Annotated in this window: 37 protein-coding genes and 4 pseudogenes (2 of these 41 running past the window's edge); 24 read left to right on the top strand and 17 right to left on the bottom strand. The window is 57.9% G+C overall.

Features of this window, described 5'->3' with window-relative positions:
* Window positions 1-120, bottom strand: a pseudogene (istA, locus tag HCN50_RS28985) (IS21 family transposase); its annotated part reaches 607 nt to the left of the window's first position; the annotation flags it as partial.
* A gap of 3084 nt (window positions 121-3204) precedes the next feature.
* Between istA and HCN50_RS28975 the strand changes: the two are divergent.
* A complete protein-coding gene (locus HCN50_RS28975) occupies window positions 3205-3483 on the top strand; it encodes a DNA -binding domain-containing protein (protein WP_171713268.1) in 279 nt (92 codons plus the stop codon).
* 2060 nt (window positions 3484-5543) lie between these two features.
* Here the strand turns inward: HCN50_RS28975 and HCN50_RS28970 are convergent.
* From HCN50_RS28970 to nodD1, 8 genes are all read right to left on the bottom strand, one after another.
* Window positions 5544-5969 (bottom strand): hypothetical protein, encoded by a 426-nt coding sequence (locus tag HCN50_RS28970; protein ID WP_171713267.1) that lies wholly within the window; start codon window positions 5967-5969, stop codon window positions 5544-5546.
* A 198-nt stretch (window positions 5970-6167) separates the two neighbouring features.
* Window positions 6168-7199 (bottom strand): LLM class flavin-dependent oxidoreductase, encoded by a 1032-nt coding sequence (locus HCN50_RS28965; protein WP_171713266.1) that lies wholly within the window; start codon window positions 7197-7199, stop codon window positions 6168-6170.
* A 279-nt stretch (window positions 7200-7478) separates the two neighbouring features.
* Complete coding sequence (gene hisC, locus HCN50_RS28960) at window positions 7479-8597, bottom strand: histidinol-phosphate transaminase (RefSeq protein ID WP_171713265.1); 1119 nt, start codon at window positions 8595-8597, stop codon at window positions 7479-7481.
* Between the two features lie 621 nt (window positions 8598-9218).
* Window positions 9219-10325, bottom strand: coding sequence for a branched-chain amino acid ABC transporter substrate-binding protein (locus HCN50_RS28955; RefSeq protein WP_171713264.1), 1107 nt, complete (start codon window positions 10323-10325; stop codon window positions 9219-9221).
* Between the two features lie 1075 nt (window positions 10326-11400).
* Entirely contained in the window at window positions 11401-12108 is a 708-nt protein-coding gene (locus tag HCN50_RS28950; protein ID WP_171713263.1) for a MerR family transcriptional regulator, read from the bottom strand.
* 145 nt (window positions 12109-12253) lie between these two features.
* The gene (locus HCN50_RS28945) at window positions 12254-12466 is read right to left on the bottom strand and encodes a hypothetical protein (RefSeq protein ID WP_235977276.1); all 213 of its coding nucleotides are present in this window, start codon (window positions 12464-12466) and stop codon (window positions 12254-12256) included.
* Between the two features lie 1095 nt (window positions 12467-13561).
* On the bottom strand, window positions 13562-14515 hold the full coding sequence (locus tag HCN50_RS28940) for a LysR family transcriptional regulator (protein ID WP_171713262.1): 954 nt from the start codon (window positions 14513-14515) through the stop codon (window positions 13562-13564).
* Between the two features lie 786 nt (window positions 14516-15301).
* Window positions 15302-16246, bottom strand: coding sequence for a transcriptional regulator NodD1 (gene nodD1 / locus HCN50_RS28935; protein WP_171713261.1), 945 nt, complete (start codon window positions 16244-16246; stop codon window positions 15302-15304).
* 825 nt (window positions 16247-17071) lie between these two features.
* Here nodD1 and HCN50_RS28930 point away from each other — a divergent pair.
* The 9 genes from HCN50_RS28930 to HCN50_RS28890 all read left to right on the top strand — a co-directional run bounded on the left by HCN50_RS28930 (window position 17072) and on the right by HCN50_RS28890 (window position 27344).
* Window positions 17072-17704, top strand: coding sequence for a NodA family N-acyltransferase (locus HCN50_RS28930; RefSeq protein ID WP_283812132.1), 633 nt, complete (start codon window positions 17072-17074; stop codon window positions 17702-17704).
* Window positions 17701-18360 (top strand): chitooligosaccharide deacetylase NodB, encoded by a 660-nt coding sequence (gene nodB / locus HCN50_RS28925; RefSeq protein ID WP_171713260.1) that lies wholly within the window; start codon window positions 17701-17703, stop codon window positions 18358-18360. Before HCN50_RS28930 ends, nodB begins: the two co-directional genes overlap by 4 nt.
* 16 nt (window positions 18361-18376) lie before the next feature.
* Window positions 18377-19732, top strand: a complete 1356-nt coding sequence (nodC, locus tag HCN50_RS28920; RefSeq protein ID WP_171713306.1) for a chitooligosaccharide synthase NodC — start codon at window positions 18377-18379, stop codon at window positions 19730-19732.
* Between the two features lie 14 nt (window positions 19733-19746).
* Window positions 19747-20367 carry a nodulation methyltransferase NodS gene (gene nodS / locus HCN50_RS28915; protein WP_171713259.1) on the top strand — a complete coding sequence of 207 codons (621 nt, stop codon included), beginning with the start codon at window positions 19747-19749 and terminating at the stop codon, window positions 20365-20367.
* Window positions 20368-20394: 27 nt separating this feature from the next.
* Window positions 20395-22104 (top strand): nodulation protein NodU, encoded by a 1710-nt coding sequence (nodU, locus tag HCN50_RS28910; protein WP_171713258.1) that lies wholly within the window; start codon window positions 20395-20397, stop codon window positions 22102-22104.
* 9 nt (window positions 22105-22113) lie between these two features.
* A complete protein-coding gene (nodI, locus tag HCN50_RS28905) occupies window positions 22114-23028 on the top strand; it encodes a nodulation factor ABC transporter ATP-binding protein NodI (protein ID WP_171713257.1) in 915 nt (304 codons plus the stop codon).
* A 3-nt stretch (window positions 23029-23031) separates the two neighbouring features.
* Window positions 23032-23820, top strand: coding sequence for a nodulation factor ABC transporter permease subunit NodJ (locus tag HCN50_RS28900; protein WP_171713256.1), 789 nt, complete (start codon window positions 23032-23034; stop codon window positions 23818-23820).
* A gap of 94 nt (window positions 23821-23914) precedes the next feature.
* Window positions 23915-25960: a carbamoyltransferase family protein gene (locus tag HCN50_RS28895; protein WP_171713305.1), complete on the top strand. Its 2046-nt coding sequence runs from the start codon at window positions 23915-23917 to the stop codon at window positions 25958-25960.
* Between the two features lie 397 nt (window positions 25961-26357).
* On the top strand, window positions 26358-27344 hold the full coding sequence (locus HCN50_RS28890; protein WP_283812131.1) for a nodulation protein NodZ: 987 nt from the start codon (window positions 26358-26360) through the stop codon (window positions 27342-27344).
* 741 nt (window positions 27345-28085) lie between these two features.
* Here the strand turns inward: HCN50_RS28890 and noeE are convergent.
* Window positions 28086-29048 carry a nodulation protein NoeE gene (gene noeE, locus HCN50_RS28885; RefSeq protein ID WP_283812130.1) on the bottom strand — a complete coding sequence of 321 codons (963 nt, stop codon included), beginning with the start codon at window positions 29046-29048 and terminating at the stop codon, window positions 28086-28088.
* A 761-nt stretch (window positions 29049-29809) separates the two neighbouring features.
* On the opposite strand from noeE, the pseudogene HCN50_RS33905 reads away from it, so the two are divergent.
* The 10 genes and pseudogenes from HCN50_RS33905 to HCN50_RS28840 all read left to right on the top strand — a co-directional run.
* A pseudogene (locus HCN50_RS33905) lies at window positions 29810-30065 on the top strand (IS66 family transposase); the annotation flags it as partial.
* Window positions 30066-30499: 434 nt separating this feature from the next.
* Window positions 30500-32329, top strand: a complete 1830-nt coding sequence (locus HCN50_RS28880) for an NEL-type E3 ubiquitin ligase domain-containing protein (RefSeq protein ID WP_171713255.1) — start codon at window positions 30500-30502, stop codon at window positions 32327-32329.
* Between the two features lie 739 nt (window positions 32330-33068).
* Window positions 33069-33848 (top strand): SDR family NAD(P)-dependent oxidoreductase, encoded by a 780-nt coding sequence (locus tag HCN50_RS28875; protein ID WP_311966917.1) that lies wholly within the window; start codon window positions 33069-33071, stop codon window positions 33846-33848.
* Window positions 33849-34137: 289 nt separating this feature from the next.
* A complete protein-coding gene (gene nifA, locus HCN50_RS28870) occupies window positions 34138-35892 on the top strand; it encodes a nif-specific transcriptional activator NifA (protein ID WP_235977274.1) in 1755 nt (584 codons plus the stop codon).
* Window positions 35893-36640: 748 nt separating this feature from the next.
* Window positions 36641-37483, top strand: a complete 843-nt coding sequence (locus HCN50_RS28865) for an electron transfer flavoprotein subunit beta/FixA family protein (protein ID WP_171713253.1) — start codon at window positions 36641-36643, stop codon at window positions 37481-37483.
* Between the two features lie 17 nt (window positions 37484-37500).
* A pseudogene (locus HCN50_RS28860) lies at window positions 37501-37901 on the top strand (adenine nucleotide alpha hydrolase family protein); the annotation flags it as partial.
* Window positions 37902-37985: 84 nt separating this feature from the next.
* Complete coding sequence (locus HCN50_RS28855) at window positions 37986-39284, top strand: FAD-dependent oxidoreductase (RefSeq protein WP_171713251.1); 1299 nt, start codon at window positions 37986-37988, stop codon at window positions 39282-39284.
* Between the two features lie 330 nt (window positions 39285-39614).
* Window positions 39615-39761 (top strand): annotated as a pseudogene (locus HCN50_RS28850) (NUDIX domain-containing protein); the annotation flags it as partial.
* Between the two features lie 300 nt (window positions 39762-40061).
* Window positions 40062-41537, top strand: coding sequence for a M16 family metallopeptidase (locus tag HCN50_RS28845; RefSeq protein WP_235977273.1), 1476 nt, complete (start codon window positions 40062-40064; stop codon window positions 41535-41537).
* Window positions 41534-42913, top strand: coding sequence for a M16 family metallopeptidase (locus HCN50_RS28840; protein WP_311968239.1), 1380 nt, complete (start codon window positions 41534-41536; stop codon window positions 42911-42913). Before HCN50_RS28845 ends, HCN50_RS28840 begins: the two co-directional genes overlap by 4 nt.
* A gap of 1034 nt (window positions 42914-43947) precedes the next feature.
* Here the strand turns inward: HCN50_RS28840 and HCN50_RS28835 are convergent.
* Window positions 43948-45549, bottom strand: coding sequence for an MFS transporter (locus tag HCN50_RS28835; protein ID WP_235977272.1), 1602 nt, complete (start codon window positions 45547-45549; stop codon window positions 43948-43950).
* A gap of 162 nt (window positions 45550-45711) precedes the next feature.
* On the opposite strand from HCN50_RS28835, the gene HCN50_RS28830 reads away from it, so the two are divergent.
* The 4 genes from HCN50_RS28830 to HCN50_RS28815 all read left to right on the top strand — a co-directional run bounded on the left by HCN50_RS28830 (window position 45712) and on the right by HCN50_RS28815 (window position 50249).
* On the top strand, window positions 45712-45972 hold the full coding sequence (locus HCN50_RS28830; protein WP_171713248.1) for a hypothetical protein: 261 nt from the start codon (window positions 45712-45714) through the stop codon (window positions 45970-45972).
* 232 nt (window positions 45973-46204) lie between these two features.
* A complete protein-coding gene (locus HCN50_RS28825; protein ID WP_171713247.1) occupies window positions 46205-46432 on the top strand; it encodes a hypothetical protein in 228 nt (75 codons plus the stop codon).
* A 1938-nt stretch (window positions 46433-48370) separates the two neighbouring features.
* Window positions 48371-49546, top strand: coding sequence for a GFA family protein (locus HCN50_RS28820; RefSeq protein ID WP_171713246.1), 1176 nt, complete (start codon window positions 48371-48373; stop codon window positions 49544-49546).
* Between the two features lie 37 nt (window positions 49547-49583).
* Window positions 49584-50249, top strand: coding sequence for a 2OG-Fe(II) oxygenase (locus tag HCN50_RS28815; protein WP_171713245.1), 666 nt, complete (start codon window positions 49584-49586; stop codon window positions 50247-50249).
* Between the two features lie 640 nt (window positions 50250-50889).
* Here HCN50_RS28815 and HCN50_RS28810 read toward each other — a convergent pair.
* From HCN50_RS28810 to trpC, 6 genes are all read right to left on the bottom strand, one after another.
* Window positions 50890-52188: a preATP grasp domain-containing protein gene (locus HCN50_RS28810; protein ID WP_235977271.1), complete on the bottom strand. Its 1299-nt coding sequence runs from the start codon at window positions 52186-52188 to the stop codon at window positions 50890-50892.
* 191 nt (window positions 52189-52379) lie between these two features.
* Window positions 52380-53918: a class I adenylate-forming enzyme family protein gene (locus HCN50_RS28805; RefSeq protein ID WP_171713243.1), complete on the bottom strand. Its 1539-nt coding sequence runs from the start codon at window positions 53916-53918 to the stop codon at window positions 52380-52382.
* A gap of 1012 nt (window positions 53919-54930) precedes the next feature.
* Window positions 54931-55203, bottom strand: a complete 273-nt coding sequence (locus HCN50_RS28800) for a hypothetical protein (protein ID WP_311968238.1) — start codon at window positions 55201-55203, stop codon at window positions 54931-54933.
* A 116-nt stretch (window positions 55204-55319) separates the two neighbouring features.
* Window positions 55320-55820: a flavin reductase family protein gene (locus HCN50_RS28795; RefSeq protein WP_171713241.1), complete on the bottom strand. Its 501-nt coding sequence runs from the start codon at window positions 55818-55820 to the stop codon at window positions 55320-55322.
* A gap of 331 nt (window positions 55821-56151) precedes the next feature.
* Window positions 56152-56391 (bottom strand): hypothetical protein, encoded by a 240-nt coding sequence (locus HCN50_RS28790; RefSeq protein ID WP_171713137.1) that lies wholly within the window; start codon window positions 56389-56391, stop codon window positions 56152-56154.
* 500 nt (window positions 56392-56891) lie between these two features.
* A protein-coding gene (gene trpC, locus HCN50_RS28785) for an indole-3-glycerol phosphate synthase TrpC (RefSeq protein WP_171713240.1) crosses the window boundary here: on the bottom strand, window positions 56892-57671 show its 3' portion. It continues 39 nt past the right edge of the window; the window shows 780 of its 819 coding nt (coding positions 40-819); its start codon lies beyond the right edge, outside the window; the stop codon is at window positions 56892-56894.

Raw genomic sequence — 57671 nt, 5'->3', positions numbered from 1 at the left:
CTCAATACCTGGCGGACCGTGTTCCGCGACACCTTCAGGTCACGTGGCGATCTCCTTGATCGTCTTGCCCTTGATGAAGTGCTCGCGCCGTATCCGCGCAATCGTCTCCACGACCAGCATCCCGACCACGTGCTTTCATTCATAAGCAGGCAGCAAGAGATCAGTCTAAAGGGAGGCAATTTTGGACACTGATCCCCCGGCTTAGGGGGCAATATTGCAGGCCGAATGACACCGACGAATCAAAGAATTGGCTGAACGGGGGCTTTGACGCAAGCCGGACTCGCGAAGATCGGGAAAAACCCAACCCTCCTTAGACAAGCCGCCGAAAGGATCGCGTATCGCGAGTTCGCGCGTTCAGAGGCGCAGCGGGAAATGCTGGAGCCCGGAGGTGACACGGTCACGGAGCCGTGGATCAAAGGGTGGGGCGGCTTCGAAATCTTCGCGCGATCCCGCGAGGCCCGTGGATGCTCTCCTCACGATAATTCATAAAATGCATAAGCCGAGGGAAAGAGTACGCGAGGCCGGCGGCCTTTGGAGCCATAATAGTAACATGACAAGTCAAAATTCAGCGCGACCATCGCAAGCCGCAGAGCGGCAGCTAAGGCTGAAGCAGTGACTTTGTCACGTTCTAGTCCATGAGACTGGAACCGGGCAGATGGTTTCTGTATTCCAGCTCAATCTTTTGCCAGGTCTGCGTCCCAACACGGGCGCGAAACTGCGGTAGCCGAAATCGAGAAGGCAAAACGTATTGGCATTCGACCACCCATCCGAACGGAAGCTCCTTAACCTTCTTCAGTCGATGCATCTCGGGGCCATTCATGGCCGAATCGAAGTGACTGCCCAAGGCGCATGAAAACATCAAACATCGTCATTCCATCGGCTCCGCTGATACCGAGCCGGATAGGGCCAAGTGATTGCCGCAAGCGCACCGCGTCGGCGCGTCCTCGTCGAGTGCTGTGCTCCCTATGATGAAGTCCTCAGATCATGGCGCCGCTCAACATCGAACCCGCACAGACATTATAATGGGCCCGCCGCGTAGGAGAGCCCGCTCGTCATAGACTCGGCCGTGATCTGTTCGAAATTCGCATGGAGCGGGTAGGCCTTGACTAGCGCTTTCGCGCGCCGCGTCTCACCAAGTGCGGTGACGAACGTCTCCCCGTAACGGTCGGTTAGGCGCTGCCCAAAGGACCGCGAATCTGCGTCACCGCATATTCGCCCCAACACGCCTTGATGATCTCCCACCGGTATTGCGCATGTGCATTCGGGTGCTTGCTCTGCAGGAGGCAGGCTCGGAAGGCCGCATTGAAGCGTTCTGTCACTTCGACATGGCGCATTCATTAGCCAGGGTGTGGAATGCTTGCTCGTAGAACTCGTTCTCGTCTTCGAGCAGAAGCAGGACGCCGCATTCAAGAGCATGTGGCTCTTAACTGTGCCGTCGCGCATGACGGCCGGGTCATGGCGACGCCCATACGATGCCTTCCGACGGGGTGAGCTTGTGTTTGGTCTCGTAGCCGCGGTTGAGCTGAAGGAGCGCTTGCGCGTAGTCGAGGCGATGGTGATGCCGTCAAGCGCGGCCGAAGTCGATATAGCGGCTGAAAGTGTGTACATACGTCGTGGCTAGGTTGGCAAATGCGCGCGCATGTTCCTCGGGGTCGAACCCGCGAAGGCTCATCGAAATATTCGGGCGCGGTCGGCCGCGGCATTTCACCCGCCGCGCTAGGCTGGGTCTCCGTGGGCGTGGAATCTGTCATCGGCAGCCATCGTAGGCGAATGACCCCGATTTGTGCTTTAACTGACCGCACCAAGCTATTGTTTTTACACAAAATTGGCCATTTGGTCATAGAATCAAGTTGTGATCTTATCTTTCTTGATGAAGAGTCATTGTATCCTGATTTCATAAATCAAAATCAGGTCATAGGCTGATGAAAGGTCGAAGAAATCGGTTTGGAAGATGAGAAATGACGTCAAGACGCTCGCCCGCAGCGGTTGGATGAACGACTAGACTGGCTCAAACCAGCCGAGCGGTTCGCATGCCGCCAAAAGGTTGGATCCGGGCCATAGGCGAGGCCTTGGGAATGACCGCGTGCAATTCGCCGGCCGGCTCCAATCCGCCCACTAAGCGTCGAGGCGCTCGAGCGCTTGGAGGCAACCGGCGCAATTCAGCTCAAAACGCTGCGCCGCGCCGGCCAAGGCGCTCGACTACAGGCTCGTCTGTGCCCTCGTAGCGAACAGCTTTCTGCAGCATGCCGTGCGCGCGCGCAAAATCGCCATGCGGGACCTTGGCCGTGTCGCTCACATCATGAAGCTGGAAGCCCAGGCGACCAGCGATGCCAATCTTGAAGCGCGCATCGAGGCATATATCCCGACCAGATCAAGGAGCGCGACCTATGGAACGAGCCGTGAGCGATCTCTAAGAGCCCGACGATGCCACGCCGCTCGCGCCGGGAGAACGCGATGCGCTGTTGCAGACCTGGATCACTGATCGCGACGATCTCAATGAGGCGGAGCAGGAAAACATCGTCGAGGGCGCGACCGGGGCCGGCAGGCGGCAGGGTAACCCGCCGATCTGCTGAATGAGGATTTCGCAAAGACGCTCGGCCATCCGTCGCGCATGGAGGTCATCGAGGCCGTAGCGAACTTTTTCCGGCGCTGAGCCCTTGCGCCCGCATCCGCGGTATCATCTCGAACCAAACCAAACGGGACCATGGATTGCCGTCTTCAACATCATTGCCGAGATGCTCAAGGGCGCATCGTCGACATCGCGCAGTGGACGCCGTTTTCCGAACTGCATGTCATCTTCGAGGTCTGCGGCCGCGCGGACGAACTGATTGAGCAAGTGTTCGGCGATTTCCAGATCGAGGAAGACGGACGGCCGATCCCCGTCGGTTGCAGCCTCGCTCCATGCTCCTGATGAAGGCGCGATCGACGCCCATACGTTCTGCAACGGCTTCCTGACTTAGCCTAGGGCCAAGCGAAGGGTCTGCTCCAACGACCTTGCGAATGTCCATCCGCAGGATAGGAAGCAATCGCGTATATTGGCGCTACGTGGTATATTAAGCGGGAAAGTCGACAAGCGACGTACGCAGCTCGTCCGATAGCTACTCGTTCTAAGTAATATTATGCTCGACCTGATAACAATGTGGCGGTTATGTGCATATACCTACGAACAAGCACTAAAATCGATCAATGGAGTTGATAGCACTCATGCAGACCCCGCTACTCGATCCTGATGTCGCCGACTCAGCTCCGGTTGATCCGGTGCTCACGAGCTACGATGAACGGCATCTGGTCACGTATTTGCGGCTTCTCGATGCCGAGGCCCACGGCGCCGACTGGAAGAAGGTTGCTCGGATCGTTTTGCATATCGATCCGGATCGCGAACCGTCGCGCGCTCGCAGTGCATTTGATAGTCACTTGGCGCGAGCAAAATGGATGGCAGACCACCGTTACCGCGATTTGCTACGTGGCCGTGTGACCAAATAGCAAAAATCTGTCGATTATAACTCGCAATTGGGAATGGATTTGCCCACTGAGACGTGATCGCCTTCACGCATCACGGAATGCAGAATTACTGACTTCCCGCGCAACCCAAGGCTTCATAGACATTCGCCGGAAACGCCCTGCGGCAGGGGATCAAAGCAATGTCCGAGTTCGACTGGCCGCTTCGCCGGGTGCTTATCAGCACGCCATCAAGTCAGGAGGAGGTGGCGGATTTCGCCCCGGGGCGGTCCGGCGAAGTCCCAACTATCGAAATGCTTACCCGGAGCTCTCCCACGATGCCGCGTCATGACGCGCCCGCTTGCGGGATGATCCGCATCCTGAACTCCAGCGTCAGGTCGCAAATATTAGGGATCAGCGTCAATTACCACGCGAGCGCACGCGAAGCGCTCCTCGGCGAGGGCAAGAGACTCAGTACCTTAAACGGCCGCAGGGATACTCATCGATGGTGCGCCTCATGCTTCGCGATATAGTCGAGAATTCGCGCCCTCGCCAAAAGAAGATCCTCATCGAGCATTGCGTGCATCGCGCCTCGAACGGATGGGGAAATCGAGTTCTCAGTATATGTGCCAAAGCTCTGACATACACGATCGATTCTCTCGATCGAGGCGCCTGCCGTGATCAGTCGCTGCTCAGACAAGTTGATCCTCCTTCTCGTCGTCAGTAGGGGTTGGGATTGGCATTCCTGCGTTCTTTGGCGAGCCGAACGGGATCGTGTGAACGTTTGTTCAGCACTCGAACATCATCGCGGCGCGCTTCGACGTAACGCCGGATCCTGTTGCAATTATCGATGGGAGATGTCTACTTGAGAAGCCGCAGATCTCCTTGATGATTGCGCAGTATTGCTTAATCTGATGGCTTGCCGACCGACCGGTAAGCGCTCTTCGGCACCGGCGATGAGCAGATGCTATGAGGCGGGGCTCGTCTTCTTCGCGCTTTTGCGCCTTGACGCGCTTTACCACGTCGGGAACAGATTTCGCCGAGCAGGTGGCGTCCATTCCGTTCTCGCTTGAAGTAGCGGTCGATGACGAGCTTGATTAAGCCCGGATTTGCTGTCTCTTGCGATGCCCGCAGAGTCTCCCGACGAAACGTCGCCATTTGTATCGTGCATTAGGTTCAAATCCGTGGTTGGGATGCAAATGCGGAAGAGTGCCGCGTCTAAAACATTCAAACGATGAGTTTCGCGAGGCGCGACGCGCGATTTGATCTTGTGCCAAAACGCTGCAATGTATGTAAGAGCTGCCGATGCTGAGCGCTGTGGCAATAGAGGCGCCATCGTCAGTGGTACAGCCGCGTCCACATGAGCTTGCAAATTTCCCGCTCTGCTCGCGTGAAGTTGCCAACGTTGAAGTGAGTGCGCCGATACACAGCAGCGCGTTCCGCTCGCGACCCCATGATGTGGGGTCTCTCGCGCTTGTACATTTCGTCGCGTGCTTGGCTGAGTGCGCCGCGCACGGCATGTCGGAGTTCCCCTTTGTTTCGAGGGAATGTGGTTTCGGTGGGCCGAAAGCTAGTTAGCAGTTGCAGCGCGCGAGCCTTGATCTCGTCGAAATACGGACTAACGCGCACTTACGGTTCTCCTTTTGCGAATGATGCTGCTGCAAATGTTCCTGATAGCCCGGTTGATGGCATCGATATGGCAATCAGACTTCTGTGGATGAAAAGGGCAGCCGTGGTGGCAGCTTGCCCAGCACGCATGCTGCGCGGCGCAGCTTAGGGTTGATCATAGGTCACAAGCAGTTCGTAAAAGTGATTACGGGACCGATGTGTCGAGTTGACCCAAGCCCAGTGGGACAGCATTGATGGATGTCTGGCCGTCCCGCGCCAGCAGTCGCACGCTTGCAGTGTTCGATGCCGATCGTCTAGCCGGCTCGTAGAGTCAGGGACGCAGTTTTCTTCACTGATGTGGAGTCGGAACACCTGAGTGGGTCATGCTTGCGGGTAGCTGGCAAGCGGTGCCGCCCAGGCTCACTGCAAGGTAGTGGAGCGAATTCCGCAACTTGTTGCGCGATATGCCGGATATCGTCAGCGGAGGCTCTAACGACTCAACGCTGTTTCACCAGACTCCACTTCTTGATCACCGCCTCGCTCATCTGCTCGGCGTCGGCACAGGCGATTTCATCGACCTTCACCGAGATCCTCTTGCCGACTAGTGGCTTCAGCTGACTGGCGTGTGCTTCGCTAGTTGTGAGCAGCTGAAACATTACCGGTCCGGTCTCTAGCTTGCACAGCGCGTGCGGCTCGGGCAGCCGGCGCGGCGCGGTGATGATCTGGTAGGTGACCTTTTTGCCGTGCTTGGCATCGCGTATGCGCAAAGCGTAGAGCTCCCCTGACAACACGTCGCCGGTGTTGATCGGCGCGCCGCCATTCAGCCCCGCGTACGCAGGTTCCTCCGCGCCGGCGGCTCCAGGAAAGCTCGCCATCAGAATGAATGCAAGGGCAAAGCCCATGGCGAATCGGTCTTTCGTCATTAGTCAGTCCTCGTAGGTATGGTTAGAAAAACGTGCGGCTGCTGGATCGCGGCAACAGCGCACCTCGTTGACCCATGGACGTCGTGGTGAGCAAACAGGAGCCGCTGATCGTGAGCGCATGCTGCCCGCCGACGGTACGGGAGGGCGCGGAGCGCTGCCACAACGCTTGATCTCTAAAGCCGGACGGGCAAATCATTGTCAGCCAAGTCCAGCCATGACTTCGGATTGAATTGCGGTTGCCGTGCACAGGGAAGCATCTAATGGCAGATTGCCAAATGCGAGTTGACAAAGAAGGTAATTGGCACCCGCCTCTTCCAGGTGATTTAGAAGAATTTGTCGCACAGAAGCTGGCGTTCCGACGACGCACAATTCGCTCTCGATTGCCGCATCGAAGGTCAGCGGAAGGTGTGGTGGTGTAGGGACGGCATTGAGCTCGTAGAGGAACTTAAAGCTCTCGAGCCATTGTGTGTAAGCAGATGCCGCGAGCGAATAGGCGTCTGTCTCCGAACGCGCAATCACGACCATGCGAAGCAATCCAAGAAATGGCATTTGATCGTTAGCCCTGCCGTAGGGCTCTCGATTACCGCGGAAGGCGTCGGTAACTTTGCGCACAGCAGAGGAGGGGCCTACGCACGCGAGATTTGCGCCATTGGCAGCGGCCCAAGCTGCGGACTCGGGTCGATTTGTGGCAATCCATGTCGGCGGCCTTGGACGCTGATAAGTTTTTACCGTCAAAGGAACGTTGTTGAGCTCAAAATGCTGACCTCGATAGGACAGCGTGCCGCCTTTCATAGCGCTGATGAGGATTTCGCTTGCTTCTTCATAACGGCTTGGCGCCGCGTCGGCGCTGATGCCGTAGTAGCCCAATTCAAGCGGAAGAGAGCCGCGTCCGATACCCACCTCAAGCCGCCCACCGCTCAAATGATCGAGCATACAAATCTCTTCAAACGCACGTAGGGGATGATAGAGGTTAAGCAGCATCACCAATGGCCCGATACGAAGTTGCCGTGTGCGCTGTGCGACGCTTGACAGGAACAAATTTGGCGATGGACCTCTCCCATGCGGCGTACAGTGGTGCTCTGCCACGTGATATGCAAAGAAGCCGAGACGGTCGTACGCCTCTGCCAAGACGAGGCGATCTGCGTATTGTCGGGCGATGTCGCGGCCGTCCTCGTCTAAGTGATCGAAGATGCCAAACGTTAGTTTTGAAGAAGAAAAGGAGTCTTTCACTGGATTGTCTCCAATTGTAGGTCAGGACAGGAAGTTCGCTTGTTTTTGGCATCTGAGCGGGTCAAAGACGCCGACATCTCCTATTGTGGCCGCACATTTGTTCTCCTCTGCTTTTGTATTCACCGCTGATCACGAGACGATTGTCCGTCCCTCTTCGACGCCTAAGCATCCGTTGCCAAGGGGACTAGATCCGTTGTTACTGTTCGCCGCTCACTCACAACAGATCTTCGCCATTGGCGGCGTCGTGGTACGTTCGCCTGGGTAACGCAAAACCAGACTTTAGCGCGGCTCAACTGGCGATCTTCCTCGCTTTAAGCTGTCAGAAATGTCACTGACGGCTCCCAGAAACGCATCCATTTGCGCTTTTGTCCCGATGCTCACGCGAATGCAATTTTCAAGACCGTTATCGGGAAGGAAGGCAACAAGTACTCTTTGCCTTTCCAAAGAGGCCTGCCACCATCTTCCGTCGTGTCCCGCAGGCACACGCGCTAGCAAAAAGTTTGCGTGGGAGGGCGTTAGAGAAAATCCAAGTTGCGACAGTGCGGTCGCAACCCGCTGTCTTTCATGCCTGATGTGCATATGGTTCTCTTCATAGACGGCGCGATGCGCAAGAATGCTGATGCCGACCGCATGCCCGATTACATTCATGTTGAAGACGTTCTGGATGTTACGAAGCCGTCCAATAAGCTGCGGGTGGCCGAACCCGAAGCCGACGCGAATGCCAGCGGCGGCATAGCTTTTCGAAAGTGTTCTTAAGAGCAGAAGATTCGGATAGCGGCCGAGGAGCCGCAGGCCATTATCAGGCGCAAAATCGACATAGGCTTCGTCCAACACGACGAGGCGGTCCGATTGTGCCAGGAGGCGTTCGATATCGGCGATAGGGATGAACGTTCCGGTCGGATTGTTCGGATTGGCCAACAGAATGAACTTGGCATCTTTTGCTGGCCCAACGAGCAATTGCTCTATCGGCAACGACTGAGCTTCGTTACATCCGATCTCCAGCAGTTGAGCTCCCTGCAACATAGCAAGTTTGCGATTGAATGAGAAACCCGGCGACAGAATTGCGACGCTGTCGCCCGGGGCAAGAAATGCTCTGTAGATGAGCCCGAGGAGCTCAGATGATCCATTGCCGGCAATCACATGATCGATCGCGACGCCGTAAGTGTTAGCCGCTGCTTCCCTCAGGCTAATGTTGTCATCTTCTGGGTACAGATACTGCCGCTCAAGCGCCGCAATTGCACTTTGCCATACGATTGTTGGCAACGGAAATGGGTTCTCATTCGTGTTTAGTTTGACGTAATTAGCGGCCGGCGCAGGCCGGCCGGACGGCAGAGCATCTAACTGTCTCGCTGCCTGCGAAAGAGAAGAGAGCACATTTTGTAATTTGGCATCGGACATAGGTTTCTCCCGTTGAACCGCCGAGGGCGCTGGCAGTTGTCAGCATGCCGGTCGTAGATGGCCGGACACAGAGTTCGAGTGTTTGTTGGGACAGCGAGGGCAGCCCCCATCCAAAATTCCCTACGGGCAGCTCGAAATGCCCAATTGTTTGGAGCTGGGATGAACCTGTCGCTCCACGCCACCCTGAATAAGCCGAGAGAATAATTGTCGAGCGGATCAGGTGTCGTGCAGCAATCAGGCGCCTCGATCACGGAGTGGCATTGCTGTCATTTCTGCGTTGGCCGCAATATCACTCTGCGTTGGTCCGGGTACCAAATACTAGTCCGCAACGAGTCGTCCTCAAATCGCACAGTGGAAGTGCGGCAAAGAGCTAAACAGAGATTACGCAGCGACATCGGCCGAGCTGTTCCGTTGGGCATAAGCTCATCCGTTGGTGCGTCGATGTCATTGGATAGCTCGACGACCAGTACCGCGAGCGCGAGAAAGGACGCGAGTGCCGCGAGCGCGAGAACCGATCCGAGTAGCACGTCATATCCGGAATTACGTTTCATCATTTCCATTACTTCGCTAGAATATCTAGGGCTGAAGATCTAGGCTTGGGTGCGCTCGCAGCGATGAGTGTTACTCGATCGCTTCGACAATGTTGTTGTTCCACCGGTAGACGACGAAGCCGGGAGCGGCATTGTCTCCCTTGGTATCGAACCGGACCGGCCCGATTACTGTTTGGATTGGCTGCGAACGAAGCGCAGCTGCTACTTGCGGACCATCGAAGGTCCCGGCCCGCTTGACCGCGTCCGCCCACGCTTGAACGGCGGCATAGGCGTAGAGCGTGTAGCCTCCCGCTGACATTTTGGAAGACTTGAGCCTAGCTACGGCGTCCGCCGCTTGAGCATTCTTGGTGGGGTCGGGCATAAAGGTGAACAGTGTGCCGTTTGCTGCTTCGCCAGCGATCGCCGAAAAGTCGCTGGTCATCAACGGATCGTTCCCCATCACAGTGAGACCTGCGCCTGCTTCTGCGGCCTGACGCACAATCAAGCCGATCTCGTTGTAATAGCCGCCGATATAGGCGATCTGGATTCCGTCTCTTTTCATTCTTGAGACCAGGGCGGTGTAGTCCTTCTCGCCGGCCACATAGCTTTGCCGAATGGCCTTTTCGCCTGCTTCCTGAAGGCGCGACGCAACGACATCGGCAATGCCCTTGCCGGCAGTGCTCTTGTCATCAAGGACGGCAATCCTTTTGTGCCGATAGTGTCGCAGGATATATTCGGCTGCCACGACTCCCTGTTGATCATCGCGGCCGCAGATCCGAAACACCGTCTTGAGACCACGCTCTGTTAGCTGAGGATTCGTTGAGCCAGGTGAAATCTGAATGAGTTTCGCTTCAGCGTAAACGTCGGAAGCGGGGATAGAGGAAGACGAACAAAAGTGGCCAACGACCAACTTAGGCTGATCCATCGTCAGCCGGTTGGCAACTGCGACGGCCTGCTTGGGATCGCACGCGTCATCGGCGACGCTCAATATGACCTTGATACCGGGAAGTAGGCCCGAAGCATTTAACGCATCGACAGCCGCAGTAGCACCATCGCGCATTTGTACGCCAAGCGCAGCAGTACTTCCGGTCATCGGGCCGACCACGGCGATATTGACGTCGGCAGCGGGCGCGGTCGAAGCCAAAGCACAAGAGAGGATTGCTGCACCTGCGGCTGAAGTGATTCGAGAAATTGACACTTGGAGCTCCGGATTTTCGCTTGAGTTTGCTATCAGCCTCGCCGTTCCTGCGCATGTGAGGGCGCCGCTTGGTTATGAGATTAACGCCAGCTTTGGATGCCTGAAGGCACCGCATATGCCGCGGCCGGCCGACCCTCCGCAGCTGCCGCGACAGAGCGAACCAACCATTGGTTCGCCGAAGGACGCGGCGATCAGCGGAATTCCATCACGTCCGACGCGCTGCTGACGCTGCAATCGATCTGCAAACGTTTCGCATTTCCATCCCCGCGGCGTCACGTATTTGGTGTCTGCGGGTCCGTCGCCTGCATTCCATACTTTGTAAGGACCGGCGCCTGAGACGTCACATGCGGAACTCGGCCCGAGCTTCCGTTCCTGTCCGGCAAAGGCGACGTGAATACATCCCGCCCTGATCACTAGTCGGTCGTCCTGTTTTCGCTGCAAGTGTGCCGACGGCAGCACCGCATCCGGCGCATAGACCGCCTTGACAATCCGCTCCTTGCGGAAGTGCTCGAGCCTTCTGACCGTCTCGTGACGCGTGAGCCTAGCAGCTAGAGACATACGTAATCCTTAACTTAACTGTTGGAGCAGCAACCGATGAGCCAACGACATGATGTCGAGTCGAAGCCCGACTAGTCGTAACGAACGCTGCGTCAGTATCCAGTACACCCCGCGATCACCCGAACCGGAACGGCTCGCGCCGATCAAGCACTTGCAAGGCCACGATGATCATCCAGTGCGTCGAGAATGCGGGAGCTATCGCCCAGAAACTCTGAACGTACTGCAGGTCCATCCGTCCTCCCGCCTAGGTGGAGTTGTCCCTACGTCGTATTGAGATCCTACAATTTGACGCCACGTAAGATTCAAGCCCCTTCGGGGGCTCGTCTCGATGAATTTGTCAAAGTCACGTCTCGACAAAGGAGCGTCGCTGCAAAACTTAGAGAAGAGCGACAGGGGTCCTCAACCATCTGAGGCAAACCACAACCGGCGCGTCCCTGGCGCCAAAAAGCTCAATTTATTCTCATAGATGGAGAACACAGCAGGGGCGCACGCATTATGCGCGGCAGGTTAGCGCAGTTCATCCGTCCAAGGCGGCAAGTGCGCGGTCGAGATATTGCATTAGGCAGGGATCCCAGCCAGCCATACTGCGTGGCGCGCTCAATCGCGCAAGAACTTTCAGTATGGTTGAAACGGTCGAATCAGCTCCTGCAATTTCTGTGATCAGCAGGCGCGCTCTAAGCGCCACAGCATTTGCCCGTTCGCTGCAGGGATGCTCGCCCCGATCCACACAATCGCGCAGCTCGTCGCGGATCTTCAGCCAACGCTCCTCTCGATCTGAGTCTATGACGCATGTGCATGGGAGCGGCTGAGGGCGTTCTTCCTCGACCCGCGACATTGCATCTAGAGTGGCAGGTAGCTCATCTACACTGACTTGTAATTCACTGTCCGTCGTCATGTTGCGCAAACGATCTCGCAACAGGGTTGCACGCGCGACTTGAAGTTCAATTCTCTCCAAATGCTTGCGCAATAGATCAGTAAGCGACGTTCTGCCCTCAATCGCTCTACGGATCTCGTAAAGCGAGAAGCCAAGCTCACGTAGCGCTCGGATTTGATGTACCCGTTTGAGGCCTTCGCGGTCGTACATGCGGTGACCGCCGTCGGTGCGTTCCGACGCACTTAGTAAGCCCGTGTGCTCATAGTGATGCAGCGTGCGTACCGTTACTCCGGTAGCCTCTGCAAGCTCGCCAATGCGCCATCGACGCCTTCGTGGTGTAGCTTTTGTCATGGTTCTCTAATTTCAAGCCTACAACCTGACGTCGCGTGAGATTCAAGCTATTTCAATGGTCTACCTGAAACCTGCTTCGAGTCAGGCGCAAGCGAAGCGGCTCTTCTGTCGCCAGCAACGTTGCTGCGCTCAGAGAGTCGCCTGATCAAGCAGCAGAAGCAATGGCGCCCATCAAGTTCATCAGGGACGCTAAGTTGGCCTCACCGGCTGCTGCACGTTGCAGAACAAGCGTGGCGATTGCCGTTCGATTTTCAGGAGTTCGCATAGAGGCCGGTAAAGCCGCGACTGCTTCATCAAAAATCCTTCCCAAGACCGAGAGGTCTTCCGGATCGTAGACACCACCGTATTGCTGCAACATTCGGCTCCTTGATTAACGCTAAGGCGGCCGCACGTGGCTAAGACGTTTGGCCAAAAGAAGACAGGCCGCCGGCGTACAGCGACGAAGATGCGGTATACGTTGAAGTGATGCTGTTGCGCAACACAGTCGCGCTTTGCTCCGCCTCAAGGCCGCGCGGGCGACTCGACTAGCTTTTCTCGGAACGTTTGCGAGCACCGAGTGCCCTGTGCAGCCGGATTGGCACGGCGAAGAAGACAATTCCCACAATCGGTAGGCCGCTATTCTAAGTCATGGCTGCAAGAAAGCGCGCAGCCGATGCGAGCATCGGTCGGCAGCCAATGCGGATCCAACAACGATAATCCCAATATGTTGCTCAGCTTGGCACCCGCTTTCTTAATGTATACCAAATGCTGGACACCCAGACGGGCAATGCCTCCGAATAATCGATGCCAGTGCGCTGCGCGCATCTGGGTCGATTAGCTAGTCTTACTGTTCTTCGCAACCCTGCAGGCGAATGTCGAGTTCTGCTGATATCAGCGCGCTTGCGAGTTAGTTGCGCAATTGGATTGCCAGGAGCGCGTACTTGCCGTCGCAGATCAGTCCTGCAACCGCTTCGATTTGCAGATGATGCGCTGCTGGAGGTGGGGAGGGAGTGCGGCCCGAGGACCAGGCGCCCCGCAAAGTCATCAGCTCCGAGGAGAACGAATGTCCAGCGAATGTAGATATCGGAGCTGACTTCGGGCCTGAACTGCCGCCGACAATGTGTAGAAAATGTCGTTGATCGCGTAGGTCGTTTGCATGTCGCGCTCCGTCTCTGCTGGACTGGGTCGCTATCCTCTCGAGCGAGCCAAACCGCTTGCTTGAGAACATTGCCGGTGTGGCAGGTTCAATAGGCATTTGCAATGGGTCACTAATCTTCAACGCCGCAAATTATCGCCATCGAGCTCGACAGAGAATGGCGTCGAGCCGAGAGGAGCCTATGTTAGGCGCGCGCGAGACGGCCGAGATATGCGTCTAGATATTGGAGACATAGCACGCTTTGCGAATTCGCGCTTAGGATGAATAAGGCTCAGTTGGGGTAACCCGGATTGATGGAAGAGGAGGTGAGAAGACGATTTAAGTGAATGTAGGGGCGCCTGCATCTTTCGTGGTCTCAGACGGAGGACTCATGCGGGACGCCTCTTCCAACAATATCTGCCGCATCCAGATGCTTGCCGGATCACTATTGTGAAAAGCGGGCCATTGGAGAGCCTCGGTAAACGCGGGAAGTGACCGCGTGAGTTCGACGATCTGCAGGGGCATCGTGTTTTCGAAATGCTTAACCAGCCTTGAGGGCATCGTACCTATGCGGTCAGTATCCAATAGTACCGGGGGGATCATGCTAAAGCTCTGCACGACAACCTCGATGCGTCTGTTGAGACCGTACTTGAGTAAGAACCATTCCTCAATGGAGGGCTTTCGCGTAAGCCCGAACTTGACCGCAACATGTCCCATGGACATGTATCTCTCGAATGTAAGCGGCGTTCGAAGCTGCTTGTTCGTGCGGCATCCGACGCACACGAGTCTCTCCTCGAACAATGTGGCTTTAGGGTGTGCGCTCGACATGAACAATTCCGGCAAGATAAGAAAATCGACTTCACCGCGCCGGAGAAGCTCGTCGGTCGCATCGGCGAGTGGCAGCAATTCGAAACTGACGGCGGGAGCTTCCCGTGCGACACGGTCCACGACCTTTCGAAAGAATACGATTGTCATGAAATCGGACAGGAGGATCCGGAAGCGGCGATCCGATTTGGCAGGGTTGAACACATCCTGGGAAATAATCGAGAGCTGGATGTGCAGCAGAGCCTCGCGAATAGGGGCGGCGAGCCCTTCGGCACGCCGTGTTGGAACCAGTTCCCGGCCTCTCATCGTGAATAGGTCATCGCGGAAATAGGCGCGTAGTCGGGCGACGGCGGCGCTCATGGCCGGTTGGCTCAGCTTGATCCTGCGTGCCGCCGCGGTGAGGTTACGCTCGGTCATCAAAGCATCGAGCGCAACAAGAAGATTTAGATCAAGGCCCTTAAAACGCATATCGTCTCCCGCTGAAAGCCTTTGCGTTGTAAACATTGAGCAACAATGGTTACTTCGATGAAGGTCCCAGTCGCCCCCCCGAGCTAGGCTCTTTCTGGGCTTCCCGCGCGATCGCACAGAAGGCTCTCGTACTCGTCGCAAGCATGTTGGTTGCGCAACGGAAGATGCGAGCGGGCGAGGAAGTCGCCCGCGGCTTGAAGTAGGGCCTTTGGTGCGCTCAGCTCGCTCCCAGCGCTACATCGATCACTATGAACCGCTGAGAGTAGGGCGCGTTGCCCACCATTACGCCAACAGCGCCGCAGATGCGCTATCGACGCTCCGCGTGGCATAGCTTTGCTCGTCGTTTGTGAGCCTACAACCTGACGCAGTGTGCGATTCAAGCAATTTCATTGGTGTAGCTGAACATAATTTCATTCGACAAATGCGTCTGTCGCAATATCTGAACCACTTCGCGGGCACAGGTGCCAAATGCAGCCCGCCACAATCGCGTAAAAGCCCTCCGCTGCGCTCTTTGCCTAGTTCCTAGAACATCTTGCGGCAGACCTGCCAGGCGGCTGGCGCGAAGCAAGATTATAGCGCTACTTGATCAGCGGCTGCTCGCGCCAATTCGGGCGCGCTGCGGCTGACATCGAACTGCAGGGGTTCTTCTGCATGCAGAAGTGGCGTACGTGCCTCTTGCAGTGCGGGCTTCCGAGACATGCGGCATACGAGAGCGGCCGGAGCGAGCAGGTGATCTTGAAGCATCTGGATGGCCGAGACCAGGTGTTAAGAGGCCTCGAGCAAAACCTAGCAGCGCCTGCGATTTCGGGGGGTCTCACGCGGAGAAGCCATGCGGGCCGCCTCCTGCAACATTATCCGCCGCATCCAAATGCTTGCCGGATCGGTATTGTGGAGGGCAGGCCATTGGATGGCCTCGGTGAATGCGGGAAGTGGGAGAGGAGTTTCGACGATCCGCAGGGGCATCGTCTTTGCGAAATGCTGGGCCAACCTTGAGGGCATCGTCGCTATACGCTCAGTCCCCGATAGCATCGGCGGGATCATCGTAAAGCCCTGCACAGCGACCTCGATGCGTCTCTTAAGACCGTGCTCAAGCAAGAACCACTCCTCAATATTGGGCCTAAGCGCCTGCCCGAACTTCGCTGCAACGTGTCCCATTGATATGTATTTGTCGAATGTAAGCTGCCGTGACAGCTGCTTGTTAGTGCGGCAGCCCACGCACACGAGTGTCTCCTCGAACAGTGTCGCTTTAGGATGCGCGCTCGACATGAACAATTCCGGTAAGACAAGAAAGTCGACGTCGCCGCGCCGCAGAAGCTCATCGGGCTCATCGATAAAGGGCAGAAATTCGAATCGGACGGCGGGGGCTTCCTGCGCGACACGGTCGAGGATCCTTCGAAAAAAAACAACTGTCATGAAATCGGAAAGCAGGATCCTGAAGCGGCGGTCCGATTCGGCTGGGTTGAACGTGTCGCGGGAAATAATGGAGAGCTGAATGTGCATCAGAGTCTCGCGAATCGGTGCTGCGAGCCGCTTCGCTCGTGGTGTTGGGACAAGCTCCCGGCCCCTCATCGTAAATAGTTCATCGCGGAAATAAGCGCGTAGCCGGGCGACGGCCGCACTCATGGCCGGCTGGCTCAGATTGATGCTGCGTGCCGCCGCGGTGAGATTGCGCTCGGTCATCAGAGCATCGAGCGCGACGAGAAGATTTAGATCCAGTCCTTTGAAGCGCATAGCGTGGAGTTATCCATCCTTTGGATGAGTTCAATAAAAACAATCGATTTTACCAACTGTGCCGAATGGCGGATAGCAAAGCCGTCGGTCGGGACAAACAAAAAGTTCAGGCATATCAGGAATGCTTATCGGTCTTTGCCCCGGCTCCGCGAAAAAGTCTCAGCTGCACCCCGAGTGCCGATCGAAGCGCATGTCCATTGGATCCAGAGTGTTCAACGGGTTGCGCAAACTGCATCGCAGTGGCTTGACGCGACAGGCGTGCCGCAGGTCGCATCGCCGCTCAGTACCGGTAAACGTTCGTATAGCTTCTCCAACTGTTTCTATATTGGCCGTTTACCTGCGTAGAATTGATGCAGCCGGCCAGTTCGCTCTAACGTCGCAACCAGTCAGGAGCTGCCGATTGCAGGCGGCAAATGCCTTTGCGACCCGGCCAAATCTATCGCGTGTCCATAGCAGCCAAATCGTGCGCAAAATGCAGGAGAAGTCCCCAGTGGATCTGGTGCGAATGGCACATGCGCTCGATGTAATCTCCGTCGCGGATAGCGACGCATCGGTCCGTAGAGCGCTGACAGGCGCACTCTGTTTGACAGGCGAAAATTGCGAATCTGTCCAGTGCGCAGAGGAGTTCTTGCGATTCAGCCGTTCTCGCAGCACGTCCTGCTTGATAGCGAATGTTCAGTGGCCCGGAGTGGTTGGGCTCGAGCTATGCCAGCATCTGGCCGCAGCCAGCGTTTCCCATTCCCGGCTGAAGCCATTCATCGAAAGCGAACGGCTCGCGTGCATCAAGTCCATCGTCAAGCGCCAGACAGTGCATGCGAGGCAATTATGAATATTGCCGTATCCAGCTCTACGGCAGGTGTGTCCATGCGCTCGCCGGTGCGGTGGAGGGTGGTCTGGGAAAATGAACTGCGCCTCGCCGACCATATCGAACTCTCCGACTTCTTCCGAAAGACCTATGGTCCCACCGGGGAATTCAATGCGAAACCATTCGGAGACTATCGAAGTTGGGCCGGCGCGAGACCTGAGCTCCGTGTAATCGGCTACGACGCACGCGGCGTAGCCGCTCATATCGGCGCGCTACGCCGCTTCATCAAGATCGGAGACGTCGATCTACTAGTGGCCGAGCTAGGATTGTACGGGGTACGTCCGGATCTTGAGGGACTCGGAATCACGCACTCAATGCGCGTGATGTATCCAGTACTGCAGAAGCTTGCCGTTCCGTTCGGTTTCGGTACGGTTCGGCATGCGCTGAAGGAACATCTTACAAGGTTGCTGGCCCGCCGCGGTCTGGCAACCATTATCTCCGGGGTCCGCGTGCGGTCCACCCTTCCGGATGTGTATCTGAAGTTATCGCCCACGCGCGTCGAGGACGTGCTTGTCCTGGTTCTGCCGATTGGACGGCCGATCAGCGAGTGGCCGGCTGGTACGGTGATTGATCGGAACGGGCCTGAGCTGTGACATACCTCGACCGCTTATGCGAAGTGCGCAGCGAATACGCTGACCGCACTGAAAGTCGCGGCGTTTATCTGACGTTTGACGACGGTCCCGATCCACTCTGCACTCCGGATGTCCTGGATGTGCTCGCGGAACACCGAGTGCCCGCAACGTTCTTCGTCATCGGCGCGTACGCGGCGGACCAGCCGAAACTAATCCGACGAATGATCGCAGATGGGCACGAGGTCGCAAACCACACGATGACGCATCCGGACCTGTCCAGATGCGAGCTCACCGAAGTGCAATATGAAATACTAGCGGCGAGCAGGGCCATAAAAATGGCGTGCCCCCAGGCCCAGCTGCGGCACATGCGTGCGCCTTATGGGATGTGGAGCAATGAGGTGCTCACTACGTCGGCGAGGGCTGGACTGACCGCCCTGCACTGGTCGGTCGATCCGCGAGACTGGTCTCGTCCGGGCGTTAACGCGATTGTTGACGCTGTGCTGGCCTCTGTCCGGGCGGGTGCAATCGTGCTCTTGCACGATGGATGTCCTCCCGAGGAGTTGGGACGGGCTACTCATGCTCGTGTTCGCGACCAGACCGTCTTGGCGCTTTCCCACCTGATTCCAGCATTGCATGGCCGCGGATTTTCAATCCGCTCGCTTCCTCAACCTCACTGAACGAATCGACACACCTATGAATCTTCTTGCTACGACCAGCACTGTCACTATTTCATTGTATGCGCTGCTCTCGACTTTCTATAAAAGCGCGCAGGTGCTTTATGCTCTGCCGACAAACGTATCATCGTCTTCGGACGACGTGGCCGTCTCCGGCGCTTTGCCGAGCGTGGACGTCATCGTCCCCTGCTTCAACGAGGACCCGCGCACGCTCTCAGCGTGTCTGAGATCCATTGCAAGCCAAGACTACGCCGGGAAACTGCAAGTCTATGTGGTTGACGACGGTTCCGGAAATCTCGACGCTGTAGCACCCGTTCACGACGCCTACGCTGACGACCCGAGGTTCAGCTTTATTCTGCTGGGCAAGAATGTCGGAAAACGGAAGGCGCAGATCGCCGCGATACGTGGGTCGTCTGGAGAGTTGGTGCTCAACGTCGATTCGGACACGGTACTCGCCGCCGATGTAGTCACGAAACTTGCACGAAAGATGCAGGATCCAGCGATCGGGGCGGCCATGGGTCAGTTGACGGCGAGCAACCGAAACGACACCTGGTTAACTCGGCTGATCGACATGGAGTACTGGTTGGCTTGCAACGAGGAGCGCGCGGCACAGGCTCGCTTCGGCGCCGTTATGTGCTGCTGCGGCCCATGTGCCATGTATCGCCGTTCCGCGCTCCTTTTGCTGCTGGATCAGTACGAGACGCAGTTCTTTCGGGGAAAGCCAAGCGACTTCGGCGAGGATCGCCACCTCACGATCCTCATGTTGAAAGCAGGGTTTCAAACCGAGTACGTTCCCGATGCCGTCGCGGCAACAGTGGTTCCGGATAGAATAGGGCCGTATCTGCGCCAACAACTCCGTTGGGCACGGAGCACTTTCCGTGACACCTTCCTTGCGCTGCGCCTGTTGCCCGAACTTGATCGCTATCTCACGCTAGATGTAGTCGGACAGAATCTCGGCCCGCTGCTTCTCGCCGTGTCATCGCTAGCGGCGCTCGCGCAGCTCGCACTCACAGCCACAATACCGTGGTGGACAGGACTGATTGTCGCATCAATGACCGTGGTTCGCTGCAGCGTTGCAGCGTTTCGGGCTCGCGAACTTCGATTTCTCGGCTTTTCTCTGCACACACTCATCAACATCTTACTCTTACTTCCCGTGAAAGCCTATGCATTGTGTACATTGAGCAATAGCGATTGGCTGTCACGCAAGTCTGCAAAGTTACCAAACGAGAGCGAAAGACAGGTCGTCATCCCAAAGCCGGTCGCAGGACCAAGCGCTAAAGGAGGTCCGGTCATTGCTGGGTCAGTTCCCAGGACGGATCTTTCGCGCCGGTCTTCGAGGTTCGTGACGTCGAACAGTATTTGCAGCGGCAAGTGAACTTGAACGTTACGATGGGTGCAAAAGTCGTGAGCCAGAACAAGAAATATCAATTGTTAGACCTCGAATTGGCGAGCGACGATCCGTGGCGGCTCGACGGTAATCCGTTCGAGCGGGAGCGTCACACGCAAATGCTGCGGCTGTCGCTTTCCCAAGGAGTTATTACACATGCTCTCGAAGTCGGGTGCGCAGCCGGCGCATTCACTGAAAAGCTGGCACCCCACTGTGAACGGCTCACGGTGGTCGATGTTATGCCGCGAGCGATCGGTCGAGCGTGCCAACGGACGAAGAGGTGGTCGCACATCACGTGGATAGCTTCCGATATCCAAGAGTTCTCGACCCCGGAGTTGTTTGATCTGATCGTCGTGGCGGAAGTTCTCTATTACCTCGAAGACATGACTGAGATCCGCGCGGCCATCCGCAATCTGGTGCGGATGCTTGCGCCAGGTGGGCATCTGGTCTTTGGATCGGCGCGTGATGCCGCCTGCAGGCGTTGGGGGCACGCTGCTGGTGCCGAGTCGGTCATCACCATGCTCAATGAAACGTTGATCGAGGTCGAGCGCGTACAGTGCAAGGGTCAGTCGGTTAACGAAGACGGCTTGCTCGTCTACTTTCGGAATCCGGTTCGAGTTTAGATTAAATCCATTTACTGAGGAGACACTATGCGCATCTGCGGCATCAAGCTGACGCATGACGGGGCGATTGCTCTGGTGGAGGACGGACGGCTTGTCTTTTGCATCGAGCAGGAGAAACGGGGCAATAATCCGCGGTATCAAACCATCGACAATCTTGACGCAGTTGTTGTCGCTTTGGCGGAGCATGGTCTGGATCCGCAGGACGTCGATCAGTTCGTCATCGACGGCTGGGACGGGCAGGTCGAGTCGCAATTCCAGGTCCTCAGCGGGGGCGCACCTATCACTCTCAAAGGGGCGCCGTATTTTGAACGGAATCCCCACGGCCTTCTCACTTCGCGCGACGGCTTTAACCTGATGCTCGACGGCCAGGTCTTTCCCTATAAAAGCTATCCGCACGTGACAGGCCATGTGGCCTCCGCATACTGCACAAGCCCTTTTGCTAAAGCCGGACAACCCGCCTTCTGCCTGGTATGGGACGGCTGCATCTTTCCACGTCTCTACTACGTAGAACCCCGCGGCGCGCGCTTCATCGAATGCCTGTTTCCGATCATAGGCCATGCTTATGCTGTCGCGGGCCATCACTTCGGACCTTATAGGCAGGCGAGCCGTACTAGCTGGGACCTTGGTGTTGCGGGCAAGCTGATGGCCTATATCGCACTCGGTTCTGTTGATGAAGGCATCGTGGCGGTATTTCAGGAGCTCTACGAGGAGCGCTTTGCGGGCGACACGGAGCATGCTCGTCATCATCGTGCGGAGGTCAATAGCGAGGAGGCCTCACTTGAGGCTATGCACGACTTCTTCGACGCGAGCGAGCTCCGATTGAAAGATAAGCTGCCCGAAGATGTACTTGCATCGTTTCATTGTTTCCTCGAGCGTCTCCTTATCCGCCAAATGGCGATTGCTTTGAAGCGGCATTCGTGTTTTCCGGGGCCGCGCAATTTGTGCATAGCCGGAGGCTGCGGTCTCAATATCAAATGGAACAGTGCACTACGTGCGACCGGCCTGTTCGATGATGTCTGGGTGCCGCCCTTTCCGAATGATAGCGGCTCGGCAATCGGTGCCGCTTGCTCCGCAATGGCGGCGGATAACGGATTCGTGCCGCTGCAATGGTCGGTCTACAGTGGCCCGGCACTGAGACCCAGCGATGTGTCGTCCGAATGGAACGCTGCGCCATGCAGTATGCGTGAACTTGCGACCATCCTTGCGAGCAACAAGCCAGTGGTTTTCCTCGCCGGTCGCGCGGAGCTAGGACCACGAGCATTGGGTGGCAGAAGCATTCTGGCAGCCGCGACTTCGCCGGCAATGAAGGATCATCTCAACGACATCAAGCTCCGCGAACTCTTTCGGCCAGTCGCGCCGATATGCCTGGAGGATCGTGCGCCGGAGATTTTCAGCCCCGGAACGCCGGATCCTTACATGCTTTTCGATCACCAGACACGGGCAGAATGGTGGAACAAAGTCCCCGCTATTATGCATCTCGACGGATCTGCGCGACTGCAGACCGTTCCCAGAACCTCTCCGCACAAAATCGCGGAGCTCCTCGTCGAATATGAAGAGCTCACGGGCATTCCGCTGCTTTGCAATACAAGTGCCAACCACCATGGACGTGGATTTTTTCCGGATGCCGCAGCAGCCTGCCAGTGGGGACGCGTTGAACACGTATGGTGCGACGGCCTGCTATGGACCAAAACGGTCGTAAGTGAACGATCGCCGGCCGAACGCCTCCTTTCAGTCTAAGATCAACATATGTCCACCGTAGCAATCGACCTTAGCTGCGTAAGGAAGTCATATGGCGACAAAATCGTCGTCGACGGGCTGTCCTTTGCTGTCGCATCGGGAGAGTGCTTTGGCCTCCTCGGACCAAACGGGGCGGGCAAAAGCACGATTGCACGTATGGTTCTCGGCATGGTAGCGCCAGACACCGGCAAGATGACCGTGCTCGGCGAGCCCGTACCGGCGCGTGCTCGCCTGGCACGTGCGCGCATCGGCGTGGTGCCGCAGTTCGACAACCTCGAACTGGAATTCACCGTCCGCGAGAACCTGCTGGTATTTGGGCGCTACTTCAACATGAGCGCCCGCGAGGTCGAAGCAGTTGTGCCAGCACTGCTCGAGTTCGCTCGCCTGGAGAGCAAGGCGGATGCTCGCGTCGCCGAACTATCCGGCGGCATGAAGCGGCGGCTGACGCTGGCGCGTGCGCTGATCAACGACCCCCATTTGCTGGTGATGGACGAGCCTACCACCGGTCTAGATCCGCACGCGCGCCACCTAATCTGGGAACGCCTGCGATTGCTGCTGGCGCGAGGCAAGACCATTCTTTTGACCACCCACTTCATGGAAGAGGCCGAGCGGTTGTGCGATCGGCTGTGTGTGCTTGAGGCAGGACGCAAGATCGCAGAAGGCGAGCCTCGCGCGTTGATCGATGAGCAGATCGGCTGTCAAGTGATCGAGATCTATGGCGGCAATCCGCACGAGCTATCTTCTCTGATCCGGCCGTATGCGCGGCATATTGAAGTGAGCGGCGAGACGCTTTTTTGCTATGCGCCAGATCCCGAGCAGGTACTCGTGCAGCTGCGCGGGCGCGTAGGTCTACGCCTTCTGCAGCGTCCTGCGAATCTCGAGGATGTCTTTTTACGGCTGACCGGGCGGGAAATGGAGAGATGAACGATGCGTGAAGGTTACGCTGCCGTCATGCCCGCCAACGCGTACAACTGGGTCGCTGTATGGCGTCGGAATTTTCTGGCGTGGAGGAAAGTCGCGCTTGCATCGGTTCTCGGGAATCTCGCCGATCCCATGACTAATCTGTTTGGCCTCGGCTTTGGCCTTGGAATAATTGTGGGGCTCATTGACGGCACCTCATACATCGCGTTTCTGGCTGGTGGGATGGTCGCGACTAGCGCCATGACCGCCGCCACCTTCGAAACAATGTATGCGGCGTTCGCCCGCATGCGTGCTCAGCGCACTTGGGAAGCAATCTTGTGCACACAGCTCACGCTCGGCGACATCGTTCTCGGTGAATTGGCCTGGGCAGCCACCAAAGCCGTTCTGGCAGGAACGGCAATAGCAGTGGTTGCCGTGACCCTGGGCTACGCAGCGTGGGCATCCATCATCTATTCGATACCAGCAATCGCAATCACTGGCTTCGTCTTCGCGAGTCTAGCGATGGTCGTCGTATCCCTTGCGCCCAGCTACGATTATTTCGTGTTTTACCAGACGCTGGTCGTCACACCCATGGTGTTCCTGTGCGGCGCAGTCTTTCCGGTGAGCCAGATGCCCAGCGCATTTCAGCGCGTGGCGGGCTTATTGCCGCTGGCACATTCGGTCGACCTCATCCGCCCAGTGATGCTTGGGCTCCCGACCGGCGGCATCGGCCTGCATATCGGTGCACTGTGCATGTACGCGGTGCTGCCGTTCTTCCTCTCGATCGCGCTGTTTCGCCGGCGGCTGATGCGTTAACCCGACATTCCGCAGAAGCGATGGCGAGACACGATGCAGTACCGCGAATTCGGCAGGTCAATTGGGCTTCGTGTTACGATAAATGGAGAATGAGATGTTGTGTCTAGGAGTGAGCGGCGGGCTAGACAAAGTCTATGAAAATACACGTGAGCTTTCAAACACATTTCTGCACGATGGCGCTGCGGTGCTCGTCCGGGACGGACGTGTGATAGCGGCCGTCGAAGAGGAGCGCCTCAATCGGATCAAGCACTCCAACAAGTTTCCAAGCCGTTCGATTCAGTACTGCCTTGCAGCCGCAGGGGTTCAGCTCAGCGACATCGATCATATCGCGTTCTACGCGACCGAGGCCTATTGCAACGCTATGCTCGAAGGCCTGTTCGGGTCCCGGCCGGACGTCTCCATTCCTTTGGATGCCAAACTGTTGATGCGTAGCTTACTAGCGCAGGAATTTGGTACCGAGGTCGATCCGTCGCGTGTCTCTTTCGTAAGTCACCATCAGGCGCACGGCGTAAGCGCCTTTGCGATGTCTGGCTTCGAGCAGAGTCTAATTCTCGCGATCGATGGCGGTGGTGATTTTCTCTCCGGCCTCTTAGCTGTGGGGTCTGGAACCGAGGTGACCCAACTCGTGAGCTTCCCGGAGAATAATTCCCTAGGGCTATTTTATCTCGAGACGATCCGGTGTCTGGGCTACGGCTTATTCGATGAATACAAGGTCATGGGGCTTGCCCCTTACGGGGATCCGGCTCCCCATCGTGAGCTCTTCGAGCAGTTCTACGAACTTTTAGATAGCGGTGGCTACCGCGTCTATCTCGACCGAATCGGTCCGACGCTGCGCCGGAGCATCCAGGTCCGGCGAAAGGGAATGCCATTCACGCAGCAGCATCGAGATGTGAGTGCTTCATTGCAGGAAGCCTTGGAACGGATCGTGTTTCACATTCTCCGGCATCATCGCGAGGCTACCGGTATGAAGCGGTTGTGCCTGGCTGGAGGGGTAGCCCACAATTGCACCATGAACGGTAAGCTGCTGTATTCAGGGCTTTTCGAAGACATCTTCGTGCAACCCGCGGCGCATGACGCTGGCTGCGCATTGGGCGCTGCACTAATGATGTCTAACGAGCTGGGCCGGCCGGCGCCACGTGAGCGGCTGCAGGAGGTCTACTGGGGTCCTGATCTCGGGAGCGAGCGCGCCGTGCAGCAGGAACTGGATGCATGGGGTGGACACCTTGACGTCGAACGCAGTGACGACGTGGCAAGTTGCGCAGCCGACTGGATGGCTAATGGCGCCGTGATCGGGTGGGTGCAGGGTCGTTCGGAGTTCGGGCCACGAGCGCTTGGCAATCGCAGCATTCTTGCCGATCCTCGGCCTGCCGCAAACAAGGACCGGATCAACGCGATGGTAAAGAAGCGCGAAGGCTATCGACCGTTCGCGCCATCAGTGCTGGAGGAAGATGCGAGCGAATTTTTCGACCTCGCCGACGGTACGCGCGAATTTCCCTTTATGAACTTTGTAGTTCGCGTGCGCGACTCCAAGCAAAGCGTGCTCGGTGCTATAACGCACGTCGACGGCACTGCGCGACTGCAAACAGTATCGCGCAAGACAAATCCCGCCTACTGGGAGGTTATTAATTCGTTCAAGAAGCGGACGGGCATCCCAGTTCTGCTCAATACGTCCTTTAACAACAATGCCGAGCCGATCGTGGATTCGGTTGCAGATGCGATTACCACATTTCTGACGACAGAGTTGGATGGACTTGTGGTCGGGCCGTTCCTCGTCAAAAAGCGCGCGGCGACGTTGGAGGATTGGACTGCGCTCGCGGTTTCATTGCCACCTTATGCACGCCTCTATCGAGTCCGCGCTTACACAGGGCCAGATCGCCAGGAGACTGTGTGCGAAATCCGCACCGGCCACTCCAGCGGCGACAGTGTGCGTATTTCACAGGATGCGTTCGATCTACTGATGCAGATCGAGGGCGAAGCCGTGCTTGGGGATCTCCTGGATACAATTACTTTCGATCGGGCTAGGCGTGAAGCTCTCGTGAAGGAACTGCGGGGATTATGGGAGCAGCGCCGCATTCGGCTGCATCCTTCACATGCTGCTCGCGCGCATCAAGACTGTGATCAAATGCTGGAGAAAGCATAACGGGACATGAATATGGCCGTGTGCATGTCTCCAAATGCGGGGCGCAGCTGGGCCCCTGAGTGCGGCATATCCGGTAGCTGGGCTCATGCTTGTAGTCTGGGCGCTGCGCCACAGCAGCAGCTCAGGACGGCAAGCGCCACCAGCAGCAGAGATTCTGTTCGACATGGTACATGCCGGAAAGTGCTTCGAAGAGCTGTTGCAATAAGGGGAATAGGGCTGAAATCAAGCATGTCGGCGGCAACATTTTCGCGCGGCTCCTCCATGGCAGTGGCATATGAAGTTCTACCAGCCAAATTGGCTAACATCACGATCGCTGACGACAGCATCGTGCGAGGCCATACGTAGAGTTTCCGTAGCGTCCTTATCTCGGGCGGTATTCCCTTAACGAGGAACACAAATGCTTGTTGGCTCGATGAACGACCGGTTCGTTGTTTCGCGACGACGTACTGGTTTCGGTGATTGCCTGTGGTCACTGGCGTCAGCCTGGCGCTATGCGCAGCGGACGGGGCGTACTCTAGCCATTGATTGGCGTGGTTCCTGTTATCTTGATCAACCCTTCACGAACGCCTTTCCGGTGTTCTTCGAGCCAATTCAAGACATCGCTGGCGTACGGGTTATCTGCGATGACAAGATCAACCAGCTCTCATTCCCGGGGCCTTTCTTCCCGTCATGGTGGAATCAGCCATCGATCGACTGCGTTTACCGCCCAGATGAACAGATTTTCCGAGAACGTGACGAGCTGAGTGAGCTTTTCCAAGCCGAATATGATAGTGAAGCCAACACCGTGGTGTGCGATGCTTGTTTGATGTGGCGTTGCGATCAGGATGCCGAACGACAGATATTTCGGAGCATCAAACCGAGGCCTGAAATTCAAGCTCGGATTGACGCCCTATATCAAGAGCACTTTGAAGGGCGCAGCATAATCGGGGTTCATGTTCGGCACGGCAACGGCGAAGATATAATGGGGCACACGCCCTACTGGGCGGATCCGGAGCTCGCCTTGCGGCAAGTATGCACTGCCATTGATACAGCCAAAGCGCTATCTCATCGAGGACCTGTGAGGGTATTACTGTGTACGGACAGCGCGCAGGTGCTTCACAAGTTGTCTGGTGTGTTTCCCGATCTTTTCACGATCCCAAAACGCTTCCAGGCGGATCAGGCTGGGCCATTACATAGTGCGGCACTGGGAGCCGACGGCGGGATCTCCGCTCTCATCGAGATGTATCTTCTCGGGCGATGCGATACCGTGATTCGCTTTCCACCGACTAGCGCCTTCACGCGCTATGCCCGCCTCTTGGCGCCACGCATTATTGAGTTCGATTTGAACGATCCTAGTCGGTTGATCTTGATTGATGAATCCTCCGAACATCTCCTGGCTTTATGAAACTTGCAACCCGCACCGTCGTCGATCATATCGGCGCGCCCTTCGCATTTGCGCAGCATCGCCGTTCGTGATGTCGGATGTTGTCTTTCGTTAAGGTTCAGAACTGCGACAAAGAACGTCGTCGCACTATCGCCATCGAGCAGCCGATCACGGTTCGTGTGGAACACGGTGGCATCCCACAGGGGATCATCGATCGACAGTCCGACAAATTAGCGGAAAAAGATAGTGGTCGAGCTGCTCGACCAACTGCCGCTCAGATCGCACGTGTAGAACGTTTCCAGCAGCAGAGCCCGCAAAGAGCCGCTCGGGCGGGATCGACCAGCGGCTTCCCGGCGTAAAGCCTCCGGAAGTCTCGCGACAGCTCCTTCAGCGCTGCCTCAATTAGCTCGCGGATCGCCCGCAAGGGGAACGCGCTGCTCTAAACCGGTCGTAGCTGAATATCCCTTGCGCCCGCTGATCTTCCCGGCGGATAAACCCATACGATTGTCGCCCGCAACGACTCGATGGCCGCATCGCGATCACGAATAGCATTCAATCCAGCAGCTCGATCGGTCTCCGACAGCGTGAGCGCCTGTTCCAACTGAGCCGCTATCGAATTCGCCAGGCGTAAGTTCTCCTCCATGTTGGGCTCGGCTAGACGTTGCCGTTCCGAACTATGGAGGGTCGAAAGCCGAGGAGGAGTTCTCTTCAGCTTGCCTGTTTGGCGCATCGGTTTCCGCCAGATGCCGCACGGGCTCCTCGCTAGGCGCGGCGTAAATCCCACCAGGTTTGAAATATCTGACGATATTGTTCGGTTACGGCCCGGCCTTGATCCACGATCCCGGCTTGCTGAACGTGCCGAAGTTCCTGCTCATAACCGAGCTCTATCAAAAGCTCATCGCCGATTGCATCCGTTATTGCTTGCATCTGTTGAATGCTCAGTTCAGTTTGCCAAGTGTACACTGAGCGGTCATCGACTGCCTTTCTCTCGAAGATTTTTCGATCCCCGAAGCGACTGGAGCGAAGATATTCCGGCTGCTGCATCGTCGCCGATGCAATGCCCGTTGGATCGTAACCGAGCCCAGCGATGACGCGCCGGATTTCCTCATCGGGGCACGCCACCAAATGTTCGTACCGCACCACCTGCGTCTGCCGCCGACCTCGGTGCGCGGCGAGCGCAGGTAGGCCCAGAACGAGATCGGCGAGAGAAGATGTGATGTCGGGAGGCAGGCTAAGCACAAGATCGGAGAGATCAGATAGGCTGGCGGGCGGCCAGCTTTCTGGCACCAGCGGGATGCCCCACGTCGATTTCAGTGAAGCGGCAACAGCGTAGGGATTACGTAATAGAAGGATGTGTGGCGCTTCTGGATAGAGAGAATCCAAGAAATCGAGGACCATCCAATAACGCGGCGTCTTGTCTACGAAGATACGCTTGCCCGCTGCTGCCAAATATTGGCCGTAAGCCGCATCAGCAAAAGCGCGACTGACGATAGTACGATCGATTCGGCCCAAAAACTCGGAGGTGGCGTCCTGAATCAGTGATGCCCCCGCTGGGTGACGGTGGTCCACCCGGCCAAATGCCTCAAGTGCCAGCATCAACCAGGGCTCAGGCGGCGCCACAATATCTGGGTGCTGCTGGAGCAAATGCGACAGCAGCGTCGTCCCCGACCGGGGAAGGCCGAGGAGAAAGCAGACCGCAGGCAAATCGTTGGCATCTCGGCTCATGATTCCACCCCCTTATGCTTGGACGACGCGAGCGGCCGCCCGAGCCTCCCTTTGTCCCTTTGAAAGAAATAACGGCAGCCGTGCTGTTCCACATGTGCCCGCGTGCGCAGCATCGTGACATGAGGAGGACTTCGCCTGCATCTTCCGCATGATCTGCGAGCTATGGAATTCGATCCATTTGGCCGGATCGCAGAAGCATTTGGCACCTGCAATCGGCAGCTCCTGATTGCTCGCAAAGCAAAGGCGACGTCGACAGTTAGTTCAATTGTACGTAGATAGGCGTGTGATACGAAAAAGGTTTGGAAAAGCTATACGGAGATTTATCGGAGGCAAGTGCTTGCGACGCGGGGGGCGCTTGTCGCGTTGAGCCGGCGCGGTGCAGCTTGCGTGGCCGCCGGCGAAGGTGGCCGCAATGGGCATGCGCCTCGGTTGATGCTCGCCCCTGCACCTGAGAAATCTTCTCAGAGCCACGGTGAAGATCGATAGCCATTCTGGATGCCTGAATTCAATTTCTCCAACTGACTTTTTGCTATCCGTTTCTTCCAATTGTTAAAACCGATTGTTTTGATGGAATGCATCCACGCGCTGGATAAGTCCGGATCATGCGTTCAGGGCCTCGATCATCTAAATCTGCTCATCGCGCTCGAGGTATCGCTTCGGTGGCGGCCGCCTTGTGAAGTTCGGCCGTCTTTGTGAGGATCTGACCTTAAGTCCTTAAGTCTAGCTTTGAGGTCATATGCGAATGCTGGTGAAGGTATTGGGCGCCGCTCGCGTTTGCCCGTGCAAAAGCCTCGGAAGACGAAGCACTGATCGCCCATCAGAAGTTTAGGATCGCCAAGCTCGAGCGCCACATCTACGGCCATCTGGAGCGATCATCGCGGCTGATCGACCCATTTGGCGCTGATCTTCGAGAGCTGGAAATTGGCGCCACTAAAGACGAGCTGTTTGCGGAGCAGGCTGTAGCCAAGACGACGAGTGTGCGCGGATTTACGCGAAAGGCGTCCCGAACGCCAGACCGTCACCAGTTTTTCTTCAGTAGACCCCATTGACGCTGCAGCTTCGAGCGTCGATGGGCTTTCACCGGCGCATTATGAGTCTTCCGAAACTCGTCAGTTTTTGGACAGGTAAGTCTTATAGCATTGAGATGCTGTCTATCTGGACTGCGATGTCCGGCTTGATCTGCTGCAGAGGAGAGGGGGATGTATTGCCCTAACGAAACAACCCTGAACCCTTTCGTTAACCGTCGATTCCGTCCGGACGTACTGGTCTTGCTGCAACTGCCCTGTGGGCGAATGGCGCAGCGTGTTCGGCGGTTCTGTGGTTGCAACCGCGCTCCGTGATCGCCTGCTTCCTCGTTAGTCGGTGATCACCATCCCTGGTGAGAGCTACCGGCTTCGAGAAGCGCGGCTCCGGCGCATTCCCTTCATTTGGCTACCGAGCAGACGGCATCGATGAATGCAGAACAGGCCCAGCTTGGCGCTGGCACTCCTTCCGAGACTTTCGAATCAGAAACCTCCGAACCAGGGTTCCCGGCCGCGGCGCAGTGGGGCGAGGCCTTGACCGAGGCGGAGGCGTCCGCCGCCGACCCCGCCTCGTCGCAGGTCCTGACGGGCCGGGCTGCCGAAGAGGGGCAGGGCGAAGACGAGAATCGGCAAGAGGCGCTAAGTCGAACGAGGGCTTGGCGGGAGGCGGGCGATGTCGATGAGCCGCTGGATCTGTCGTCCCTGTCCCTGACCGCCCTGTCCGCTCCCCTACCGCCCGAGCTCCGGCGCCTGAACGTCGACAACAATCAGCTGACCAGCCTGCCCGACCTTCCAGCCGATCTCCAGCGGCTCCGCGCCAGCAACAATCGGCTGACCAGCTTGCCCGACCTTCCGGCCGGGCTTCGGCGGCTCTACGCCATCAGCAACGGGCTGACCAGCCTGCCCGCAGACCTGCCGCTCGGGCTCCGGCGGTTGAGCGTCGACAACAATCAGCTGACCAGTCTGCCCGATACTCTTCCGGCAACGCTTCAGGAGCTCGACGCCAGCGGCAACCGGCTGACCAGTCTGCCCGCCCTTCCAGCCGGGCTCCAGCGCCTGAACGTCGACTACAATCAGCTGACCAATCTGCCCGAGCCCCTCCCGGCTGAGCTCGAATGGCTCAGCGCTAGCCACAACCAGCTGACTAGCCTGCCCGAGACGATCCCCGCCGAGCTCCTATGGCTCGGCGCCAGCAACAACCAGCTGACCAGCGTGCCAGAGACCCTGCTGACGCAGCTGGGCCGTGAGTCCAGCGTTGATCTGGAGAATAATCCGCTGCCCGAGGGGGTACTGACCAACCTGGTGACAGCCATGCATGCCGGGGACTATGCCGGCCCGCAGATCTTTTTGTCTATGGCCGAGGGAGCGGTGCAAGTCGAGCCGCAGGCCCTGCACGAGGTTGTCGCGCACTGGCTCGAGGGCGACACTGAGACAGTGGCCGCCTGGCAGCGCTTCGCCGAAGAGCCAGGTGCTCAGGACTACGCACGCTTCCTCGACAGGCTCCGTGGCACGGTGAACTATGGCAATGACGCATTCCGGCAGGCGGTGGCCGAGGATCTGCGGCAGGCGGCGGTCAGGCCGCGATTGCGCGAGCAGTACTTCGCCGCGGCGTTGGGAGCGAGCGAGAGGTGCGAGGATCGCATCACTTTGGCCTGGAACGGCATGCAGACCGCACGCCTGAACGCTGATGTCGAGGACGGAGCCTATGACAGGCGGCTCGACGAACTGCTTCAGCGCGGCCGTGTGATGTTCCGTTTGAGGGCGCTGGACGGGATCGCGCGCGAGACGGTCAACTCGCTCCGCCGTGCCGACCCGGACGCCGACATCGACGAGATTGAGGTCTATCTTGCCTACCAGACCCAGCTGCGCGACCCCCTGGAGCTGCGGCACGTCGCCCCAGACATGCGCTTCTTGAACATCTCTCACGTGACAGAAGACGCCGTTGCCAGGGCCACGACGACGGTGCGGGACCAAGAGGCGACGGGATTCGCGGACTATCTGGCAAGGGGCTGGCAACCTTGGGATAGCGTGTTGAGACGCATCGCCCCCGAAGATCATGCAGCGATGCAGGAGCGGCTCATCGATGCGATGGGCGAGGAGTTTCAAACTCGCTTGAACCAGCGTCTTGCCGAGCATGGCCTGACAGGCGACCCCGATGCCGAGCGGGAGCTCGGAGCCCAGACCCGCAACGAAATCGCCAGCGAGATCAAGGGTGCGCTAACGCGCCAGGTGCTCGCAAGGCACGGCCTCGAGCTGTGAAGCGGCCGTTGATGGGAGGGTTGTCAATTGCTGTTTCGCAATTGCTGTTTCGGCCGTCGCCGCGGTCGATTGCGCGATCGAGATGATAGATTATGCCTGCCTGGCAGCTCCGCCGCCGCAGCAGCAAGCCGAGCTAGCCGACCGTGTGCCATCGTCACGCTCAAGAAGGACTGCGATGGCGAAAGGCCGTCGAGAAACGCCTGCAAGGGAGAGCTTGGTGCCGCCTATCGTGAGACCCAGTTCGATCACGAAATGATGAATTGGAATGACGTGGCCGGTAGAGGAGGGGCGGATTGCTCAACAGCAATACCTCATTCCAGCGCATCGACCGGTGTGAGAGCGAACTAAACGAATTCGCAGGCGGTTGATCTGCGCAGCAATTTAGCTGACGGACCTGGCCCGACCGCATTGACAATACTTGCGATAAACCAGCGCGAATTAGGGCCATGGAGCAAGACGGAGCCAAACTGGTAGCGCCGCGCACGGTACGCGAGACTCGAAAATCGGCTTGTGCACCTGCGTTTGCTATTGTCCGAAAGCAAACGCGCCCGATGTGGGGAACCCGCCAAGCTGTTGCGAGCGCGACATTGGGCCGCAAAACGCGTGAGCGTTCCTTTGCATCACAGTGGCCCAAATCCTGCACCGCGTTCACGGGCGAGGGCAAGAGAATTGGGAGGCGGGTTTGAGTCTCGATCTGAGAAACGACGAAGCGGTCGCTAGTCCACCGTCGGCGACCGACGTGGGCTGTCCGTTTCACACCGATAGAGTGCGCATCCAGCAGGGAGAACAGAAGACGCTGGTGCTAACCGGCGCGTCGCGCGGCATTGGTCACGCCACCGGAAAGCTGTTTTCGGAAGCGGGCTGGCGCATCATTTCTTGCGCGCGCCAACCGTTCGATGGCGGGCGCTGCCCGTGGAAGTCAGGGGCCGACAACCATGTCCAGGTCGACCTCAGCAACCATCGGATGCTGCCGCGCGCCATCGCCGAGGTCAAGGAGCGCCTCGCGGGCGCGCCATTGCACGCATTGATCAACAATGCCGGCATGTCACCGAAGACGCCGAATGGCGCGCGACTGACGTCGTTGACGACGTCAGTCGAAACCTGGATGAGGGTGTTCCACCTCAATCTGGTGGCACCGATCCTGCTAGCGCAAGGCCTGTTTGACGAGCTGAAAGCAGCGTCAGGATCGATTGTCAACGTGACCTCAATCGCTGGCTCGCGGGTGCACCCGTTTGCCGGCTCCGCCTACGCGACATCGAAAGCTGCGCTCGCGTGTCTCACGCGCGAAATGGCGCACGACTATGCACCATATGGCATTCGCGTGAATGCGATCGCGCCCGGCGAGATCAAGACCGACATTTTGTCGCCGAACACGGAAGCGCGTCTTGTACCAAATATTCCGCTGCGCCGAGTGGGCACACCCGAAGAAGTCGCGAAAGTCATCTTCTTCCTATGCTCGGATGCGGCAAGCTATGTCACGGGCACCGAGGTGCCGATCAATGGCGGCCAACACCTGTGATCGACTATACCTGCAAGAAACAAGTCGCAGCTGATTTGATCTACATCAATAAAATTCGTGTTCCCGCGGAATGTGCGCGACGAGTTCGGAAGAGCAGAGAATAAGCAAGTCAAAGCACACTGTAAGTTTACCGTCGTGTCGCGATGCAGTTTTACCATCGTGCCATAATAAGAAGTTATCTCTTGCGTCATCCTAAAATGGGGGCGAGATCGAGGATGGCATGCAACACAATATTCGCAAATCCGAACAGGATGACAGGGAGGATGGTCATAACAACGGAGACGTCGTCATGCTGGATATCCCTTCCGTACGCGAAAGGCCTAACTCAAGCTCCGAGACGGACGATACGCTCCCTAATGTGCCGTTGTACGAGAGCGCGATTATCGGGATCTTCGAAATATCGAAAGTACTCACCGCCCCGTGCCGGCTGGAAGTCACGCTGGCCAACGTCGTCGATCTTCTGCAATCGTTTGTGCAGATGCGGCACGGCATCGTCTCACTGTTCCACGATGATGACGTGCCGGACATTACTGTGGGCGCCGGCTGGAGCGAAGGCAGCGACGAGCGCTTCCGGATGCGCCTGCCGCAGAAGGTAATCGACGAGATCGTGGCGTCGGACAAGCCGCTCGTCGCCGAAAACGTAGCAGTGCATCCGGCCTTTAGTGCTGCGGACAAGGAGGTGCTCGGGGCCTCCGACGACACGCGAGTATCGTTCATCGGCGTTCCCATTCGCATCGACGCGAATGTCGTGGGCACGCTGACGATCGACCGCATCCTCGACAATGCGTCGAGCGCCCGGCTCGATTACGACGTCCGGCTGCTCACAATGATCGCCAACCTAGCGGGGCAGACAGTGAAGCTGCATCGCCTGTTCGCGTGTGACCGCGAGCGACTGATGGCGGAGAAGGACCGGCTGCAAAAGGAATTGACCGAGCTCAAACAGCCTGCGCGGGAGCGCAAGAAGGTTCATGTCGACGGAATTATTGGCGACAGCCCGGCGCTGCGCAGGCTGCTCGAGAAGATCGCGGTCGTAGCCAAATCCAACAGTACGGTGCTGTTGCGCGGCGAGTCCGGTACCGGAAAGGAGCTGGTCGCTAAGGCCATTCACGAGCGGTCGGCGCGCGCCAAGCGGCCCTTTATAAAACTCAATTGCGCGGCGCTGCCTGAGACGGTGCTGGAATCCGAATTGTTCGGTCATGAGAAGGGTGCCTTTACCAGCGCGTTCACTGCGCGCAAGGGCCGCTTTGAGCTCGCCGACAAGGGAACACTATTTTTGGACGAGATCGGCGAGATTTCGGCCTCATTCCAGGCAAAGCTGTTGCGCGTACTGCAGGAGCAGGAATTCGAGCGCGTCGGTGGCAACCAGACCATTAAGGTCGATGTTCGCGTGATCGCCGCCACGAATAAGAACCTGGAAGAGGCGGTGGCAAGGAACGAGTTCCGCGCCGACCTCTATTATCGCATCAGCGTGGTTCCGTTGCTGCTGCCGCCGTTGCGTGAAAGGCGCGGTGATATTCCGCTCCTCGCCACCGAGTTTCTCAGGAATTTCAACAGCGAGAACGGCCGTACGCTTACCTTCGATGCGAGTGCGATTGAAGTACTGATGAACTGCGGTTTTCCGGGAAACGTCCGCGAGCTTGAGAATTGCGTGCAGCGGACCGCGACTCTGGCACCGGGACCATCGATCGTGAGAGACGACTTTGCCTGCTGCCACGGCCAGTGCCTTTCCGCGATGCTGTGGAAGAGCGGATCGGAGGAGATGGCGCCGCAGCCGGGGCCGGTCGTACCAGTGCACGCTAAGCCGGCCACGTCGCCGGCCGAGGCTGCTACATCGCTCCCGCCTTTCGGCAGCGAGCTCGCTCCGTTAGCGCCAGTCGGCGCAGCCCTCGTAGGTGGTGCGAAAATGACAGATCGCGAGCGTGTCATCGCGGCAATGGAAAAATCCGGCTGGGTGCAGGCGAAGGCGGCGCGCCTGCTTGGACTTACGCCGCGCCAAATTGGCTACGCCCTGAGAAAATATGGCGTCGAGATCAAGCGCTTCTGACGGCAGTGTTGGACTTTGGTTTGTCGGGGCCGTGACTATCGGCGCTGGGGCGAATAGCTGGAGGAACAAATAGAGGCTTGATGGTTTGGCGCGGACTTCGACCCGATCACGATCGGATGCGCCCCCCGCGTCAGCGCCGCTGTCATGATCGAGAGCAGCCGCCCGACCACCGGCGGTCCCATGCCCGCTACGCTCGTGCGAACGCCATGCTGTCATCGCGAATCCGTTGGCGATGTCACGATCGACCATCAGCTCACGGCCGGATAGCGTCAGCGAGACTATGGGTTGCTATTCGATCACGTTCAATTCGCTCGGCGTCATATGCAGCGACCGCTGCGCGGTGCGGGGCCTGCGCTCGAAGCGACCGCCGTGTGCCTCGCGGTCGCAGGCGCCGCAAGCTTATTGCGGCGCTGATGCGAAGCATAGTCCCGTGCAAGTCGGCTCAGGGCTTACGCTCTCTCGTGAGCGCAGCGGCCGCTGCGGAGACTCGGGATCGCGTATGGATCAACTCAAGCAAAGCGCATCTCGTCTTTGGGCCGCTCTCCTTGATCCAATTAACGGCAGATCACGCCGCGCGAACCTGGCTGTCGTAGTCACGACGAATGTCGCAATTCCGTCGGCGAACGTCAGGCTACGGTGACATCAAGCATCACAAAAGCCATTGTATTGCGGCCTGATTTTGAAAGTCGCGCAATGGTACGACACTTGCTGTTCTCTTGGTCAGCCGTTGCAACGTCTGGAGAAGCACATGCACAACGTCGTCTGCATCAAGCAGGTTCCCGACTCCGCGCAGATCCGCGTGCACCCCGTGACCAACACGATCATGCGTCAGGGCGTGCCGACCATCATTAATCCATACGACCTCTTCGCGCTCGAGGCCGCGTTGGAGCTGCGCGATAAGTTCGGCGGCGAGATCACCGTCCTTACAATGGGGCCGCCATCAGCCGAGGACTCGTTACGCAAAGCGCTGACCTTTGGCGCCGATCGCGCCGTACTGCTCACCGACCGCTGCTTTGCGGGCGCCGATACGCTGGCAACGACTTACGCGCTGGCGACGGCCATCCGCAAAATCGGCAAGGAATATGGCCCGCCGGACCTCATCTTCACCGGTAAGCAGACCATCGACGGCGACACCGCGCAGGTTGGTCCTGGCGTCGCGAAGCGGCTCGGTGTTCTGCAGCTTACCTATGTCGCAAAGATCAGAGCCCTGGATCTCACCGCACGCACAATTGAAACGGAACGGCGCTCCGAAGGTGGCGTCCAGGTGCTCCGCACCAGGCTGCCGTGTCTCATTACCATGCTGGAAGCAACCAACCAGATTCGCCGCGGCGCCATGGCCGACGCGTTGCGCGCCGCCCGGGCGCCGATCGTGAAATGGAGTGCGCAGGAGGCCGGCGTCGAGGAAATCTCCAAATGCGGTCTCAAGGGCTCGCCGACCGTCGTCAAGCGTGTCTTCGCGCCATCCGCGCGCGCTGAGAAGGCGGTGCTGGTAGAGGCCGGCGAGCAGCCGGCGCAAGCATTGATCGATGCCATCTTCAAGCACCAGCCCAAGCTTGAAACCGACCTTGCGGCGCTAGCCCGCGATGCCTGATCTGAAGGGCTTGGCGAATGAGCGATGTGATGAGAGCTCCCGCGTTGCCCGCGGAACGGCGTGCCGCCAAGAAGGCGCTGCCTGCGCGTTTCAACGCTGACAAGCATGTCTGTGTCTTCATCGAACAGGAGCCCGGGCAGGTGCATCCAATTTCCTGGAAGCTGATGGGCGCGGGCCGCAAGCTCGCCGAGAAGCGGAAGCTTGATCTCGCGGCGGTCGTGATCGGTCCGGAGGGCGAGGCGACACGCAGCGCCGCGGTCGAATTCTTCCTACGCCGAGACCTTGTCGATCTCGTCGCCGACAACATGCTCGCAGATTACCGCAACCAGTCCTACAGCATGGCGTTAACCGATCTTGTCAACACCCACAAGCCGGAATTCCTGCTGTGCAAGCCAAGATCTTGGGCCGTGATGTCGCCTCGGGCGGTCACCGCATTCACGCGACCGCGTCGCAGGTGAGCGTACGTTTTGAGGACATCCGCCACCAAACAAAGGAGAGGCTCTTGATCGAAGAGAGGTTCGATGCCATCGTGGTTGGCGCCGGAATGGCCGGCAACGCGGCGGCGCTGACCATGGCCAAGCGTGGCATGAAGGTACTGCAGCTCGAGCGCGGCGAATATTCCGGATCAAAGAACGCGCAGGCTGCCATCCTCGATGCGGACATCCTGGAACAGCTGACCCCAGGTTTCCGCGAGGACGCGCCGCTCGAGCGCCGCCTTGTCGAGCAGCGCTTTTGGTTAATGGATAGCCGCTCCCATATCGGGCTGCGCTACCGCTTCAACGACCGCAACGACAAGCGACCGAACCGGCATATCGTTATCCGCGCCCTATTCGACAAATGGTTCTCGGGCAAGGTGAGGGAGGCCGGCGCCACCGTCTTGTACCAAACCACCGTTACAGAGCTGGCGCAGAACCGCCGCGGCCGCGTCATTGGTGTGCGTACCGACCGCCAGGATCGCATAATCCATGCCGATGTAGTGGTGCTCGCCGAGGGCGTCAATGGCTTGCTCGGGACGCGTGCGGGCTGGCGCGAGCGGCCGGCGCCCGACCAAGTTGCGCTGCAGGTCAAGGAAATGCTCCTTTTGCCGCGCGAGACCATCGAAGCCCGTTTCAATCTCAAGCGCGACGAAGGGGTCGTGATCGAGGCCGCCGGCTCCATCTCGCGCGGTATGACCGGCATCGGTTTCATCTATGCGAATAGGGAGTGCATCTCACTCGGCGTCGGCTGCCTCGTCTCCGATCTCCAGCGAACGGGCGAAACGCCTTACGGGCTACTCAATCGCTTCAAGCGTCATCCGTCGGTGGTGCCGCTAATCAACGGCTCAGAGCTCAAGGAATATTCCGCGCACCTCATCGCGAAACGAGGCTACAACACCATACCCCAGCTCTGCGGTAAGGGCTGGGTGGTGGTCGGGGATGCCGCCGAACTGAATAATACCGGCCATCGTGGGCCTCTGAACGTTGCGATGATCTCTGGACGAATTGCCGCGGAAGCGATCTTCCGTCTGAAGTCGCGTGGCGATCGCAGCACCTCAAATAGTGTTTCACTGTACAAGAAGATGCTGAATGAGTCGTATGAAGATCTGAAAAAAAAGAATATGCCGGCGCTGATGCACACCCAGCCGGACAACTTTCTCCTCACCCATCGGCAGCTCGTCTCGAAGGCGATCCTGAACTTCGCGCGCACCGCTGGCAGGCCAAAGGCGGGGCAGGAGAAGTCGGACTCAAAAGCCTTTTGCGATGAGTGGTCATGGACCGGACTCTTCGGCGATGGGTTCCGCTTGCCGCGCGCCTGGCGCTGAATTAGCACTAGCTCAAGCGAAAACATGGACGCCAGAAACATGAACTTCGAGCATTCGGTGGTACGCTATCCGGCGTAGGCCGCAGGCTGATTGGATTAGTCGGGCGACCAGCGCCAGCCAAGTCGGATCTTCTTTGTGCATCCGGACGAGCTCGATCAGGTTTTCGATTCCGAAGTCGGTGAAGTCCATGGGCGCCGTGTTCGCCGGCGCCATAGACCCAGACGACGCCGTCCTCGGGATTTGGTCACTCCGGCCCCTGAAACCGTGAGGCCTATTTAGGAAATAGTCTCGGTTGCAAACGCTTTCTCCGCATATTGATCGACCGAAACGATGATCGCTTGGACGTGCTGGTGGCAGGCGTCGAAGCGCGGCCGGGTACTCCTGGTACGGCGGCGCCGCGACAAGCTTTGGTTGTTTCCTGGCGGGCGCCGACGCGGCCGCGAAACAGCGGAGCAGTGCCTCTGGCGCGAGATCAAGGCTCTATGCGGTATGTCGCGTCGCAGGATTTAGGCCAGCGCGAGGCGGCGAGTTGTCGTGGGTTTTCGTGTGCAACATCGTGTTCGCAACATGTTGGCGGATATTGAACAAGTGCGGCTTTGGCTTTCGTTAGAGAAAGAAACGCGCGGCGCTTCGTTTTGCATCCAGCTGTCCGTGCGCGGAAGCATCAGGCGATTGGCCCGGCTTTTGCTCCCTTGTTTGCCAACGGCGTGCGGCTCTCTGCTTTGTCAGAATCGTGCGCTGCAGAATGTGGATCTCTATGCGACCAAAGGCGATGCCATGAAGAATTGGAGTTCGGTGACAACCAAGGTGCTAGGCACGGCAACTATTGCAATGGCCTTGATGACGCCCACCGCGCTGGCGGTCGAACACAAAGTCGAATACAGAAAGGATAATAGCAGCAATCCCAGCCTCCGAGACGTTCCTGAAAACAGGAGCGTCCTTGCCCAGATCTCAGTCGCTTCGGAGCGACCTGCAAGCTTCACGCTTGCGAACGGCCTGCAGGTGGTAGTGATCCCCGATCACCGCACGCCCGTCGTGACGCAGATGATCTGGTATAAGGTCGGTTCCGCCGACGAAACGCCGGGCAAGTCGGGGCTTGCGCATTTCCTCGAACACCTAATGTTCAAGGGCACGGCCAATCATCCGGCGGGTGCCTTCTCCCAGACCTTGCTGCGCGTTGGCGGCGACGAGAACGCCTTCACCTCGACCGACTACACTAGCTATTTCCAGCGCGTGCCGCGCGAGCAACTCTGTAAGATAATGGAATTCGAGGCCGACCGGATGACCGGTCTCGTTCTCCAAGATGAGAACGTGCTGTCCGAGCGCGATGTTGTGCTCGAAGAATTCAACATGCGCGTCGCCAACAATCCCGATGCGCGGCTCACCGAGCAGATGATGGCGGCGCTCTACCTCAACCACCCCTACGGCCGCCCCATTATCGGCTGGCGCCAGGAGCTCGAGAAGCTCGACCGCGAGGACGCGCTCGCCTTCTATAAGCGCTTCTACGCTCCGAATAACGCGATCCTGATCATCGCCGGCGACGTCGATCCCAATGAAATCCGCCCGATGGTGGAGAAGAATTTTGGCGACATTCCCGCACAGCCTTCGATCCCTGCAAAACGCCTGCGGCCACAGGAGCCGACGGCGGCGGCCCCGCGCACGGTGACATTGTCCGATCCGCGCGTCGAGCAGCCGACTCTGCACCGCTATTATCTCGTGCCGTCCGCTTCAACTGCGGCCGCCGGCAAGAGTCCTGCGCTGGACGTGCTCGCGCAATTGATGGGCGGCGGTGCCAACTCCTATCTCTATCGTTCGCTGGCGATCGACAAGCAGCTAGCCATCAGAACCGGCGCGAGCTACCAGGGCACCTCGCTCGATTCTTCGCAATTCATGATTTGGGCCACGCCGAAGCCCGGCGTCGAGTTCTCCCAGCTCGAGGACGCCATCGGCAAGGTGATCGCCGATCTCGCGCAAAACCCCGCGCGCGCCGAGGACCTTGAACGCGTCAAGACCCAGCTGATCGCAAGGGCGATCTACTCCCAGGACAATCAGGTAATGCTTGCGGTCCGGTATGGCGGCGCGCTCACCACAGGGCTCAGCATCGACGACGTCCGGAGCTGGCCGGATCGCATCCGCGCCGTCACCGCCGAGCAGGTGCGCGAGGCCGCGCAGAAATGGCTCGACAAGAAACGTTCAGTGACCGGTTACTTGATCAAGGATGTTGCGCCCAAAAGCGAGGAGAAGCGCTCGTGACCTATTTTCTGAAACGGCGTTCGGTTCTGATCGGCGGCAGTGCGCTCGCGCTGACGACGATGCTCGCTTCGCGGCCGTCGCAGGCCACAATCAAGATCCAGCGCCTAGTCTCGCCCGGCGGCATCGAAGCTTGGTTCGTGCAGGACGCCACGGTCCCGCTGATCGCGATGGAGTATGCCTTCGGCGGCGGCGCCACCCAGGACCCCGCCGACAAGCCCGGCGTCGGTCACCTGGTCGCCGGGCTGCTCGACGAGGGCTCTGGCGACCTCGATTCCAAGACCTTTCACGAGCGGCTTGACCGCCGCGCCATTGAGCTCAGCTTTCATTCGACCCGCGACCAGTTCGGCGGCTCCTTGCGCATGCTCAAGGACAACAAGGACGAGGCCTTCGACCTGCTGCGGATGGCGCTGACCTCGCCGCGTTTCAATGCGCCCGACGTCGAACGGATCCGCGCGCAGGCGCTCTCGAGCTTGCGGCGTGAGTCCACCAACCCGAGTTCGCTTGCCAATCGTAAGTTCCTCGAGGTCGCCTTCGAAGGCCATCCTTACGGGCGGCAATCCCAAGGCACGCTGGACAGCGTGCCGAAAATCGACATAGCCGATCTCAAGGACTATGTCCGCCGAGTGATCGCGAAGGACACGCTCAAGATCGCCGTCGTCGGCGATGTCGATCCGGAGGTCCTCGGCAAATTGCTCGACAAGACCTTTGGCAGCCTGCCGGCCAAGGCGGAGTTGACAGAGGTAGCCGATGTGGTCGCGGCAAAGCCGCCGCAGCTCGTTGTCGTTCCGCTGGACGTGCCGCAGACGGTCGTGACCTTCGGCGGTCCCGGCGTCCGCCGCAGCGAGCCGGATTTCATGGCCGCCTATGTCGTCAACCACATCCTCGGCGGCGGTCTGTCATCGCGGCTGTTCCGCGAAGTCCGCCAGAAGCGCGGGCTTGCCTATTCCGTCCATGAGACGCTGCTCTGGATGGATCATTCCGCCGTGTTTGTCGGCAATACCGGTACTGGCGCCGATCGCGCCGGCGAGACCGTGGAGGAGGTCGAGAAGCAAGTCCGCCGCATGGCCGAAGAAGGTCCGACCCAGCAGGAGCTCGATGATGCCAAGGCGTACCTGAAGGGCTCGCAGATGCTGGCGCTCGACACGTCGTCAAACCTGGCGCGGGCGCTGCTGCAATACCAGCTCGACAAGCTGGCGATCGACTATATTGAAAAGCGCAACGCCCTCGTCGATGCGGTGACGCTGGAGAACGCCAAGAAGGTCGCGCAGCGGCTGTGGGGCCAGGGCCTGCTCACCGTCATCGTCGGCCGCTCTCCAGAGGTCGTCGCCCAGCCGGCCACCGCGCCATCGGCCGCAACGCCGGCAACACCCAATTAAGCTTTGTGTTCGTGAGGTGACTTTCGGTACGCGCTAAGGACAAGCTGTCCTACAGCCGTTATTTGCCGACGCCCGACCTGCCTACATCAAGGGGCGGCCTCACGAAAGTCCGTCACTGCGGTCGCTCCTGCTGAATGCTGTTGCCACGCCGCTACGGGTCGAACACCAAGGTCGAGACTGCCGCTGACGGTCGCATCGAATGCGGCCCTCCCGGGTCACCGGCGAACCGCGCCCGCGACATCGAATGGAGCTAGCGACACGGCCGCTATGGCGAGCTATTCAAGTTTAGGTGACGATTGGGCAGCTGCCATGGCGCCCTAAGAAGGATCTTCGTTGGTTCGATCCATCTGGCCGCGCACTCCAATCCCGCTCCCCCCGTCGCGCCGTTGCGGCTAGTGAAGCTAAAAAGATGTTTAGCCCAACTTTTCGCAGAAACCGGTCAATGTCCTTATTCGGGAGCTGTTTGGCCGCTCTGCTAAACTGCTGGAGTGGTATGATCGGGCATTTTGTCATCGTCGCCTGAACGGGAAGCGAAGAGGAGCGCCCGCTACGAATATGTTTGCCAGTTCAGCTGCCATCGCAACCACTGTGCTCGGCATTATTGGCATGGCCATGTGGCTCTTCACTAAGCAGGCGAGGTTGAGAGAGTTGGCCGAGCTGAAAAAGAAGCTCCATGATCTTAAGCCCTCTCACCTGAACACGGCGCAGTTAGGGTACACTTCGATGTCATAGAGCATGAAGTGTTTCTCATTTCGGCTCTGGATCAAGCGACCATAGCGGGAGCGCCATCACAACGGCGGTGACTACGCTGTGATCATTCTGGTGGTGCCGGAAATCACAACTGATCATGTGTAAGAACTAGATCGAATACAGCTATTTTAATCTCGTCGTCGAGCGGCACCTTTCGTTAATGAAGTAGTCCGGCCGTACTCCCGCCCTGCCAGCAACGAATGCTGGCAGGGGCACCGAAGACAAGGAGCACTCGATGTCACAGAAGCTCGACGCTTCGCCCGCTCAGCGGTTCGGACCGCCGGCTAGTGCGGTGTGGCTTGCACGCCTAAAACGCTGTTGGGCCGCTCAGGCCGCGACGGCTTCGCAACTCTCGACGGCTTGGCGGTCCCGGGATAGACGGTGAGTGCCGCGATGATGCCGAGCACGGCTGCGAACATCAGCCAAAAGCCGGGTGAAGCCTTATCATTAGTCCGGCCGATCAGCCAAGTCGAGGCCAGTGGCGTAAAGGTGCCGAACAAGGCGGCCGCGAGTGCGAAGGCCAGGGAGAAACAGGTTGTGCGCACATGCTTCGGCACGATCTCGACAAGGGCGCCCAGCATAGTGCCGCTATAGATGCCGAAGTAGAACGAGAACATCATAGCCACCACGAGCATCTTGCCGAAAGTAGGGGAGCTTACCAGCCAGTGCAATGCCGGATAGGCGGTCACTAACGCAAGGCCGGCAATTGCTAGCAGAACCGGCTTGCGGCCGATTCGGTCAGAGACGGCGCCGCCAATTGGATTCCATATAAAGTTCGTCACGGCGACCAAAAGCGTCACCAAAAGCGCGTCCTGGGAGGACAGCTTCAACACGTTCTTGCCGAATGTGGGCGTGTAAACGGTGACGAAATAGAAGGTCGTTGTGGTCAGGATCGCCATCATCATGCCGAGGATGACGATTCGCCAGTTGGCGAGTGCCGAGGCAAAGACCTCGCGGGCCGTGGGATGCTTCTTCATCGCTAGAAATTCCGGCGTTTCCTCCAGCGTGCGGCGGAGGAAAAAGATAAGCGGAATGATCAGGCAGCCGAGAAAGAACGGGATGCGCCAGCCCCAGGCGGCTACTGTTTCGACCGGCATCGATTCGTTCAGCACATAGCCCACGATCGCCGCGACAAAGATCGCGACCTGCTGGCTGGAGGACTGGAACGAGGTGTAAAAGCCGCGCTTGCCCGGGGTTGCGATCTCCGACAGGTAGACCGAAACGCCGCCGACTTCGACGCCGGCGGAAAAGCCCTGCAGCAGCCGTCCGAGCAGCACGATAACGGGTGCGGCAATGCCAATTGTCTCGTAACTGGGACAGAAGGCGATGATTACGGTGCCGATTGCCATGATTGAGAGCGTGACGATCAGGCCTTGCCGACGGCCTATTTTGTCAATATAGGCTCCGAGCACGATCGCGCCGACCGGACGCATCAAGGCGCCCAGCCAGAACACGCCGAACGTGTTGAGCAGCGAAGCGGTTTCGCTCTCAGACGGGAAGAACGCCTTCCCAATGGCGCTGGCGTAAAAGCCGAACAGAAAAAAATCGAACTGCTCGAGGAAATTGCCGCTCGTCGCACTCAAAATCGCGCCGATGCGCGATTTGACCGTTGGTGCGTGCGGGATGAATGTTTGTGACACTGTGAGTTTCCTCCCCGTCTGAAATGGCCGGTTGCGGAAAACCTCACGCCAGCCCAACTGCAATTCAGGCCGGGAATCTGCCATCATGGACACTACCGACCAGCCGGAAAGCGCCTCATCTTTTTGGCATATTTTCGGCGACTGGCGGACTGTTGCACAGGTTTTCAGGGTCTGCCTCGCATGTTCAGCGAGGAGCCAATCGCGGAGCAATCGGACCTTGACCGATCTTTCGGCGACAACATCCATCCGCCGGCAGCGCCATCTTCAGGGCTGCACGGGTAGGAACGAGAACGACCGTGAGTCGAATTGCAACATCCGCATCTATACAGCGGGATGCGACGCGAGCCTGCGAAAGGACGTCGTGCAGATAGGCCGCGCCGAGATTCTTGTAAGTCCAAAGACAAGCTCGTGATCCCGATCGGCGGCCTGGAGCGCTCGCATATCACCGCGATCTCCGCGCTCGCCTCCGGCGACGAGCTGACGACATCGACGCGCGTGCAGGCCGGGCGAAATTCCTGGTTCACTACGTTCCAACCAGAAAGGATATGGTGTTGGATCGTAGATTCGAATGCGATCGGACCGATCCCTGGCGCCGATATCGAGCACCCCGCCCAAGCCGAGCGGTATCATTGCCTGCGCAAGCGCTACACGAGCAGGATCGTGCCTTGAGGTTATCGCCAATACCGCATCCCACTGCGCGCCTCCATTCAAGGAATGGATTGTCGGTAAATGGTCGCGCATTGTTGATGAGGATCGCAACCATCCCGAGCTGCTCGGCCACATCGGTGGCAACCTGTTGGACTTCAGCGGCAGCAGAAGGCGCTCGCCGCATGTCTCTCCCGCCGAATGGCCCTGACGACTTACTGCGTAGCTTCGAAATGGTCCGACAGTCGACGGACACATGCGCTCCGAGCCGCGCGAATTCACGCGCAAGCTCCTCCCGGCGTCCGAGGAAGAAGCCGATGACGAGCGCGACCTTTCCGATGAAGGCCGCGCTACTTCACCGCGCCATATCGTGCCAAAGCCCTTGCTGGGCGAACGACAGCGGCACCCGCGAAGCATGCTGCCAAGCGTCAATCGGCGGGACCGCACTCAAAAGTGCAGCGTGTATGGCATTGATTTGGATTGATCGAGCGAGTTTCATCTGAACTCCGAGCCCGTCTCTGCGAGACGGCAGTGGTCGTAGTGTATCCCCACCAGTTTCCAAGCGATCGGCGTGCCGCAAAAGACATTGTGCGAGCCTAAAGGGCATAACTACGTGCTTCGCGCCGCGCCGGAGGAAGAGTTGCATTCTACTGTCGGGTTCCGCTCATCATCGTCTCCAACCGGACGCGGCTGAATACGACAAGGCCAGCCTCAACTGACTACGGTCCGCTCACGCGCCGAGTTCAAATCCTTCCTTGGTAAATGTGCCCTACGGCGACCTACCTAAGCGCACAATATCGGAGCATCACCTGGTGTGATGGGGCTTGCGGCACGCGATCCAATGATGCTGTCGTTGGCCGATGAAGCTGCCATACTCCAGCGGCCGTCCCGAGGCCATGTGCCAATAGATGCCGACCCGGTACGAACGCGTCTGCTGATCACTGCAGCTCATGGCGAGACATGTCGTTCCTACGCCAAAACAGGGAAAGCGGAGTTGAAACGAGTCAATAGGATCGCGGGTCTGAGGCCTGCGAATTCGCCAGGCCACTTCTTAGTGAATACATCTAACGATTGCAGCTGGAGTATTAGTGCAACTGTGACTGCCATTGCTCAGGCTCCGGTGCGCAGACTATGCCCGATCCGCGCAACAGCTGCGGCGTCCTTCCATGTCATCACAGCAATCAGGGTGCCGGTCGCGAGAATTGGTGCGAGCCTTGCTTGACGTGAGGAAAAGGACCTGCGTCCCGGACGACGGGGGCGCTGGAGTGACAGTGCGACTTTGTCAGGTTTCCGACTTTGGCGTCTCCAACCGGACACGGACCGCACGACAACATGGAGATAGAAATGAAGGTGACCCCACAGACCTACCTCGCACGCCGGCTGGCACTGGCAGGAGGCTGAAATGGAAATCCTAGCCTTGCTGCGGGTGATCGCAGGCAAACGCGGCTTTTTGGACGGGAAGGGCCGGCGTGCAAGCCAGCCCCGGCGTGTCGTACCACCGCCGCATTGGCCAAATGCCGATCACTCGCTCAGATGTCGACTGACAGTGATGCCCGACGAGCGCACCTGAAACTGGCTCAGACATACAAGGCTATCGGGTGGGCCGCTCAGCGCTTGCAGGGGCTGCGCTACACGCATGAGCTGCGGGCTTGTAACAGCTGGCTGACGCTCCCTCCTACATTAGCGCCCCGTCGAGGCTCCTAGGCGGGGACGGAAGTGACCGCTAGAGCCGGAAAAGGACACAAGTCAACGCTCCAGAATTGTGAGGCGCTGTCATTTTTCTTTCTGCCCCAGCAGCTTTCTAGTCTTGCGACTATGAAGTGCAACTGCGAACAAGCGGGGCAGACAACGCCTTGAAATTCTCGTTCGGTCGCCTCGGCATCAGCATCGAGCCACTTCTGGGCCATCATATTGGTGATCGGGCAGGCGAAAGTGAAGGCGCGCATATCTTTCCCTTGGTATGGAGTGCTGGTCACGCGCAAAAAGCGAAAGTCCGTGTGCCTGATCTCGCAATCACGATAGCGCAGGTGCGGGCCCAGGCACTCGCTCCAACCCACACTATGCAATCCTCGTGGAGTTGCCTTGATCTCGCGCAAGCGAACCGACCCCGGTAAGAACTACAGTTCACAATGAGGAACCAATGAGCGCGCCTGCGAGACGACGGAATCATTTGGCGGAAGCAATCCACACATCTGTGAACAAATTTGAGCAAAGCACTATCCACCAAGGTCTACCCGAGGCCGGAGGATAACAGATGGATCGACAAGGTCGAGAGCCTTCAAGACGAAGTGATGCCTCCTTGCAGGAAGATGAACTCGTCTCTCGATCCGGAGGAATTGGTATCGGTTGGCGCTCCTAGGTCTAGGGCAAGAAAATCTCTCTCTCTCTCTCTCTCTCTCTCTCTCTGCATACCAGGGTTCGAATGACGTTGTCCCAAGCTTCTCCTAAACTGCATCAACCTTCAGAGATACCAATTGGCGAGCACTTGGCTCGCCGGGCCCGGGCTCTGCTTGACCCCCATCCGTTCGCTGCGGAGATGTCCAAGGATCAGGTTGCCAGTCTACTACCTGAATACTTAGCGATGTCACAAGCGTTCCCGCACCTGCAGGCGGGATCGCAAAAGGATCTCATATTCGACGCAATACGTCGCAATCGAGACCTCCCGAGGGACGTTGAGCTGACCAGTGTGGTCGCAAATTTTATCTGCTGGGATGAAACGGGAGGTCACGGTCGGGTTCTAAAAGGCGGCAACGCTGCGCTATCCAGTATTCTGGACACAGAAAACTTCCACTCAAAGCTCTTTAGAAGGGATGCGTCGCGCCTACTTGGCCGAGCAATACAGCCTAATTACAGTACCATAACGAGCCGGTACCTGCGTGCAGTATATCACGGCTTGTCGTCGAGAGACCCCATAGTGCGCTGCGCCTACATGGTTGCCTTTGAGCTACATGCTGCGGAAATGATCCAGGCACTTTGGACCACTTTAGTCAAAACCTTTGATGCTCGGTCCGATGACCTTGAGTATTTCCAGGTCCATGTCGGCGGCGAGGATCCTGCGGAGAAATATCACGGAGAGATGACTAGCAGGCTCATTAACGAACTGGTCCCTGCCGACTGCAATAGCCGTTTCTTGGATGAATTCGACCACGCGTACGGCCTTAGCTTGGAGTGGTGCCGCAATCTAGTCGGAATTGATTCGCTTGATGGAGATGGTAGGCCGGAGGTTGAACACAGTGGCCGCTGTCACTGTGGGGCTGTCAAGTTCTACGTACGAGCGCCAGCAGAGATTTCTGCAGTGAAGTGCAATTGCTCAATCTGCCAAATGTCCGGATTTTTGCACATGCTCGTTGCCAACGAGAAGCTCAGGATGGAATGTGGCGAAGAACTCCTCGCTACATATCAGTTCAATAAGAACATCGCTCGGCATACGTTTTGTCGGGTTTGCGGCGTAAAGCCATTTTATCGGCCGCGATCGAATCCTTCAGGATTCAGCGTAAATGTTCGGTGCCTAGATAAAACGACGATCGAAAGCATAAGAATAGATGATTTCGACGGCGAGAATTGGGATCTGGCGGTCCGCTCGTTGCAGGCGGATTAGAAGAGTCGAATTTGAGTGAATCCGAAAGGCGCGAACAATGAGTGATAAACTTGGTCTGCTTTCAGAAGATGCCGCCGCGAAGTACCGCTCAGAGCTGGCAGCTAAAGGTACGGTCCTGATTGCCCCCGAGACGCTGTTCACAAGAGATGAGTTGACAAGGATCGATCAGCTGCAGTCCGATATTCCCGAAGAAGAGGTTCGGAAGGGAGATGCCGGCGATTCTCACAATGTTTTTGTAAAACGAGTGCGGCTGGATCACGCCGGCCGTAATCCTAGCAACGTGAATGGTACAGCTTCAGAGCAGATCATCGAACTGCTTCAAAGGACAGAGCGGGTCTCCGCCCTCAGAAAGATCTTCGGAGCATCATCGGAGTACATCATTCGCCGATGCCAAATGCATCGCATGCCGCCCGGGTCCTTCGTTGGAATCCATTTGGATGCTGAGAGCGACCCCGACTTCGAATATTCTGTGATTGTTCAGCTCGCGACAGATTTCGAGGGCGGTGAGTTCGTCGTATATCCAACCGATCGTAAACGCCAAGTGTTTCGCCCACACTTAGGAACAGTACTTATCACCACATGTAGGTTCCGGCATGAGGTAAGGCAGGTGCACGCCGGGGAGCGTCGTTCACTCGTTTACTTTTGTTCAAAGTACGGCGGTGCGAACCGTCGGATAATCGAAAACCATGCCGCTCGCGCATGAGGTCGGCTAGCTAGATGGCACGGACTGTAATGGCGTGCGAATGAGGTCTATGGATGCAGGCCGGCATTCTCTAACTAGACGAGGTAGTGTCGACGCACGAAGATATTTTGTGGTCTTCGTCGCCCGTCGCGATCGTCTGTTCAGTGATGCTGGATGTCAAGTTATCAGAGCTAAAGCTAGTTCTGCTGCGTGAGGAGGAGAGGGGGCGCGAACCACGGCGCAATTGATGGTCAACTGGGACGCTCATATCCGGGAGAAGGTGTTCTACGTCCTGCCGATCTGCCTAACAGTTTGATCAACTGAAGAACGGGGCCAATGACCGCAGATTTGGGTGCCGATCTGCATCGTTCCGGGATTCTGCTGCTCCGCGCGTCGACGCCCCAGAAACTAAGCCGTTTGCACGGTTGTGGTATGCCTATAGGAAACATGACAAGGTTGGTGCGCCGAACAACTTGGGTTTGGAATGGAAGAACCGACAGCGCGGCCGAGGGGCCAGTCAACCTGGACGAGAGTGCTTTGCCATCTCCCCAGGACGCGTTTTGGCTTCAGCACATGGTTGGCAATAGGAGTGTTGTTCAAGTTGGAGCCAACGGACCGAAGAAAGCATCCTGAAGAGTGGAACATGAGGCTGTGGTCCAAATCAGAGCATCGTCAATAATCGATGCTCGAAATTCCGGCCCACCAGCCTGTCGCGCGCGATCACGAGACACTCCACCGTGCCTGCCTCTTGGTCGGCGGCAAGCGGAATAACGCCTTCCTTGTGTATGCTATCAAATAGCAATCCTTCATCGACAAAACAATCAATCGCCGTTCGGAGGGAGTTCAGTCGGACGTTCCGCACAGATGAAATCACGTAGGAATGGGAATAGTCGGCTCCTAGCAACCGGTCAGCAATGCTGTGCAGTACCGAGCCCCCGCCCCACCGACCGTTCGCTTCATTAAACAGCAGCCGCCCGTCGATCGAGAAAATGGCATCTATGTTAATCATTCCGCGGTAACCCAAGATCCGCGCAAGCTCCACAAATCGATAGGCGTGCGCGTAAGCGGTCGAGTGCTGCTCATTGCTCAGGTCGCTTGGAAGCTCTAGACCAGTCCAGACGAGAGCTCTTTCGGAGCGATCTTCGCTTCGATGCAGACGTATGTCTCCACTGTTGACGTATGCGATTGAACCATTTTCCTCGATTTCAAACTCAAGGTAGAACAGAGAACGGGCCACGTGGTATGATTCTACGACAAGTGTTTTGCACGAGGGGGTTGTCATCTCAGACCAAAGTGCATCAGGATCAAACGACGGCCAAAGGACCCGCCGGGTCTCCCTTGCCCCAGGTAGTGGAGCGCTCTCCTTGCCGGTTAGTATGACATTTCCAACCCCGCCGGCTCCATTGTCTAACTTTATAATGACGGTGCCGGTTTCAAGCCTTAGGGAGTTGACCGCTCTGAACAATTCTTCTGAGCTTGTTGCTATGCATCCACTGGGCAACGGAAGCGTGACACTTGTTGCCAATTGACGGAAGTGGCTCTTGCGGTTCAATAGATCGGGGCCACGCTGCAGGGCGAAGTCGTCCCCGTTCTGCTGTATGCCGAGCATCGCCGCTAAGCGCGCAACGCCTTCAGTAGAGTAGCAAGCACATAGTTCCCAATGTGTTTTCTCACGAATGTGGCGGCGGAGTTGTTCAACAATTGTAGTGGACTGCAGAGTGAAATCACTAAGGACCCGGGTCTCGTGCGCGTTTTCTGGCACGAGCACCAGGACAGTCGATGGGTCGAACCTTAGCGTCGCGCCAACGTAGTGTAGCAGGTCAGTTGGGATCGCTACCGGAGAGACAATTAGGTCGCCCGCTTGTGCAAACCATACGGAGCGCCAGGCCGACTTGGCTGCAAGCGAAAGTTGGATTGCCGTCAGATCGGCACCGGACATTTGGGCGGTACCGGCGTTCATAATTAGGATCCGCGGCATCAACGAGCTCCGTGGGACTTGGTATATTGGGACGGAAGCGCAGTCCCGCACTACGATGAACGTGCGGCAGCGTATTTATGTAGAACAGTTGATCGAAACGACTTCAGTGAGCCTGACACGGAAGATCGCCTGCGGCAGCAAGGGAAATATAGCCAGCGCCAAATCCGCGATATTCACTTGGTGCCTCCCTGCCGACTTGATCGCGCATCGAGCTCTTTCAGCATAAAATGCTGGATCTTGCCCAAGCCCGTTCGCGGCAATTCTTCCGTGAAAATGATTTCGCGCGGCACTTTGAAACGGGCGAGCTGCGACTGCATATGCGCGGTCAGTGCTTCCGCTTCAATCCGCGCGCCCGACCGCCTGATCACATAGGCGACTGGTACTTCATCCCAGCGCGAATCGGGCCGACCGACGACAGCGCATTCTGCGACATCGGGATGCTCCATAAGCACACGCTCGACTTCCGCTGGATAAACGTTTTCCCCGCCGGAAATGATCAAATTCTTCTTGCGATCATGGACCCAAAAATACCCGTCAGCATCGCGGCGGCCGATATCGCCAGTGTGATACCAGCCGTTATGCAGCGCCTCGCGCGTTGCTTCTTGATTGCCCCAATATTCGTAAAAGACATTAGGCCCGCGCACTGCGATCTCGCCCAGGGCGCCTGGCGGCAGCTTGTTGCCCGCATCATCCATGATTGCCGCTTCGCAGAAAAGGCCGGGCAAGCCAGCCGTACCCTCACGCGAGAGATCACCGCCGAGTCTCGTATAGACAGCAATTGGGCAAGTCTCCGTGGAGCCATACACCTGCAGCACTGGTACGCTGCGTGCGACAAAGCGTTCGATCAGGTGGTGCGGCACCATGGTTGAGCCGGTGGAAATTGCTCTGAGTGAGCTTAGGTCGGTGGTCGACCACTGGGGATGCTCGGTTAGGGCCTGAATCGTGGCAGGCACCAACACGGCCAGAGTTGGCCGTTCGCGCTCGAAAGCAGCGAGCGTCGCCTCTGGCGTAAACCGCGTGTGAATCGTAACCGTCGCGCCGTGATGCAACGCTGGCGTCGTCTGGATATTGAGGCCACCCACATGGAACAGCGGCAACACTGTCAAGACATGGTCAGCCGAGGTGAGGCCATGCATGTGCTGACTCATAACCCCATTCCACAGCAAGGCCTTTTGGCGCAGCACAGCCCCTTTCGGCCGCCCTGTGGTGCCCGAGGTATAGACGAGCAGAAGCGGGCAGGACAGGTCCGTGTACGGATTGCGACCATCACCGCGCCCTCGGTCTAGCAGGCCATCCCATTTGCTTCCGCCGAGGGGCGCAAAATCCAAGCCGACGACAAAGATATCCGGCAGTTGCTCCGCCAGCGGCGGCAGGAGTGCCTCGAAGGCATGTTCGATCACCAGCACCTTGGCGGCGGCATCGGACAGGATGAAGAGCTGCTCGGCGACCGCAAGCCTCCAGTTCAGTGGTACAAGCATTGCGCCGAGCCGCGCGCAGGCATAGAGCAACACCAGATGGTCAGGCCGGTTAAGGCTGAGGATCGCGACGCGATCGCCTCTCTCGACACCGAGCTGGCTTTTTAGGGCGCGCGCGACCTGCTCGATCCGTTGATTGAAGATCGCGTAGCTTAAGGTCTCACCCTCGAAATGGATCGCGGGCTTGTCGGGAGAGAACGCCGCGTTGCGCTCAATCAGCGTGCAGAGATCAACCATCAGTCTTCCGTCTTCCCTGGTTTGCACAGTACTTGCCTCGCGAAGCGGCCAATGAGAGCTCCTCAACGTCGCTCGGAAGGTGTCGATTATGGCTTTATTGTCTTAGATGAGGGGCCTTCCGACGGGTATCTGCAAAAGAGTGCAGCTTGTGACGATCTCATGAGCTCAGCTAGGATGGATGTGATCCGGAGACTCAAAGTGTAGGCTCTTGCTCACGTGCTTCAGTTTTGCTCGACAGGGGCTGCGTGCGTCAGACAATGGTGATAAGCGCACCATGACGAGAGTCTCCTGCGCGATCTTCTCAATACAGGCTCGCCACACATATAGGCGGCTTCGGCATCTCCATCTTTGAGGCCAACAATGGCCCGGCATTGGCCTTCAGTGTGATTGAGTAGCAAGACCTTCCTGTAGCCGTCAGGTCTTTTCACATTCCCGCTCCAAGACACTCGGCAATCTCTTGCGTCGCGCCGATCGTGGCGAGCAAAATTTGCCGCCATAGCCCCTTGGAAGCTTCTGCAGCCCAATCGACCTTTATGCGTTTACGCGATCTTGTCGCCATACCAGCTCCCAAGGATCTGTGCGGACAGAATAAAACCACGCTTCTCGGATTGAGCACGGCGCGCCCGGAAGCTGGCACCTACTTCGAGATCTTACAACTTGACGCCACGTGCGATTCAACTTCTTTTGGGCGGCCGTCGTGTGAATATGTTCAAACTCCTAAGCCTCCGGCAGCAGCGATGATTCGAAAGCTGAAGAAGCACCGCCATTTCCTCCGGCCCGAGACGGGCCAGCGTTTCCAGCGCCAAGGCCTTGAGGCGTCGTCTTAGTGAGCGGCGCGGCTGATGCATGTCGGGTTTCCATTCATGGCTGATCTTCTTGCCGCCATCATGGTGTCCGCTTCTGGGCAAGATGCCGAGCTGCCAAAGGAGTCGCTATCGAGACAGATTAGGGACGAGTGTCACTCGCATGCAGGGCACTAACTCAGGATGCGAGCTGCCTCGGATTTTTCTGATCAGAGCCTTCTTTCGATGTGTGCGCGAATCGCATTTGCTTTAGCGTCAATCCAGCCGCGCTCGCGCGCGTTTGCGACCATCTTGGCGTAGGCTGCTTCCCAGGTTTCGTTGTCCTTGGGGCATCCAGGCAGGATAGGCACTAAATCAATAGGCACCAGCGCGTTGCCGTGGTCAACGAGCGCAATCCCTTTCAAGTTTGAAGGCTTAGCGGCATGCGGGCCCTTCAAGACGAGCTTAAACCCGCAAAAATCGATGGGCTTCGCCAATTGCACTCCCCTCTCGGACGAGCATTCTATCATCATAACTCGGCTCCTTCATTGCGACTTTCAATATAGGCCTGGCCGGAGAGTTTCGTTACGAATAACGACGTTGCGGTGAAAACCTGCACTCAGCCGTACAGTAGCGTTCGAAGCTCGCCACGGAAGTTGATGAGTGGATTGCCTTGAGCTGATCGCGTAGCGACAACCCGGCCGATAAAGATCCGATGGGTGCCGACGAGTTGGTGGTGATGCAAGACGCATTCGAGCACACAAATTGCGCTTTGCAGAACCGGGACGTCAAGGACGCCCTGATCCCATGGCGCTGTATCGAAACGGTGCACACCGTTTGCGCCATGCCGGCCGGCGAAACGCAGCGCGAGGTCCTGCTGATTGCCGCCGAGCATACTCACGCCAAAAGTGCCGTTGGCGAGTATCGCGTCGTGAGTTTCGGAACTGGCATTAATACCGACGAGCAAGCACGGTGGCTCCATGCAGATCGAAGTAATAGAACTGACCGTTAACCCCCGCCGTCCGACAGCCGTTCCGGTTGCTACAATGCAGACGCCGCTCGCCAGATTTCGCATGGCCTGGCGAAACTCAGTCGCTTCGATGGACTGAATGTCGCTCATCCGGGGAGCCGATTGGCAGCTCATAGCCCAGCTCCGGAGTGGCGTTTGACTTCGAACGTTTGAGCTATGCGGAGATCGCGTTGGTCGCGGCTCTCGAACTTGCCTCCGCGCAATTCGCGCTTGATCGCACTGATGATCTGACATCTCCACAGCATGATCTTGCGATCCAGCTGAACACAATCGGTGGTTCCGCCTGGATGATAACGTTCAGCGTGCCTTTGCGTCAGATCGACCACGTGCCGCGTCCTCGTCGCGCAGCAACAGCGACGGCGAAGGGGGCCCGTACGTCCGAAGGGCGGGCGGTCCGTGATCTGTCTGTGCGCGGCGTCATTCACTGCGAATTGTTCCTCGGTGGTGATATGGGCATGGCCGCCGCGCCGTCTTGCCTTCCGATACTGCCGAAAAGGCGCTCTTTCCCGAAGAGAAGACGCTCATCCAGCGTCGCATGCAACGAAAGCCGCAGCTCGGGCGAAATCGACTCGTCTGTATCGATCACCTCACGAAACTTACGAAACATGCGTTCGATCGTTGCGATTGATCCGAGTACCGTGACCGTCCGCCAAGACATCATTATTTGTCTCCTTCCCGGTTGCGCGAAGCGCGAGTCCCCGAGCCGCCTGTCTTTTCGACGATCTCGGTGGGCCGCTTCGCACCGGCTCTGGCGATCTGAGCGGCGGTCGATCTGTCAGGCGCCGCCTTGGCCTCGATCAGCTCGGCAAGATTGATATAGTACGCATCCTGCAGCCTGATAAGCGCCTGCTCCGAGCATAGACCGTCCTCATCTCACGAAGCTCCGCCTCGATTTCTGAAAGCTTTCCATGATTTTGCTCTACCGTCTCAAGCTAATGCACCGCTATTTCGTGCAAACGGTGCATTTCGCGCCACGATCACGGGCCGCACTTCTCGGCCGTCGTCAAATGCAGGGGGGACCAACCGGCTCGGTGCTGATTGAGTTCCGCGGACCTTCTAAATGCTGACTAAGCCTCGTCGAACAGCGGCGACACCTCAATGTCGTTTGCGGCGAGCAGTATTCGGAGCGAAGCGAGCTCGGCTTGGAGGCTTTGCGCGCCATCACTGCGCTCCGGTCGAAACCGCCGCCTGCCGCGAGAGCAGCGCGCGGGTCGCCGCCGTCACGTCAGCCTGCCGCATCAGACTTTCTCCGACCAGGAAGGTCGAAATGCCAAGCCGCGAAAGACGCAGAATATCGCCCGGGGCGCAGATACCGCTTGCGCCGACGATCAGGCGAGTCTTCGGTATGAGCGGCGCCAGAGCCTCGCTGATCGTAAGCGTGGTCTCGAAGGTGCGCAGGTTGCGGTTGTTGATGCCGATCATCGGCGATCGAAGTTTTAGCGCCCGATCGAGCTCGTCGCGATCATGGATCTCGATCAGCACATCCATGCCATAGGCCAGGGCCGCAGCCTCGATCTCGCGAGCGGTTTCGTCGTCGAGCGCCGCCATGATGATCAGGATGCAATCGGCCCCCTGAGCGCGCGCTTCCGTCACCTGATAGGTGTCGAACATGAAGTCCTTGCGCAGCACCGGCAGATATGTTGCCGCGCGCGCCGCCATCATGAAATCAGGGTGCCCCTGAAAGAAGGGCGTATCAGTCAGCACCGACAGACAGGCCGCGCCGCCCGCTTCATAGGCCCTGGCAAGCGAGGGCGGATCGAAGTCGCCCCGGATAAGGCCTTTGGAGGGAGAGGCCTTCTTGATCTCGGCGATCAGCGCATACTTATCTGCTGCGTGCTTGTTGCAGATGGCGGCGAGAAAACCCCGCGGGGGCGGGGCCCGCCGCGCGAGCGCTTCGACCTCTGAAAGCGGCAAGGCGCGCTTGGCGGCTGCGATCTCTTC

This window comes from Bradyrhizobium archetypum (genome assembly GCF_013114835.1).
Taxonomy (GTDB): domain Bacteria; phylum Pseudomonadota; class Alphaproteobacteria; order Rhizobiales; family Xanthobacteraceae; genus Bradyrhizobium; species Bradyrhizobium archetypum.
This window is presented reverse-complemented; position numbering and strand designations above follow the sequence as displayed.

Bases quoted from the DNA above. Each gene is read 5' to 3' on its own strand.
- HCN50_RS28975 (WP_171713268.1), top strand. From the start codon at position 3,205: ATGCAGACCCCGCTACTCGATCCTGATGTCGCCGACTCAGCTCCGGTT.
- HCN50_RS28970 (WP_171713267.1), bottom strand. From the start codon at position 5,969: ATGACGAAAGACCGATTCGCCATGGGCTTTGCCCTTGCATTCATTCTG.
- hisC (WP_171713265.1), bottom strand. From the start codon at position 8,597: ATGTCCGATGCCAAATTACAAAATGTGCTCTCTTCTCTTTCGCAGGCA.
- HCN50_RS28950 (WP_171713263.1), bottom strand. From the start codon at position 12,108: ATGACAAAAGCTACACCACGAAGGCGTCGATGGCGCATTGGCGAGCTT.
- HCN50_RS28945 (WP_235977276.1), bottom strand. From the start codon at position 12,466: ATGTTGCAGCAATACGGTGGTGTCTACGATCCGGAAGACCTCTCGGTC.
- HCN50_RS28940 (WP_171713262.1), bottom strand. From the start codon at position 14,515: ATGCGTTTTAAGGGCCTTGATCTAAATCTTCTTGTTGCGCTCGATGCT.
- nodD1 (WP_171713261.1), bottom strand. From the start codon at position 16,246: ATGCGCTTCAAAGGACTGGATCTAAATCTTCTCGTCGCGCTCGATGCT.
- HCN50_RS28930 (WP_283812132.1), top strand. From the start codon at position 17,072: ATGAATATTGCCGTATCCAGCTCTACGGCAGGTGTGTCCATGCGCTCG.
- nodC (WP_171713306.1), top strand. From the start codon at position 18,377: ATGAATCTTCTTGCTACGACCAGCACTGTCACTATTTCATTGTATGCG.
- nodS (WP_171713259.1), top strand. From the start codon at position 19,747: ATGGGTGCAAAAGTCGTGAGCCAGAACAAGAAATATCAATTGTTAGAC.
- nodU (WP_171713258.1), top strand. From the start codon at position 20,395: ATGCGCATCTGCGGCATCAAGCTGACGCATGACGGGGCGATTGCTCTG.
- nodI (WP_171713257.1), top strand. From the start codon at position 22,114: ATGTCCACCGTAGCAATCGACCTTAGCTGCGTAAGGAAGTCATATGGC.
- HCN50_RS28900 (WP_171713256.1), top strand. From the start codon at position 23,032: ATGCGTGAAGGTTACGCTGCCGTCATGCCCGCCAACGCGTACAACTGG.
- HCN50_RS28895 (WP_171713305.1), top strand. From the start codon at position 23,915: ATGTTGTGTCTAGGAGTGAGCGGCGGGCTAGACAAAGTCTATGAAAAT.
- HCN50_RS28890 (WP_283812131.1), top strand. From the start codon at position 26,358: ATGCTTGTTGGCTCGATGAACGACCGGTTCGTTGTTTCGCGACGACGT.
- noeE (WP_283812130.1), bottom strand. From the start codon at position 29,048: ATGAGCCGAGATGCCAACGATTTGCCTGCGGTCTGCTTTCTCCTCGGC.
- HCN50_RS28880 (WP_171713255.1), top strand. From the start codon at position 30,500: ATGAATGCAGAACAGGCCCAGCTTGGCGCTGGCACTCCTTCCGAGACT.
- nifA (WP_235977274.1), top strand. From the start codon at position 34,138: ATGCTGGATATCCCTTCCGTACGCGAAAGGCCTAACTCAAGCTCCGAG.
- HCN50_RS28865 (WP_171713253.1), top strand. From the start codon at position 36,641: ATGCACAACGTCGTCTGCATCAAGCAGGTTCCCGACTCCGCGCAGATC.
- HCN50_RS28845 (WP_235977273.1), top strand. From the start codon at position 40,062: ATGAAGAATTGGAGTTCGGTGACAACCAAGGTGCTAGGCACGGCAACT.
- HCN50_RS28835 (WP_235977272.1), bottom strand. From the start codon at position 45,549: ATGGATGTTGTCGCCGAAAGATCGGTCAAGGTCCGATTGCTCCGCGAT.
- HCN50_RS28825 (WP_171713247.1), top strand. From the start codon at position 46,205: ATGCGCTCCGAGCCGCGCGAATTCACGCGCAAGCTCCTCCCGGCGTCC.
- HCN50_RS28820 (WP_171713246.1), top strand. From the start codon at position 48,371: ATGACGTTGTCCCAAGCTTCTCCTAAACTGCATCAACCTTCAGAGATA.
- HCN50_RS28815 (WP_171713245.1), top strand. From the start codon at position 49,584: ATGAGTGATAAACTTGGTCTGCTTTCAGAAGATGCCGCCGCGAAGTAC.
- HCN50_RS28810 (WP_235977271.1), bottom strand. From the start codon at position 52,188: ATGAACGCCGGTACCGCCCAAATGTCCGGTGCCGATCTGACGGCAATC.
- HCN50_RS28805 (WP_171713243.1), bottom strand. From the start codon at position 53,918: ATGGTTGATCTCTGCACGCTGATTGAGCGCAACGCGGCGTTCTCTCCC.
- HCN50_RS28795 (WP_171713241.1), bottom strand. From the start codon at position 55,820: ATGAGCGACATTCAGTCCATCGAAGCGACTGAGTTTCGCCAGGCCATG.
- HCN50_RS28790 (WP_171713137.1), bottom strand. From the start codon at position 56,391: ATGATGTCTTGGCGGACGGTCACGGTACTCGGATCAATCGCAACGATC.